Below are 51,853 nucleotides of genomic sequence, written 5' to 3'. Positions count from 1 at the left end.
GTGATCCCCATCACCTTCTGCGCGGCCAACAATGTGCCCGGCACGAGGATGTCGGCCGAGTGGCTATCGGCATCGTGCGTGATCGTCAGACGCGAATTACCCGCCGCGAAGGTGCTGGTGACGGTCGCCGAGTAGCTCGGCATCCGGATCGAATGGACCTGAACGCCGTTGACAGAGCCGCCGCGCAACCCCGGCTCGCCCTTGATCGTCGCGGGATCGACCTCGAAGGCCGGTTTCTTGATGTCCCCCATGCGCTCGGCCAGTTCGCGGGCCGTGCCGGTCGGGGCGTCGGTCTTTTTCGGGCGCGAGTAGTCGATGATCTCGAACCAGTCGAGGTATTCCGCCGCCATCAACGAAAACCGGGTCATCAGGGCGGCCGTCAGGGCGAAATTGCCGGACGCGACGACACCGAGCCGGGCCGCGCGCGCCGCCTCGTCGATCTTGGCGTAGTCCGCCGCAGTGAGGCCGGAGGTGCCGATCACCACGCGCCGTCCGGCGTCGATCGCCTGCATCGTGTGCGCGAACACGGCGTCGGCTTGGGTATAGTCCACGAGCACGTCGAACTCGGCCTCTGTCAGTGCCTCGGCCACCGTGGCGAAACAGGGGGCGCCATGCACCTGCTCACCCGCGCTGGACCGCGCGACGCAGGCGGTCAGGTCAAAGCGGGGGTCTGCGGCAAAGGCCGCCGCGATGGTTCCGCCGCTCAGGCCGGTCGCGCCGGCCATGCAGATGCGTTGCATTTGGTTCTCCCATCTTGCTCGGGGGCGAGACTGCGATGTCGGTCAGTATGCCGCAACCCCTGTCGCCGCGCAGGCCGGCATGGTCCCCACGGGCCACGCGTATCAGCGCGAAAGGTCGGCCTGATAGAGTTTGACCTTGATCCCGCCGTTATCGATGACCGGGCCCGAGGTCAGGTCGAACCCAGTGGCATGGGCCAGCGCCTGATCGGAGGTGACGATACCGACCCGCCAGCCCCGGAACCGTTCGGCGAGCACCCGGCCGAGCGTCCCGTAGAGCGCGTAGAGTTGCCCCTTGTTCCCGATGCGGGTGCCGTAAGGCGGGTTCACGATGACCAGTCCGGGCTCACCCTCGGGTGGCGTCAGGTCCGATAGCGGCTGGCAGCCGAAGGTGCAGATCTGGTCGACCCCGGCCGCTTCGGCGTTCCTGCGCGCGCCTTCGATGGCGCCCTGATCCCGGTCGTAGCCGTAGAAGCGGTGCATCGGCGTCGGACCCGAGCCTGCCCGCACGAGCGTCGCGAACCCGTCCGGGTCGAACGTGGCGAGGCTCTGAAACGCGAAGGCGCGATCCCGTCCGGGTTGAAGATCGGCTGCGATCTCGGCGGCCTCCAGAAGGAACGTGCCGGAGCCGCACATCGGGTCGACGACGGTCTGGCGTCCGTCATATCCGCAGGCCCGCAAGAGGAGCGCGGCGAGCGTCTCGCGGATCGGGGCCTTGCCGGTCGCGACCTTGTGGCCGCGCTTGTGCAGGCTCTCGCCCGAGGTGTCGACGCTGATGGTCACCAGATCGCGATCGATCCGAACCTTGATCGCGACCTCGGCCTCCGGGCTGATCGGCGCATCCATCGCGGCGGAGACGGCTTTTTCGACACGTTCCGCAGCGGCGCCCGCGTGATAGATCTTGGACTTCCGGTTGGTCGCAACCTCGACCTTCACCGGCACATGCGGCTCCAGCGTATCGCGCCACGGAAATTTCCGTGACCGCTTGTCGAGCTGGGCCAGATGGAACGCCGGAAAACTCCCGAGCCGGACGAGTATCCGGGTCGCCCCGCGAAGCTCCAGATTTGCGCGCCAGACTTCGGACCAGTCGCCCCTGAGGGTCACGCCCCCCGGTTCCGGCTTGCCGCGCTTGAAGCCGAGGGCAGCGCATTCCGCGGCAAGCTGCGGCTCCAGCCCGGGCGGGCAGACGGCGAAGAAATCCAGTTCGGTCATGGAATGGGATTACGGCATCGCGCCGCCAAGGGGAATACGGCGCACCGTCAGGCGCGTGTTTCCGGCGTGTCGAGCCGGAACTTGCGAAATGCCGCACCGCCGTATTCGACGCTGTCCACTTCCCGCGCCCCCAGACGCGCCAGCGCGGCGATGTGGTTCCGGCTCGGCGGCAGCAGGAAGGTCACGAAGGGAATGCGTGGGTCGCGTGCGGCCGCGTCCAGACAGGCGCGCGCGATTCGGGGGCCCAATCCGAAGCGGTCCGGGCGCAGGACGAGGCCGAAATCCCACTCCTCGCCCTCTCTCTGGAACCCGCCCCAGCCTGCATAGACCCCGTCCACCACGAAGGCCCAGTGACCAAGCCCGTCGCGCCGCCAAGTCTCCTCCTTGGCGGCAACGAGTTCAGCCGATTGCCTGTCGCTCCAGTCGCCGGACAGAAGCGGCATGTGCGCTGCCACGCGCGGATCGGACATATGAGCGGTGATGTCGTCCAACGGAATGTCGCTCAGTCTGCGAAATGCGATGTCCACTCCGGACTCCTCTCGGATCGGTCCTGTGCTTCTTCGTTTCCCAAATACTTTCGGGGGGGCGCCCGCAGGGCGCGGGGGCAGACAGCCCCCTCCGCACCATCCATCAGCGCCTACCCGATGGGTCATTGGCCCGCCGAGCGAAGCGAGGCCCCGCCGCGACGGGGGCGCAGCCCACGGCGCAATGAAAAAGCCCCGGCGCTCTGGCCGGGGCTCTTCCTGTCGTCATCCCGGCGCTTACGCGGGATCCTTGATCGTGCGCAGGTAGGGCAACTTGATATCCACGTCGCCATACTTGGCCTTGGCGTCGTCATCCGACACCGACAGGGCCACGATCACGTCCTGACCCGGGGTCCAGTTGGCCGGGGTCGCCAACGGCGCACCGTCCGTCTTCATCACGGCGTCAAGCGCCCGCAGAACCTCGGCGAAGTTGCGGCCCACCGACATCGGATAGGTCATGGTCAGGCGCAGCTTCTTGTCAGGCCCGACGATGAAGACCGAGCGCACGGTGGCGCTGTCGGCGGGCGTGCGGCCATCCGGCAGATAGGCGTCGGCGGGCAGCATGTCGAAAGCCTTGGCCATCGTCAGATCCTCGTCCGCCACGATCGGGAAACCTGCCTCGGCCCCGGCGAAGCTTTCGATGTCGCCCTTCCATTTCTTGTGGTCCTCGACACCGTCGACCGAGATACCCAGAACTTTCACGCCGCGCTTTTCCCACTCATCGGCAAGCTGGGCGACCGCGCCGAACTCGGTGGTGCAGACGGGCGTGAAATCCTTGGGGTGCGAGAACAGGATGGCATAGCTGCCATCGACCCATTCATGCAGGTTGATGTCGCCCTGATCGGTGGGCACGGTGATGTCGGGGATGGTATCGTTGATGCGAAGTCCCATGGAACTCTCCTTTTCCAATCGTCTCTTGTCTCAAACGTAATCTGATCGTGTTTCGCTTGAAGGGGGTTGTGGCAGAATGTCCGACTTGAATCGAGCGGTTTCATGGGTGGCTGTTCCGGCCCCATGACGTAGCGGCAGAGCGGCCCCGGCTTGTGCCCCCTGCGCCCCGGTGACAGAGTGCGCGCAAAGCGCAATATGGGAGGTTTCCATGCTTGAGAAACGCGAATTCTATATCAACGGCGAATGGGTCGCTCCGGCCGAAGCACGCGACCATGAAGTGATCGACCCCTCTACGGAAGAGGCCTGTGCGGTCATTTCGCTCGCGAGCGCGGCAGATGTCGACAAGGCGGTCGCCGCCGCCAAGGCGGCCTTCCCCGACTGGATGATGACGCCGGTGGAAGAGCGCATCGCGCTCGTCGAGAAGTTCCTCGAAATCTACAAGGCGCGGGCCGAAGACGTCGCGCAGGCCATCACGATGGAAATGGGCGCGCCGCTCGATCTGGCGCGCAGTTCCCAGTGGGGCGCGGGCTATGCCCATACCAAGGCGTTCGTGAAGGCGGCCAAGTCCTTCGATTGGATCAAGCCGCTTGGCGATCACGCGCCAAATACGATGATCGTGCATGAAGCCGTCGGGGTCTGCGCCCTCATCACGCCGTGGAACTGGCCGATGAACCAGATCAGCCTCAAGGTGATCGCAGCGGCCATCGCGGGCTGCACGATGGTTCTGAAACCGTCCGAAGAAAGCCCGCTGGACGCGATGATCTTTGCCGAATGCATGCATGACGCCGGGTTCCCAAAGGGCGTCTTCAACCTCGTGAACGGCGACGGCGCTGTCACCGGCGACGCGCTTACGGGCCACCCGGACGTGGATATGGTCAGCTTCACCGGGTCGACGCGCGCAGGCATCGCGATCTCGCAGAATGCCGCCAAGTCGCTCAAAAAGGTGCATCTGGAACTCGGCGGCAAAGGCGCGAACATCGTTTTCGCCGACGCGGACGAGAAGGCGGTGAAGCGCGGTGTCATGCACATGATGAACAACACCGGGCAAAGCTGTAACGCGCCCTCGCGGATGCTGGTCCAGCGCGAAATCTACGATCAGGCGGTCGAAACGGCGGCAGCTGCGGCGGACAAGGTCGCGGTGGGCGACGCGCATGAGGAAGGCCGTCATATCGGCCCAGTCGTGAACGAAGCCCAGTGGAACAAGATTCAGGGTCTGATCCAGACCGGGATCGACGAAGGCGCCCGGCTCGTCGCTGGCGGCTTGGGTCGCCCCGACGGCATGAACCGCGGGTTCTTCGTCAAGCCGACGGTGTTTGCCGACGTGACCAACGACATGACCATCGCGCGTGAGGAAATCTTCGGCCCGGTCCTGACCATGATCCCGTTCGACACCGAAGAGGAGGCCGTGAACATCGCGAACGATACGGTCTACGGCCTGACCAACTACGTCCAGACGCAGGACGGGGCCAAGGCGAACCGCGTCGCGCTCAAACTTCGGTCCGGCATGGTCGAAATGAACGGGCAGCCGCGCGGGGCCGGTGCGCCGTTCGGCGGCATGAAGCAGTCGGGCAACGGTCGCGAAGGCGGCGTCTGGGGCATCGAGGATTTCACCGAGGTCAAGGCGATCGGCGGCTGGGCCGTCGACGCCGCCGAGTGACGCCGGTGTGAAGGAAGGGCAGGGTCCAGCCATTCGGTTGGGCCCCGCCGATCAAAATTGCGGCGTTTCGCGTCCATGCGTGTCTTTGCGACGAGGCGAATGGCCAGGATCAGGCCCGGGCGTTGCCCCCTGAAAAGACCGCTCCTATATCTTTAGTACAATTTACGAACAGTCATCCAACGCAGCCAGGGAGCCGCGCGTTGAGTTACTCGATCAGAATTCACCCGGATCGCCGCATTGCGGTGTTCCACTTCAGCGGTGTTCTGAACCCGCAGGTCGGCAAGCAGGCGTTCCTCGACTACATCAGGATGCCGGACTTCGATCCCCATTTCGCCATGCTGACGGATGCCCGGCAGCTGAACGGCGTCGAGGCCTCGTTCCCGGAAATCGTCAGCGGTGTGATGAAGGTTATGCGGAACCTGCGCCAGTTCGACCAGCCGGTGCGCAGTGTGATCCTCGTCAACTCGGAAAAGCCGTTCGTCGTGGCGAGACTGCTCGATCAGGTGCTCGAACGCGCCAGCAAGATCCGCATCCATATCGCCCGTGAGGAGCATGAGGCGCTCGCGCTCGTCGGCTGCGCGGACACCGATTTCGCCCGCCTGGCGAACGCCGCCTGATCCTCGTCAGTCCAACCCCAGTTCGTCCAGCATGTGACGCCCGCGGGCATCCTCGACCTCGATCACCCACAGGTCCGGGTCGAACGACCGCTGCTTGCCGATCGACTCGTCCACGGCGCGTTCGTCGCCTTCGGCCAGAACCATCCATTTGCGCTCGCCCGTCATCAGGTTGACGCTGCGTTGAAACGCCTGCGCCTGACCGTCCATCGTGGCGAGCTTGACCAGCACCGCCCCGGCGGTCGCATCGCCCTTAGCGACGACATAGGTGGAGATTCCTTCGGCCTGAAGCCGGGCGAGGTATGCCGAAACCCAGATGCCGGTCGCAAGGCGGCTCATGCGTTCCCGTCTTTGAAGTCCAGACCCATTTCCGAATAGCGTTCGGATTCTTCCAGCCAGTTCGGGCGCACTTTTACCTGAAGGAACAGGTGAATCTTGCGGCCGAGGAATTCCTCAAGTTCCGCGCGTGCCGCCTGACTGACCGCCTTGATGGTCTCGCCCTTCTTGCCGAGAACGATGCCTTTGTGCCCGTCACGGGCGACGTAGACGATCTGATCGACGCGGGCCGAGCCATCCGGACGCTCTTCCCAATGCTCGGTTTCGACGGTGAGCTGATAGGGCAGTTCCTGATGCAGGCGCAGCGTCAGCTTCTCGCGCGTCATCTCGGCGGCGATCATCCGCATGGGCAGATCTGCGATCTGGTCCTCGGGGTAGAGCCATGGGCTTTCGGGCATCATGCCGGCGAGCCAGGTCTTGAGGTCCGCGACGCCATATCCCTTTTCAGCCGAGATCATGAAGGTTTCGACGAAGGGAAACCGCTCGTTCATGTCCTGCGTCAGGCCGAGAAGAACATCGGACGACACCTTGTCGATCTTGTTGATCGCCAGCGCGACGGGGCGTTTGCGCGCCACCTCTGGCAGATGGTCGAGGATTGTCTCGACGCCCTTGGTGACACCGCGATGCGCCTCGATCAGCAGGACGATGACATCTGCGTCGGCGGCCCCGCCCCAAGCGGCGGCGACCATCGCACGGTCCAGCCGCCTGCGCGGTTTGAACAGGCCAGGCGTGTCGACGAGCACGATCTGGCTATCCCCCTCCAGCGCGACACCGCGAATGCGCGCGCGCGTGGTCTGGACCTTGTGGGTCACGATGGACACCTTCGCCCCGACGAGGTGGTTCGTCAGGGTCGATTTGCCCGCGTTGGGCTCGCCGATAAGGGCGACAAATCCGGCACGTGTGGTCATGGCAGGGGCCATAGCCCCTTTCTTTGCCTCGCGCTAGGGGGCGTGAGCGGCAAGGCGCGCGGGCGTGCGCCGGGCCGCGTTCGCATGGCGCGGGAACACGGGCCTGCAAATTGCAGCCAAATCGGTATGGTGGGGATTAGGAATCAGGAGGAGCTCATGCCCGACGCCACCTGCACCTGTGGACGGGTGCGGATCGAGATCACCGGCAAGCCGATCATCGTCGCGGAATGCGGCTGCACCTCATGCCAGACTGCGGGGCAGGCCTTTGGCGGCGTGCTGACCGAGCATTACACCACGCCTTACGTCATGGTGCGCAAGGATCGCGTGCGTCTTGCGTCTGGCGACGGCGCGCTCGAAGCCCGACGGCTGACGCCCGAAAGCGCGACGCGCCGGGTCGTCGCGACCTGTTGCGGCGCGCCGATGTATCTGGAATTCGAGAAAGGCCATTGGCTTAGTGTCTATGCCGCGCGGCTGTCCGCGCAGGACCGCGGCGCACTCGATTGCCGAACCATGACGAAAGACCTGCCGGAGGGTATCGTTCTGCCGAACGATGTGCCGAACCCCAAGCGGCATACGCCGGGGTTCATGCTGAAACTCATGGGGGCGTGGGTCGCGATGGGGTTCCGCACACCCAAGATCGACTGGGCGAGGGAGGCCACGGGATGAGCGATGACAAGATCGAAGTCCGCAATATCAATTCACCGGATCACATCACGCGGGTGGATCGGACAAAGTACGAGGACATGAAGCAGGCCTTGCTGAAGGTGCTGCCATCCGAGGCGCCCGGTATGAAAGTCGCCGAGGCACAGGATGCGCTGAAACCGCATCTGGACCAGACCCTGTTCCCCGGCGGCGCGAAATCCGGTTGGTGGCTGAAATGCGTGCAACTCGACCTTGAGTTCAAGGGCGAGATCAAGCGCGCGGAGAAACCGCCTGTGCGGCTTTACAAGGTCTAACGCAATTTGGGCGGGCCGGGGTCATTCTGCCGGTCCAGAACACCTTCAAGCCCCCATCGCAGCCCTTGGCCGATCCGATCCGCCAGCGCCGAAAACCGCTCGGCCTTTTCGGGTGTCAGCACGTCGCGGGCCGCGGCATGGAACGTCTCGAGCCACATCGGAAAGTGCTCCGGCCGTACCTCGCCATTCGTGACATGCGCTTGCATCGGGCTGCCGCGAAAGCTGTGGTCGATCTGGAACGCCGCGCGCCAGAACCCGGCGATCTTCGCCTCATGCGCCCGCCAGACCGGCCCGTCCTCCGGTGCAATCGCCCGCGCGAAAATCGGACCGAGGACGTCATGCCGGCGCACGCGGGCGTAAAACGCAGCCATGAGGAGGTCGATGTCCTCGGCGGTCATGTCTTGTGCGGTTTCTGTCGTCATGTCGACGTTATGAACCCGTTTCGCACGAGCGTCATGGGGCGCGATGTCACACGGCCTGTGCGCGGCGTCCGGTCCTGAGCAGGGTGTATAGCCCCGTGGCCACGATCAGCGCACCGCCCAGAAGGGTGATGGCGTCGGGGCGTTCGCCGAAAGCCAGATAGGCGATCACCAGCGCGACCAGAAGGCGGGAATAGCGGAAGGGCGCGACGACGCCGATCTCGCCCGACCGCATCGCGGTGGTCAGCGCGTTATAGGCCACGGTCCCGAACAGGGCGGCCACGACGATGGCCCCCCACGCGGCGGCGCTCGCCCCCTGAGGCAGGCGCGGATCGAAGGCCCATATGACGAGGCCCGCGACGGTCACGACGATGAATCCGAGCGTGCCCAATTGACGGCCCGAAACATGGGGCGGGCTGGCACGGGTGGCGAGGTCGCGGCCCGCGAAGCCCAGCATCCCGATCACCGGAAAGATGACCAGAGGATCGAACATCTCGGGTGTCGGGCGCAGAATCAGGATGACGCCCGCGAACCCGATCAGCATCGCAATCCACCGACGCGGCCCCACCTTTTCGGCGAACAGGAGTGCCGCGCCGAGCGTCACGACAAGCGGTGTGGCCTGAAGGATCACGGAGGTCAGGGAGAGAGACACGAAGGCGATGGACAGCGTGTAGAACAGCCGCCCGATCAGTTCGATGCCCGACCGGATAAGGAGCCCGCGTGACAGGAAACTCTTCGGAAAGACCGCCTCGCCCGCGCGCAGTGACAGGAGCGCGCAGATCGTCATGGCGATGAGGCCGAAGAGGGTAAACGCCATGCCGCGCGGCACGTCCTGAAAGGCGAACTTCAGAAAGGCGTCCTCGCCCGCGAAGGCACACATGGACAAGACCATGAACAGCGCACCACGTGCATTCGGGCTCATGCCTGCGCCACCATGTGAAAGGTCGAGGTCAAGATCATGCTCTCCGCTGTTCCTGCCTTCCACCTAGCGAAAGCCCGAGACCGATACCAGACCTGCCGGCTTCGAGCACGCCAACAGGTTTTCGACACGACGAAATGCGTGAACCGGCCTGCGGTTATGCGCCGAGCCGTTCCAGAAGCGCCCGCGCGGCATCCTGTTCGGCCGCCCGTTTGGAATTCGCCTTTGCGCGGGCGGCTTCACCGTTTTCGAGTTGCGCTTCGATCGTGAATTCCGGCGCGTGGTCGGGCCCATCGCGGGCGATCTCGACATAGGTCGGGGGCTGCATCTTGCGCGCCTGCGCCCATTCCTGAAGCGCGGTCTTGGCGTCGCGCGCGTCCTCTTCGACCGCGCCGATGCGGTCGCCCCACAACCGCACGATCATCTCGCGCGCGGCTTCGAAACCCGCATCGAGGTAGACCGCAGCGATCACCGCTTCCATCGCGTCGCCCAGCAGGGCCTGTTTGCGGCGGCCCCCCGACATCTGCTCGGACCGCCCGAGTTTCAGGACGGCCCCCAGATCGACCTGTCGCGCGACGTCGGCGCAGGCTTCCTTGCGCACCAGCGCGTTGAACCTTGGGGCAAGCTGGCCCTCGCTCGCCTCCTTGTCGGCGGCGAGCATGGCTTCGGCCATGACGAGGCCGAGCACCCGGTCGCCCAGGAACTCCAGACGTTGATTGTCGGGCCTCGTATCCGACGAGATCGAGCCGTGTGTGAGCGCCCGGATCAGAAGTTCGGGGCGCTTGAAGTCGTGCCCGATCCGGTTGGCAAAGCCCTTCAGATCCGCCGACAGTTTCATTCGATCTTCTTGAAGAACCGGTCGCCGCGCCATGTCCAGAAATAAAGCAGGCGCTTGCCCGAGGCCGAGAAGATCACGCGGTCCACGCGGCCCAGCAGGTATTCTTCCGACACGAAGCCCACACCGTTGGCGCGCTGGCTCACCCGGCTGTCGGTCGAGTTGTCGCGGTTGTCGCCCATGAAGAAATAGTGGCCTTCGGGCACCGTGAACACGTTGGTCGAATCGAGCCGTCCGTCGCCCACGTTCAGGATCGAGTGGGATACGCCGTTGGGCAGCGTCTCGATGTATTTCTCTTTGATGCATTCGCCGCCCTGACCGACCGGGCCGTTGGAACACAGCGGGAAGGTGCCGAAGCGGCCCTGCGAACGATAGGTCTCGACGAAGGTGCCGTCCGGGACTTGCGTCGCCTCTTCGCCGTTGATCGAAAGCACACCGTCCTGCACCTGGATCTTGTCGCCCGGTTTGCCGATCAGACGTTTCACGTAATCGGTGTTGAGCGTGGGGTGGCGGAACACCACGACATCGCCCCGTTCGGGTTCGGACCCGAGGATGCGGCCCGAGATCGGACACATGGCGAAGGGGCAGGAGTATTGGGAATAGCCGTAGGCCATCTTGTTGACGAACAGGAAATCGCCGATCAGCAGCGTGTCCTTCATCGAGCCGGTCGGAATCCAGAACGGCTGGAAGAACACCGAACGGAAGATGCCCGCGATCAGAAGCGCCCAGAAAACCGTTTTGACGGTTTCCATGATCCCGTCTTTTTTCTCTTTCGCCATCTGCCCCTGCCTCCGCTTGGTTCTGTCGCTACATGGGCGGGTGCGCCGAGCCTGTCAAGCAATCGGCCGGGCTTCGATCAGGACAAAGGCCTGCGCCCATGGGTGGTCGTCGGTCAGGGTGACGTGGACGATCGCTTCGTGCCCCTCGGGCGTCATGTCGCGCAGGCGTTCGGCGGCCCAGCCTGTCAGATGCATGACGGGCTGTCCGGTGCGCAGGTTCGAGACCGCCATGTCTTTCCAGCTGATGCCCATGCGCAGGCCGGTGCCGAGTGCCTTGGAACAAGCCTCCTTCGCGGCCCAGCGTTTCGCGTAAGTCCCGGCCTCGTCCTTGCGGCGCGCCGCCTTGAACTGCTCGGTTTCGGTGAACACCCGGTCGCGGAAGCGGTCGCCGTGGCGTTCGAGCACGCCGGCGATCCGGTCGATATTCGCAAGATCGGTGCCGATACCCAGAATCATGGTCAGGCGGACTGCGGGGCAAGGCGCAGGCCAAGCCGGTTGAAGGCGAACTGGATGACGACAAGGGCCACGGCGCCAAGCGCCACGCGCGGTGCGCCCCCCAATTCCGCGAACAATTGGCCGCCCGTCGCGACGTTTCCAAGGCTGAACAACAGCAGGCTCACGCCGAACGAAAACGCGGTCATGCGCAGGCTACCTTCCATTGCGGTGCGGCCTGCGGGGCGTGCTCCGTTCGCCTTGGCGAAGGCGTTCCCTTCGACGACGGCCGCGATCAGGGGGGGCAAGGCGATGGCGAACCCGGTCGCGCTGGGCATTCCGAGCAGGACGGGCAGAAAAAAGATGGCGACGGTGAACACCGTGAACAGGCCGGTGTAGCGCCCGATGTTGATGGTCATGTCGCCGTGCCCTTCCCGCTCGCGTCTGCGCGGCAGACCCTATTGCGCGGGCGTCGTCAAGGCAATGCGGGAGGGGCGGGGAAGGTCAGCAAGCTGGCCGGGGGTCAACCCGGACAGGTCCGGGTGGTCATGCGGGTCGGCCGGCTGTGCGGTTCTGAGCGGCAGGGTGCGCAGGATGCGGGGAAGAATGCGGGTCATGCTGTGTCCTTTCGTTTGAAAGGAGTTTGCCTGTATCCGACGCATAAAAATATGGAGTTTCGCTGATTCATGTTTTAGAAAAACTGAATGAAGGAACTGGATCGCGTCCACCTCTCGGGTCTGCGGGCCGTCGAAGCCGTATTGCGCTTGGGCACACTCGTGCAGGCCGCCGAAGAGCTTGGGGTTTCTGTCGGGGCGGTGAGTCAGCGGGTGGCCAAGGCCGAAGACGCGCTGGGCGTAACCCTGTTCCTGCGCGGGCGCTCCGGCATGGTGCCGACGGCGCAGGGCAGGGCCATGGCAGGCTTGCTGACCACCGGCTTCGGCCAGCTTGCCGCCGCCGTGGGCGAGGCGACGCGCGATCATGGGACGACGCTCGTCGTGTCGGTCGCGCCGATCTTCGCGGCCCGTTGGCTGATCTGGCGTCTGCCGCGCTTCTCCGCGCGGCATCCTGAAATCCGGGTCCGCATCGACAGCGTCGAGGGGCTGGTCGATCCGAATACCTCTGATGTTGACCTGTGTCTCAGGGTCGGCACGGGGCCTTATCCCGACCTCAGGGCCGAACGCCTGTTCTCGCATCGCGCCATGCCGGTCTGTGCGCCGGAGATGGCAGAGCAGCTCAAGACGCCCGCAGATCTCGCGCATGTTCCGATCATTCGCGACACGAACTCGACCCTGCCATGGTCGGTCTGGCTGGAACCCGAAGGGCTGGACGAAAGCATTCTCGGACCGGGGCCGGAGTTTTCGGACGGAAGCCTGTGCTTCGACGCCGCGATGGGTGGGGCAGGGGTCTTTCTGGCGTGGGAGACACTGGATCTGAAGGCCATGGCCGACGGTCGGGTGGTCGCGCCGTTCCCACGGCTTCAGGAAACGGGCCGATTCTACTGGCTCGTATCGGCGCGTGACCGCAGCCCGGGCGCCGCCCATCGGTATTTCGTGCGCTGGATGAAGGAAGAGCTGGCAGAGGACGGGATCGAGCTTGCGTAGGCCGGGCGTCCGAAACCGTCGTTCACCTTCGGGCCGTCAGTCGCCCAGCTCCAGCAGGGGGGAAATCGCCCCGGTCGCCTGATTGAGCGAAAACTTCAGCATCGCCCCGACCGGCTCGACCGCGTCCGTCAAGGCGAACACCCGGACCGGGACCGTGAACATGAGGCCGACCGAAGGGTCGTAAGCCGCTTCGAGACGGTCGAAATCGATCCCCGCGAAACCGCTCGTTTCGGGAAAGGTCAGGACGCGACATTGCCGTTCTCCAAGTTCGCCGTAGGGCGGCGAAAGGACCAACAAGAAGAAACCGCCGAAGGCCGGTTCGCCCACGTCCAGCTTGGCAATGCGCACGGCCCCGTTCGAAAAGGTCCGGCTGTTGTCCTCCCACGGCTCGGCCAAGTTCCAGGCCGAGGCCTGCCAATCGCACGCGATGACATCCTGTGCTGCGGCGGGCGTGGCGAGGACCGCCAAAGCGGCGAGCGCGCGGATCATGCCCGTGCCTCGTCCATCAACCGCCGCATTTCGGCGATGCTGGTTTCCAGGCCGAGGAAGATCGCCTCGCCGATCAGGAAATGCCCGATGTTGAGTTCCCGCACTTCGGGGAAAGCCGCGACCGGACCCACGGTTTCATAGGTCAAGCCGTGGCCCGCGTGCACCTCGAGCCCGAGGGAATGCGCAAAGGCCGCCATGTCGCGCAGGCGTTCGAGTTCGGCGTCGCGTTCGCTGAATTTGCCCTCGTAGTGGAAATCGCAATAGGCGCCCGTGTGCAGCTCGACCACAGCGGCGCCGATCCGGTTCGCGGCCTCGATCTGGGCGCGGTCCGCGGCGATGAAGATCGATACGCGGCAGCCCGCGTCGGCCAGCGGCGCGATGAAATGGGCAAGGCGGTTTTCGTCCTTCGCCACCTCCAGCCCGCCTTCAGTGGTCCGCTCCTCGCGCTTTTCCGGCACGATGCAGACCGCGTGCGGCTTGTGGCGCAGCGCGATGGCCTGCATTTCGTCCGTCGCGGCCATCTCGAAGTTGAGCGGCACGGTCAGTTCCGCGGCAAGCCGCTCGATGTCGCCGTCCCCGATGTGGCGACGATCCTCACGCAGATGCGCGGTGATGCCGTCGGCGCCCGCCGCTTCGGCCAGCTTCGCAGCCCGCACCGGATCGGGATAGGCCGAACCGCGCGCGTTGCGCACCGTGGCCACGTGGTCGATGTTCACACCGAGGCGAAGTTTACCGCTCATGTCTCGCCTTCCTTCGCATGGGTCCGCTCGGCCATGCGTTTTTCATACCGTTTGCGCAACTGCTTCACGCGCCGCTTTTGATACGCCGTGATGATGGGGCGGGACAAGCCGAAGGCGATCATCGCCGCTCCGAGCCCCGGAAGGATGCCGCCGACCAGATAGGGCAGAAACACCCGGTCCAGAAACAGGGCGAGACCGGCCCATTCCGCGGTCTCGTGGGTGAAGATCGCGGTGATGTTGTGCCAGATGTCATGGCTCGCGCGGGCGAAGGCGTCGACGATGTATGTCAGGTTCGTGTCCCGTGGCGGCAGTCCGAGGAACCGGTTGCCGAGCCTCAGGCTGATACTCGCGATGAAGGGAAAGGTGATCGGATTGCCGACGAAAGTGGCCAGAACCGCAGCCAGAAGGTTCCCGCGCACCACCCATGCGATCAGCGCCGCCGTCACGAAGTGCAGACCGAAGAGCGGCGAAAAGCTGACGAAGACGCCCGCCGCGATCCCGCGCGCGATCCGGTCGGCGGGGTCCGGCAGGCGGCGCAGGCGGTAGATGACGTAGCGGGTGGCGCGATACCAACCGCCACGGGGATAGAAGAACTCGGTGAACGCGCGCATGTAGGAGCGCGGCTTGCGCTTGAACATGGCTCGGCCCCCTTTCCCTATGGCGCGCGGCTCAGGTCCCGATGCCTTCGGATTTCCGCCACGTCCGTTTCTGCCTCGAGCACCAGCATAACAGCATGAAGGTGTTCGATGTCCCTCAGATCCACGTCGATCAGAAGCCGATAGTAGTCCGGTTTCCGGTCGACGAAGGTCATGTTTGAGATATTGGCCTTCTGCTCGCCGATCAATGTGCAGATTCGTCCCAAAACGCCCGGACCGTTCGCGATCACGACATTGAGTGTGACCGTATGGATCGCCGGGTGCTGGCCGGAATGCCAATGGACGTCCACCCAACGCGAACTGTCGCCGTCGAGCGCCTCAAGCGCGCGGCAGTCGATGGAGTGAACCATCATGCTCTTGCCGCGATAGGTGATGCCGACGATCCGTTCGCCCGGCACCGGCTGACAGCATTGCGCGATCTGAAAGCTCTGATCCGGTTCCAGACCGATGACGGCGCGGGCCGCGTCGATCTCGCTCCCCGTGTCGACCGCGTTCGGATACAGGATCGCGACCACGTCGCGCGCGGCAAGGTCGGCAGAGCCGAGGCGGGCCAACAGGTCTTCCGGCCCGCCGAGGCTGAGTTGCTTCGCCGCCGTCGCCAGCGCCTTGTCCGTGGCCTTGCGCCCGACATGGTCGAAGGCGACGCGGGCCAGTTCGCGCCCGAGCCGGATGAACCTTTCGCGGTCCTCTTCACGCAACCGCCGGCGGATGGCGGACTTGGCACGCCCCGTCACGACGATGTCGAGCCACGTGGCTTGTGGAGACTGCCCTTCGGCGGTGATGATTTCGACCGACTGGCCGTTCTTGATCCGGGTCCAGAGCGGCACGCGGATGTTGTCGACGCGGGCACCGACGCAGCTATCCCCGATCCGGGTGTGGATCGCATAGGCGAAGTCCAGAGGTGTCGCCCCGCGCGGCAGTTTCACGACCTCGCCCTTGGGCGTGAAGCAGAACACCTGATCCTGATACATCTCGAGTTTGACGTTCTCGAGAAATTCGTCGTGATCCTCGGCGTTCTCGAACCGCTCGGTCAGCGAGGCGATCCACTTGGCGGGGTCGACGGCGAACGGGTTCTCGGCGCGCACACCGTCCTTGTAGGACCAGTGCGCCGCGACGCCCGCTTCAGCCACGTCGTGCATCTGCCGGGTGCGGATCTGGATTTCGACCCGTTTCCCGTCACGCCCCGACACAGTGGTATGGATCGAGCGGTATCCGTTGGATTTCGGCTGGCTGATGTAATCCTTGAACCGCCCCGGCACGGCACGCCAGCGTTGGTGTATCGCGCCCAGCACGGCGTAGCAATCCGCCTCGCTGTCGGTGATGACGCGGAAGCCGTAGGTGTCGGACAGGCGCGAGAAGGACTGATCCTTTTCCTGCATCTTGCGCCAGATCGAATAGGGCTTCTTGGCGCGCCCAAACACCTCGGCCTCGATCCCGACACGGTCGAGTTCCTTGCGGATGTCCTTGGTGATCTTGTTGATGACGTCGCCCGATTCCTTTTGCAGGTGGACGAAACGCCGGATGATCGACGCGCGGGCATCCGGGTTCAGGACGTGAAAGGCGAGGTCTTCCAACTCCTCGCGCATCCACTGCATACCCATCCGGCCCGCGAGCGGCGCGAAGATATCCATCGTCTCGCGCGACTTCTGCACCTGCTTTTCGATCCGCATGGCGCGGATGGTGCGCATGTTGTGCAGTCGGTCGGCCAGTTTGACGAGAATCACCCGCAGATCCTTGGACATCGCCATGAAAAGCTTGCGGAAGTTCTCGGCCTGCTTTGTCTCGGTCGAGGACAGCTGGAGATTGGTCAGCTTGGTGACGCCATCGACGAGTTCGGCCACGTCGGGCCCGAACCGCTCCGAAACCTCGGAATAGGTCGATCCGGTGTCTTCGATGGTGTCGTGAAGCAGCGCGGTGATGATGGTCGCATCGTCGAGCTGCTGCTCGGCGAGGATATGCGCGACGGCGATCGGATGCGTGAAATAAGGCTCGCCCGAATGGCGGTACTGCCCCTCATGCATGCGCCGCCCGTAATCGAAGGCGGCGCGAATGAGGTCCGAATTGCTTTTCGGGTTGTAGGCGCGGACCTGCGCGACAAGCTCTTCAGGATTCAGCTCGGTCATGCAGGTGCGGTCTCAGGGTCAGCCTTGGCCCTGGGCCTCCATGAGCGCACGAAGAAGTTTTTCGTCCGTCATGTCGTCGTCGTCCGGCTTGTCCGGCGTTTCCTGACCCATGAGAAGCGCCATCTGGTCGTCCTCGGGCTCGTCCACTTCGATCTGAGTCTGGTTCGACTCGATCATCCGTTCGGTCAGTTCGTCCGCCGTCTGGGTCTCTTCCGCGATCTCGCGCAGGGCCACGACCGGGTTCTTGTCGTTGTCGCGGTCCACAGTGAGGGCACCACCGGACGAAATCTCGCGCGCCCGATGGGCGGCAAGCATCACCAGGTCGAACCGGTTCGGGACTTTGTCAACGCAATCTTCAACCGTCACGCGGGCCATAGAAGGACTCCATTCAATTCGCGGATGTGAAGGGGCTATTTAGGCGCGAAAGGGCTTGAGCACAAGCACAATCGGCAGGTTTCTGCCCTGAAACAAAGGCTCCGGCGAAACGTCTTTGCGCTGCGCCCGGTCGGGTCAAGGATCAAGAGGACGAACCGGGGACACCACGTCGTCGGGCAGCGCATCCAGCATTTCGCGGATCGTGCGATCCAGCAGCGGATGCCGCCAGTCCGGTGCGATGTCGGCGGCGGGAACGAGAACGAAGGCCCTGTCCTGCAACCGTGGATGGGGCAGGATGAGCTCTTCGGGTGTCGCGGATTTTTGCTTGTCGAACGGGAGGTTGACCCATTCACGAAGCGTGGGCTGGTCAGGCAGGATCATTTGGTCCAAGGTGAGAAGATCAAGGTCGAGCGTTCGGTTTGTCCACCGCTCACGGCGTATTCTGTCAAAGGACGTCTCGATCTTGTGAAGACGGGCAAGGATCATCGCCGGGTCCAGGGGCGTAGAAACCTCGACCACGGCGTTGACGACATCGGGCTCGGCCCCTTTGGGGACGAAAGGAGAGACGTAAAGACGGCTGCGGGCGAGGATTTCGAACGGCCCGTCGTCGAGCGAGGAAATGGCAGCTTGAATGGTTTCCACCGGGCCACCTGCCGGTGACGTTGCGTTACTGCCAAGGGAGATCAGTGCTTTACCTAGACGTAAACTTTCACCATATGGTTGCGTCATCGCGCTTTATCCCTATCTTGACGCGGATTCGCCGCCGCCCAATTTTTTCGCACTTACCACTCACGGCACTGACGGCGAACAGAATTCGGAAGGATGGATTATGTTCTACAAGGACGAACGGCTCGCGCTGTTCATTGATGGTTCGAATCTGTATGCGGCTGCCAAGTCGCTCGGCTTCGACATCGACTACAAGCTGCTGCGCCAGGAATTCATGCGCCGCGGCAAACTTCTTCGCGCGTTCTACTACACGGCGCTTCTGGAAAACGACGACTATTCGCCGATCCGGCCCCTCGTGGACTGGCTGCACTACAACGGCTTCACCATGGTCACCAAGCCGGCGAAGGAATTCACCGACTCGATGGGCCGCCGTAAAGTGAAGGGCAACATGGACATCGAACTCACCGTCGATGCCATGGAGATCGCGCCGCATGTCGACCACATCGTGCTGTTCTCCGGCGATGGCGACTTCCGTCCGCTGGTCGAAGGTCTGCAACGTAAAGGTGTGCGCGTCTCGGTCGTTTCGACGATCCGCAGCCAGCCGCCGATGATCGCCGACGAACTGCGCCGTCAGGCCGACAACTTCATCGAGCTCGACGAGCTGAAGGAAGTGATCGGTCGCCCGCCGCGCGATGATCGCCCTGAGCGGACCTATAACGAAGAAGACGCGGACGCCTAAGCAACCGCACCGTTGAGATTACGACGACGCCCGGCCGCCCACGTGACCGGGCGTTTTTCGTGCGGCGGTCTAAAGGTCGTGGTGGAAGTGGATAAGGTGCCCGGACGGATCGCGCACCGTGAAAGACCTGAGACCCCACGGCTTGTCCGATATCGGGTCCGAGATGTCCGCCCCAAGCGTGGTCAGGTCGGCTTCGGTCCCGTCCACATCGTCGCAGAACACCCAAAGCTCGACAGGCGTGATGGGCCCGTCCGTTTCGCGCAGGAACAGCACGCAGTCGCCGCGCCGGACGGCACCGATGCGCCCCTCGACATTGTGCCAAGCGATGTCGAAGCCAAGCGTGTCGCGATACCGTGCCTGCGCCTCTGCGACGTCGCGCACCGGAAGGATCGGGACCGCCGCGTGCAAGGTCACGCCTCGTCGCGGCTGTCGCACCATGCGCGCGTGATCGCCTCGACCTCGTCACGCTTGGCGGCCAGATCCTCAAGGCTCGCCACTTTCAGGGTGCGCGCTTCCTTGCCGTCGCCTTCAAGCGACGGGAAGTCGCCGGGGATCGTCGCGCCGGTGTGGAACATGAGCGAGGCGTGCTTTTTCGACTTTGGGAAGAACGACGCCATATTGCCCTTGTAGGTGAAGGTCGGCGCCGACCATTTGATGCATTCGGAAATGCGCGGATCGGCGGCGAGGATCACCTCGCGCATGGCCTGCACAGTCTCCTTCATCGGGTTGTCATAGGTTGCCATCCAGTCGTCGACTTCTTGCGCCATGCCATCCTCCGGTTTCGCCTCAGGAAGGGTAGCATGATTCCTTGCCGTCCCAAGTCTGGACGCGGCGCGCGGCGGTCATTAGGTGTGGGCGAAGGAGCCGACATGACCAAGCCATCCCTGACCCTCATTCTTGCTGCGCCGCGCGGGTTCTGCGCGGGCGTCGACCGCGCGATCAAGATCGTCGAAATGGCGATCGAGAAGTGGGGCGCGCCGATCTATGTCCGGCACGAGATCGTTCACAACAAATTCGTGGTCGACAGCCTGCGCGAAAAGGGCGCGGTCTTCGTCGAGGAACTGGATGAATGCCCGACCGACCGTCCCGTGATCTTCTCGGCGCATGGCGTGGCCAAGGCCGTGCCGGCCGAGGCGAACCGGCGCGACATGATCTATGTCGACGCGACATGCCCGCTGGTGTCCAAGGTCCATATCGAGGCCGAGCGGCACCATGCCAACGGGCTTCAGATGGTCATGATCGGGCACGCGGGCCATCCCGAAACCATCGGCACGATGGGCCAACTTCCCGAGGGCGAGGTGTTGCTGGTCGAGACCGAGGCCGATGTGGCTACGCTCGAACCCCGTGACCCGGAACGCCTCGCCTTCATCACGCAGACCACCCTGTCGGTTGATGACACTGCGGGCATCGTCGCGGCCCTCAAGGCACGGTTCCCGGCCATCATCGGCCCGCACAAGGAAGACATCTGCTACGCCACCACCAACCGGCAGGAGGCCGTGAAGGCCATCGCGCCCAAGGCCGACGCGCTACTGGTGATCGGTGCGCCCAACAGCTCCAACTCCCGCCGTCTGGTCGAGGTCGCGCGCTCGCGCGGTTGCGACTATGCGCAACTGGTGGGGCGCGCGGACGAGATCGACTGGCGCGCGCTCGAAGGGGTGCGTGCGGTGGGTCTGACGGCCGGGGCCAGCGCCCCCGAAGTGCTGGTGGACGAGGTGATCGCGGCCTTCCGCGACCGCTATGACGTTACGGTCGAGACGGTCGAAACCGCGACCGAGAACGTCGAATTCAAAGTGCCGCGCGTGCTGCGCGAGCCTGCATGAACGACATTCCCCGCACGCCCCTCCTCCTCGGCCTCGCCGGGTTGATCCCGTTCGTCTGGGGCGCAGTGACGAGTTTTGCGCCGGTCGCGTGGGTGGACGAAATCTTCGTCGGATATGCCGTGCTCGCCGACTATGGCATGATTATCCTGTCGTTCATGTCCGGCGTGATCTGGGGCTATGCGACCCGTGCCACGGGGCGGCAGGCGAACCTGCTTTACGTCCTTTCGGTGATCCCGGCGCTTTGGGCGTTCTTCTTCGCGTTCGGCGACTATGCCCTTCTCACCCTCGCGGCCGGGTTCCTTTTGATCCTGCCGATCGACATCGCCGCGACACGGGCCGGTCTGGCCCCGGTGTGGTGGACGCGGCTGCGCGTTCTGCTCACCTCGGTCGTGGTCCCCTGTCTAGTCATCGGCCATCTCGCCGCATGAGCGCGGACCGTGAGACCATCGCCGTCTATGACGCCCGCAGCGCCGACTATGCCACCATGGTCAGCGCGTGGGAGACGCCGGGGATCGACACGTTCATCGCGGCTATGCCGCGCCCGGCCTATGTGCTCGACCTGGGCTGCGGGCCGGGGCTGGACGCCCGCAGGATGATGGACGCGGGCCTGACCGCCGATGCGGTGGATGCCAGCGCCCAGATGGTCAGCGTCGCGCAGGCCGCAGGCGTGACCGCGCGGCAGGCGCTGTTCGACGAGATCGACGGCGAAGACCTGTATGACGGCATCTGGGCCAACTTCTCGCTCCTTCACGCCTCTCGCGCTGCCTTTCCCTTTCACCTCATGGCGCTGAAGCGGGCCATCAAGCCCGGCGGGCTCTTGCATCTCGGCATGAAACTGGGCGAAGGGGAGGGCCGCGATGGCCTTGGCCGTTTCTACACCTATTACGACGAGGACGATCTGGTGCGTCATCTGACCATGACCGGCTTCACACCCGCCGCGCGGTTTCGCGGCGTCGGCAAGGGACTTTCGGGCGAGGAAAGCCCGTGGATCTGGATTCACGCTCATGGTTGACCTGATCGCGCATACGGATGGCGCCTGCTCCGGCAACCCCGGCCCGGGCGGCTGGGGCGTCTTGATGCAGGCCAAGGACGGCGGCACGGTCGTCAAGGAGCGCACCCTGTCGGGCGGCGAGCCGGCGACGACGAACAACCGGATGGAGCTGATGGCCGCGATCATGGCGCTGGAAACGCTCGAACGGGCGTCGAAGATCACCATCGTCACCGACTCCGCCTACGTGAAGAACGGTGTCACCGGATGGATTCACGGCTGGAAGCGGAACGGCTGGCGCACTGCCAACAAGAAGCCGGTGAAGAACGTCGAGCTTTGGCAGCGGCTGGACGAGGCCGCGAAGCGTCACGATGTGGACTGGCGCTGGATCAAGGGCCACGCGGGCCACGAAGAGAACGAGCGCGCCGACGAACTCGCCCGCGAAGGCATGGCCCCGTTCAAGTAAGGCTTACCTACCGCTTGCGGATGTAGGTTTCCCAAAACCAGATCAGGAACGCCGCGCCCGCGACCGCTCCCAGAAAACCGAAGGCCACGCTGCCCACGGTCACGATGATGCGAAGGATCAGGCCGCCGATCAGCGCCCCGATCACACCGATGGCGATGGTGGTGAGGATGTCGGTCTCGACTTTCATGAGCCGTGTCGCCACGAACCCGGCCGCCGCTCCGACGATGATGACAAGCACAACGGGCATGATCCCTATATGGGGTCACGCCCGCGTGAATTGTAGGGTTCCGGCCTGAAACCCGTCAGGCCGACTTCGCCACCGCAAACGCCCGGTCGCGGCCATGCGGCGCGTCCCAGTCGATGATGGGGCCGACCGGAATGATCCGGTGCGGGTTCACCGTCTCGTGGCTGTAGTGATAGTGCCGGATGTAGTGATCCGGATGCACCGTGTTCGCCACGCCGGGCCATTGATAAAGCTCGCGGGTGTAGGCCCAGAGGTTCGGGAACTCGACCAGCTTGTTGCGGTTGCACTTGAAGTGGCCGTGATAGACCTGATCGAAGCGCAGGAGCGTCGGCAGAAGCCGCCAGTCGGCCTCGGTCACCCTGTCGCCTGCGAGGTAACGCTGCTTGGACAGGATGTCCTCAATCCAGTCGAGCGATGCGAAGAGCGCCTTGACCGCTTCGTCATAGGCCTCCTGCGTCGTGGCGAAACCCGACTTGTAGACACCGTTGTTCACCGTGTCGTAGATGCGCGAGTTCACCGCCTCGATATCGTCGTGCAGGTCGGCGGGACAGAAATCCTGCGTGTCCCCGGTCAGATCGTTGAAGGCGGTGTTGAACATGCGAATGATCTCGGCGCTCTCGTTGGACACGATCTGGTTGGTTTTCTTGTCCCACAGGATCGGCACGGTCACGCGGCCCGAAATCTTGGGGTCGGCCTCGGTATAGACCTCGCGCAGAAATTTCTTGCCCATCAGCGTGTCGCCGGTGGCGCCGACGAAATCGGTATCGAAGGTCCAGCCGTCCTCCAGCATGTCCGGATGCACGACCGACACGTCGATATGGTCGACCAGACCCTTCAGCGTCCTGAATATGAGCGTCCGGTGTGCCCAAGGGCAGGCGTAGGAAACGTAGAGGTGATAGCGGCCCAATTCGGCCTTGAACCCGCCGTCGCCGGTAGGGCCGGGGGAACCGTCGGCGGTCACCCAGTTCCGGAATTTGGTCTCACTGCGCACGAATTTGCCACCGTGTTTCTTGGTGTCGTACCAGCCCGTGTGCCATTCGCCGTTTTCGAGATAACCCATCTTGCGTCTCCTCGTTTGCGTCCGATCTTACCTAAGCAAACGAACGACTGTGCGGAATAGTTCAGTTGGCGCAGCCTTCGTGCGGATACGCACAATGTCGCGGGACATTGAGCGTATGTCGCCTTTCCTGTAGAGACTCCCGCGACGATGCCCCATCAGGGGCCGGAGAGGTGACTGCCGAGTGATCGACCCAGACCGGGGATCAGGGCGCGGTGTCGTCGGTGGATGACGCATGGCCTCTTCGCGCCCGGACGCAGGAAAGGACCGTGCCATGAAACGTCTTGCAGCCCTTATCGCCCTCATGCCCGGCATGGCGCTGGCCCATCCTGGCCACCTTGCCGATGCCGCAGGTCACGACCACTGGGTCGCGGGCGTCGCCATCGGCGTGGCGATCGGCGTCGCGATCTGGGGCGCGCTGCGTGGCAAGAAGGATGACGAGGCCGAACAGGTCGACGACGCCGAAGCCGAACCGCAGGAGTCCTGACCATGTCGAAGATCGGGGTGATGATCTGTGGCCACGGCTCGCGCAGCCAGTCGGCGGTGGACGAGTTCAAGGTGCTGGCCGAAAAGCTGCCCGCGTTCTTTCCTGACGACTGGATGGTCGACTATGGCTATCTGGAATTCGCGAACCCGGTGATCCGGGTGGGGCTCGACAACCTGCGCGAGGCGGGATGCGACAAGATCCTCGCCGTGCCGGGGATGCTCTTCGCCGCGATGCACTCCAAGAACGACATCCCGACGGTGCTCAACACCTATGGCGCCGAACATGGGATCGACGTGTCCTATGGGCGCGAGCTTGGCGTCGACCCCAAGATGGTCGCCGCCGCGGGCGAGCGGATCCGCGATGCCGTTGCCGCCGCCAATGCCGAACATGGCGTGGTGGCGCATGAGGACACCTGCCTCGTCGTCATCGGGCGCGGTGCCTCGGACCCGGACGCCAACGCCAACGTCGCCAAGATCGCGCGGCTCTTGCAGGAGGGGATGGGGTTCGGCTGGCTCGAGGTCGGCTATTCGGGCGTCACCTTTCCGCTGGTCGAGCCATGCCTCCAGCACGCCGCCAAGCTGGGCTACAAACGCATCGTCGTGTTTCCGTACTTCCTGTTCACCGGCATCCTGATCGACCGCATTTATGGCTTCACCGACCGCGTGGCCGAGGCGCACCCGGACATTCAGTTCGTGAAAGCGGGCTATCTGAACGACCATCCCAAGGTGCTTGAAACCTTCGCCGAGCGGGTGACCGAACAACTCGGCACCGTGCCGCCCCCGAACTGCGGCACCTGCCCCTACCGCGAACAGGTCCTGTCACTGGGCGACGGCGGTCACAAACACATCAAGCCCGAGGATCGCGCCGGGCATCCTGCGTTCTCGGATACGCCCCCGCCGACCTGCGTCATGTGCAAATACCGGGTCGAGGTTCTGGGGTTCGAGGCCGAGGTGGGCGCCGTGCAGGAAAGCCACCACCACCACGTCGAAGGGCAGGGAGCACAGGCCCCCGGATCGAACGTGGCGGATTGCACGTTCTGCGACACCTTCTGCACGGGGGAGTGCCGCCTGCACCTGCAGGGTCATCACCACCACGACCACGATCATGGGCACCACCACCATCATCACGGTCACGACCACGGCCACCATCACGCCGAGTATCCGCACGCCAAGCATCCGCACGGCCCTGAATCGGCGCGCTCGAAATGAGACCGCCGCTGCGATACGAGCGTGATCCGGCCGCGATCTATCGTCAAAGCTTCGCGACGGTCGAGAAAGAGGCACGACTGGATCGCTTCGATCCCGGCATGGCGCAACTCGCCACGCGGATCATCCACGCCTGCGGCATGGTCGAGGTCGCGGATCGTCTGGCCTATTCCGAAAGCGCTTTTTCGGCGGGGCAGGCGGCGCTGGCCGCTGGCGCCACGGTGCTGTGCGACTGCGAGATGGTCGGGGCGGGGATCATCCGGCGTTACCTGCCCGCCGGGAACGAGGTTATCGTCACGTTGAACGACCCCACCGTGCCAGATCGCGCGCGAGAGATCGGCAACACCCGCAGCGCGGCGGCGGTCGAGTTGTGGGTGGACAAGCTCGAAGGCGCCGTGGTCGCCATCGGCAACGCGCCCACCGCGCTTTTCCACCTGCTCGAACTGCTGGATCAGGGTGCGCCCAAGCCTGCCGTGATCCTTGGCTTCCCGGTCGGCTTCGTTGGCGCGGCCGAGAGCAAGGCTGAACTCGCGAACAACCCGCGCGGCTGCGATTTCGTGGCTCTGCGCGGACGGCGCGGTGGCTCGGCCATCGCATCCGCCGCCGTCAACGCGTTGGCCGCTGGCCTACCGGAGGTGACCCAATGACCCAACCGTGGCTCCACATCGTCGGGATCGGTGAAGACGGCATGGACGGCCTGACCCCCGCGACCCGCGCCGTGGTCGAAGCCGCCGAGATCATCGTCGGCGGCGACCGTCACCATACGCTATCGAATGTTGGCAGAGCCGAGCGCGTGTCGTGGCCTTCGCCCTTCGACGCGCTGATCGACCAGCTACAGTCCTACAAGGGCAAGCGGGTAGTCGTTCTGGCAACGGGCGACCCCCTATGGTTCTCGGTCGGAGCGCGCATCGGTCGGGCGATCCCAGCGGATGAGATCACGTTCCACCCGCAGCTTTCCGCCTTCCAGCTCGCCTCCGCCCGGATGGGGTGGAGCATGGCGGACCTCGAAACCCTCACCGTGCATGGCCGCCCGGTCGAGCAGATGATCGCCTTCATCCAGCCTGACGCGCGGCTTCTGATCCTGACCACCGGGGCCGAGACCCCCGGCCAGATCGCCCGGTTCCTCACCGAGCGCGGGTTCGGGCGCAGCCCCATGACGGTTTTCGCCAATATGGGCGGCGAGAACGAGAAGCGTTTCGATGCACTGGCCGAGGCGTGGGACCACGAAGTCCCCGCGTTCAACACACTCGCCGTTGAATGCGTCGCGGCCCCCGATGCGGCGCTCCTCCCGCGTGTGCCGGGCCTTGCGGATGAGTTGTTCCAGCATGACGGCACCATGACCAAACGCGAGGTTCGCGCGCTCACCGTGGCCAAGCTCATGCCGATGCGCGGGGCTCTGCTGTGGGATATCGGGACGGGCTGCGGGTCGGTCGCGGTCGAATGGATGCGCGCGGCACGTTATGCGCGCGCCATCGGTATCGAACCCCGCGCGGACCGCCGTGCGCTCGCCGCCGCCAATGCGCTGGCGCTGGGCGTGCCGCAACTGCGCATCGTCGACGGGACGGTGCCCCAAGCCCTTGATGGGTTGGAAGCCCCGGATGCCGTGTTCATCGGCGGCGGTCTGTCGGAAGAAACATACGCAACCGCATGGTCGACGCTGAAGCCGCTCGGCCGTCTCGTCGCCAATGCCGTGACACTGGAAAGCCAGGCGGTCTTGACCGAACTCTACCACGCCCACGGCGGCGAACTCGTCCAGCTCTCGGTGTCCCGCGCCGACACGCTCGGCCCGCAGTCGACCGGCTGGCGTCCGTTCCGCCCCGTCGTGCAATGGAGCCTGATCAAACGATGACCGGCACGCTGATCGGTGTGGGCCTCGGGCCGGGCGATCCCGACCTGATGACGCTGAAGGCCGCGCGCGCCATCAGCGCGGCCGACGTCGTTGCCTATCCCGCGCTTCCCGGCACCGACAGTTTCGCTCGGTCCATCGCGGTGGACCTGATCCGACCCGATGCCCATGAAATCGTCATCGAAGTCCCGATGACCAAATCCCGCGAGCCTGCCCAGGCGGCCTACGACCTCGGGGCCGACCGGATCGCCGAGGCACTGGAGGCCGGCAGGAACGTCGCGGTCCTGTGCGAAGGCGACCCGTTCTTTTACGGCTCCTTCATGTATCTGCACGCGCGGCTCGCGGATCGCTTCCCGGTCGAAGTCATTCCCGGCATCACCTCGGTTTCCGCCGGGGCCGCGCGCGCCGCTGCGCCGCTGACCGCCCGGAACGAAGTGCTCACGGTCCTGCCCGGTCCGCTCGACAGCGACACGCTCGCCGCCCGCATCGCAGACGCGGACAGCACCGTCATCATGAAGGTCGGGCGTCATCTGGGCCGCATCCGCGACGTCTTGACCGCGCAGGGTCTGTCCGACCGGGCCGTCTATATCGAGCGCGCCACGCTTTCCGCCGAGCGCATTTTGCCGCTCGCCCAAGCGCCCGATCCCGCGCCCTATTTCTCTCTCATTCTCGTGACGAAAGGTTCCGACCCGTGGCTGTGACCCCCGTCGTTCTCTGTCTCAACCGTTCAGGCGAAGCCGTGGCGCACCGTATCGCGGGCGCGCTGGGCGCACAGGTGCATGGCCGCGAAGGCCGCGTCGACAAAGCCGATGCGTTCTTCCCGAATGCGCTCGATCACGCTCGCGACTTGTTCGCGGCAGGCACGCCGATCATCGGGGTCTGCGCCGCTGGCATCCTGATCCGCGCGGTTGCGCCGATCCTTGCAGACAAGCGGACCGAACCACCCGTGGTCGCCGTTTCGGACGACGGCGGAGTCGCGATCCCGCTGCTGGGCGGGCACCGTGGGGCGAACCGCTTGGCGCGGGAGATCGCGGACCTGCTGGGCGCCAAAGCGGCGGTGACGACAGCTGGCGACGTGGCCTTGGGTGTCGCGCTGGATGTCCCGCCCGCAGGCTACCGTCTCGCGAACCCGGAAGATGCGAAGTCGGTCATGGCCGCCATGCTGGCGGGCAAGGGGGCGCGCATCGAAGGTGACGCGATCTTCGACATCGCGAGCGATCCGCAGGGCGGTGTCGAACTGGTGGTCACGGAAGCACCCGTCGCGGGCGGCCCGGAGCGCCTTGTCTATCACCCGCAGACCTACGTTCTCGGCGTCGGTTGCGCGCGGAACGCGCCGGTGGAGGAGCTTCGGTCTTCGGTCGAGGCCATGTTGCGGGACGCGGGTATCGCCCCCGGAGCCATTGCGGCCATCGCGACGCTCGACCTCAAGGCGGACGAGCCTGCCGTGAATGCGCTCGCGCGTGCGTTCGGCGTTCCGCTCAAGCTGTTCACGGCTGCGGAGTTGGAGGAGATGACGCCGCGCCTTGCTAATCCGTCCGATGTCGTCTTCGCGGAGGTCGGCTGTCATGGTGTGGCCGAAGCGGCTTCGCTGGCCTCGGCAGGCGAAGACGCGGTGCTTTCGGTCGAGAAGCGCAAGACCGCCAACACGACCTGCGCTTTGGCAAAGGCGCCGTCGCCCATCGCAGAGCCTTCGGGTCGCGCACGTGGTCACCTGTCGATCATCGGGATCGGACCGGGACAGGCCACGTGGCGCACGCCGGAGGCTTCGCGGCTCATCCAAGAGGCGGAAGAGCTGGTCGGATACGGTCTTTACATCGATCTGCTCGGCCCTCTCGCCGCAGGCAAAACGCGGTCGGACTTCCCCCTCGGCGGGGAAGAGGATCGGTGCCGCTATGCGCTGGAACAGGCGGGCAAGGGCAAGAACGTCGCCCTGATCTGTTCGGGCGATGCGGGCATTTATGCGATGGGTGCGTTGGTCTTCGAACTACTCGACCGGGGCGCCGAGGCGCAGGGCGTGTCTGACGCAGCACGGCGGGTGGAAGTCATTTCGACTCCCGGCGTGTCGGCGCTTCAGGCTGCGGCCGCGCGGGCAGGGGCACCGCTTGGGCACGATTTCTGCGCCATTTCGCTCTCCGATCTTCTGACGCCGCGGGACGATATCGTGAAGCGGCTGCACGCCGCCGCCGAAGGTGACTTCGTGATCGCCTTCTACAATCCCGTGTCGCGCCGCCGTCGCACGCTGTTGGCGCAGGCGCGGGACATCCTGCTGGGGCATCGGCCAGAAGATACGCCCGTTCTTCTGGCGTCTTCGCTCGGACGACCCGAGGAAAACATACGCTACCGTAGGTTGGCCGACCTCGATGTGGACGAGGTTGATATGCTGACCGTCGTTCTGGTGGGATCGTCCAACTCTAAACTCGCCCAACCGGGCGACGGCCCCCGCATGTACACGCCGCGCGGCTATGCCCGGCGAATCGATGGTGACCTGCAGGACGTGGGCAATCGCCATCTGGAAACGGAGACCTCTGAATGACCGTCTATTTCATCGGCGCCGGACCGGGCGACCCGGAATTGCTCACGCTCAAGGCGCAGCGGATCATCGGGGAATGCCCTGTCTGCCTGTATGCCGGATCGCTGGTTCCCCCCGAAGTGGTCGCCTGCGCCCCCGAAAGCGCGCGCGTGATGGACACGGCGCCGATGACGCTCGACCAGACACACGCCGAGATTTTGGCGGCACATCAGCGGGGCGAGGATGTGGCGCGTGTGCACTCCGGCGACCCGTCGCTCTATGGCGCGGTGGCCGAGCAGGTGCGGCGCTTGCAGGCGGACGGCATCGACTATCAGATCGTGCCCGGCGTGCCGGCCTATGCTGCTGCTGCGGCGGCGCTGGGTCAGGAGTTGACGATCCCGGAGATCGCGCAAAGTATTGTTCTGACGCGTGTTTCCATGAAGTCGACCGCCATGCCCGAAGGCGAGACACTTGAGAATTTCGCCCGCACGGGCGCGACGCTGGCGATCCATCTGGGCGTGCGCAACATGCGCGAGATCGAGCGTGTCCTGACCCCGCATTATGGCGCCGATTGCCCGGTCGTCGTCGCCTATCGCGTCGGCTGGCCCGACGAAATGCTCATCCGTGGCACGCTGTCGGACATCCGTCTGAAAGTGCGCGCCGAGAAGATCACGCGCACGGCGCTGATCCTTGTGGGTCCGGCGCTGGGCCGAGTTCGCGACTTCAGGGATTCCGCGCTTTACGACCCTACGCGACCGCATGTTTTGCGCCCGGTGGTGGGTGTCGACCTGGTGGAAGAAAACAACACCTGACACGGAACACATGCCCGCGACATTCGTTTACTTGACGAAAACCATGTCCCTGTCATGGTTTAGCCGTGATCGGAGGGTAACATGGACTCGCTTCCCAAGGACGTTCAGGAAGGCCTGCAAGCGGCCCACATGAAAGCGGCGCGCAAGAAGGCGCATATGCGTGTGGCCGTGGGGGATGAGTCTTTCCCGGTGCTGGAATTCCGTGAGGGCGGTTTCGCGCTCGACCGGGACGATGCGCCGAAGCTGCGCGGGCTGGTCGATCTCTACGCCGGTGAGAACCATCTGTATCAATGTCTGATCGTAGCCTCGGAAGAAGACGGTCCGATGATGCGGTATGAGTTCAAACGCTCGACACTTGCGATGGACAAACCCCCGCTCGATTTCGCACGCGACCCGGATGCGCCCGTCGCCCTGATCCCGCGTTGAGTTACTGACCCCAGTCCTTGTCCTGCATCTCGCGCAGGCGGCTGGCCGTGCGTTCGAATTCGAAACTGCCCTCGCCTTCGAGATAGAGGTATTCCGGTTCCGCCGCGGCGCTCGCCACAAGCCGAACATGCGCCTCGTAGAGCGCATCGATCAGGGTGACGAAGCGTTTGGCCTCGTTGAAGTTCTGGCGTGACAGCGCGGGGATGTCCTCCAGCACCAAGACTTTCAGCGCATCCGCAATGGCGAGGTAGTCGGCCGGGCCGAGCATCCGCCCGCACAGCTCATGGAATTTCGCGCGCCCGACGCCGTTGCGGTAGGCAGGGATCTCGACCTCGCGGTTCTTCACGTTCAGCACGAGCGGTTCGGCATCGCCGCCGCCGGTCAGATCGGTCCAGACCGCTTCGATAGCCTGACGCGCCTCGCTGTTCGCGGGCGTGAAATAGACCTGTCCGCCGGTCAGACGGTCCTGCCGGTAGTCCTTGTGACTGGCGAGTTCGTGGACGACCAGACGATCCTTGATAAGGTCGATGAAGGGCAGGAACAACTGACGGTTCAACCCGTCCTTGTAAAGGTCGTCCGGCACGCGGTTCGACGTTGTGACGATCACAACGCCCTTCTTCATCAGGTGTTCGAACAGTCGCCCGACCACCATCGCGTCGGCGATGTCGGTGATCTGCATTTCATCCAGCGCGAGCAGGCGAAGGTCTTTGGCGATTTTCGCGGCGACCGGCGCGATGGCATCGGATTCGCCCGACTTGCGGGCCCGATGGAGACCCTCCTGCACCTCCTGCATGAAAGCATGGAAGTGGACGCGGCGTTTCCCTTCGATTGGCAGATGCTCGACGAACAGGTCCATGAGCATCGACTTGCCGCGACCGACACCGCCCCAAAGGTATAAACCGTCCGGCACATCCTCGGGCTTGTGAAACAGCCCGCCCAACAGACCGCGTTTTTTGTCTTTCACTGCGACCAGATGCGCGCGGATGTCGTCGAACAGCGGCAACGCCTCTTCCTGCGCGGGGTCGGGGGTGATCCGTCCTTCGGCGACGCGGGCGGCGTAGATGTCTTGCAGGCTCTCGCTCATGACAACCGTCTAGCCCGCCGTGCCCGATAGGAAAAGGTGATATGCCGCATCACGGATAAGCGTTTGACGCGGGCGCCGCTCTGGCGGATTACGCAGATGTCGGAGGGCCCTGATGGACAACACACGCCTTATCACACCGGTTCTGATCGCCGGGTGCATCGTCATCATCATAAGTTTCGCGATCCGGGCGAGTTTCGGCGTGTTCCAGATTCCGATTGCCGAGGAATTCGGCTGGATGCGCGCCGACTTCAGCATGGCGATCGCGATCCAGAACCTCGCCTGGGGCATCGGCCAGCCGATCTTCGGCGCGATTGCCGAGAAGATGGGGGATCGCAAGGCGATCATCTTCGGCGCGGTGCTTTATGCCGCGGGGCTTGTCGCCTCGTCTTTCGCGACCACGCCGCTGGCCCATCAGACGCTGGAAGTGCTGGTCGGCTTCGGCATCGCGGGCACCGGGTTCGGCGTGATCCTCGCCGTGGTCGGTCGCGCGTCGTCCGACAAGAACAGATCCATGTCCCTTGCCATCGCGACGGCGGCGGGATCGGCCGGGCAGGTGTTCGGCGCGCCGCTGGCCGAATGGATGCTGTCGTTCATGCCGTGGCAGAGCGTGTTCATCCTGTTCGCCGTGGCCATCCTCGCCGTGCTTCTGGTCCTGCCGCTGATGCGCGCGCCTGCGGCCAGCCGCCTGGAATTGCAGGAGAGCATGGGGACGGTTCTGATGCGCGCACTGCGCGACCCGTCCTACACGCTGATCTTCCTAGGCTTTTTCTCCTGCGGCTATCAGCTCGGTTTCATTACGGCGCATTTCCCCGCCTTCGTGACCGAGATGTGCGGTGCCATCGACCCTTCGGGCACGCTGGCTTCGCTCGGTGTGTCGACGACCTCGGCCTTGGGGGCCATCGCGATTTCGCTCATCGGGCTCGCCAACATCGCGGGCACGCTTTACGCGGGCTATCTGGGCAACAAGCTTCCCAAGAAATACCTGCTCGCGGCGATCTACACCGCCCGCACGGTTGCCGCCGGGGCCTTCATCCTGCTGCCGATCACGCCCACCAGCGTCATAATCTTCTCGATCGTGATGGGGAGCCTTTGGCTCGCCACCGTTCCGCTGACATCGGGTCTGGTCGCACACCTCTATGGTCTGCGCTACATGGGCACGCTTTATGGGATCGTCTTCTTCTCGCACCAGCTTGGCAGTTTTATGGGCGTCTGGCTGGGTGGCCGCTTCTATGACCTGACCGGCGACTACACGATGGTCTGGTGGGTCGGCGTCGGGGTCGGCGCGCTGTCGGCGCTGCTGCACCTTCCGATCAAGGAACGGCGCTCGCCCGTCATGGCCGCGGCTTAGGTCGGCAGCGCGGTGGTCTTGAACACCGTGCGCAGGGCGAAGCTGGACTGCATGCCCTGAACGCCGGGCAACCGGGCGAGCTTTTGGCGGTGCACGCGGGCGAAATCGTCGGTGTCGCGCGCGACGACCTTGAGGATGTAGTCCGCCGTGCCCGCCATCAGGTGACATTCCAGAACTTCCGGCACCAGCGCGACCTCGCGCTCGAACGCCTCCAGCAACTCGTCGGCCTGACCGGAGAGAGAGATTTCCACGAAGACCATCGTCGGGTAGCCGATCTTTCGCGCGGCCAGAAGAGCGACGTAATCGCGGATGAACCCGTCTTTCTCGAGCCGTTGAACCCGGCGGTGACAGGCCGAGGCGGACAGATGCACCCGTTCGGCAAGGTCCGCGTTCGAAATGCGCCCCTGCCGTTGAAGAACGTGCAGAATGCGTCGGTCCATTTCGTCGAGAGTGGAATCCATCGAATGTCCTTGCGTCGTATCGCTTGCTCGTTGGTGAATTATTCGAAAAATGGCCCGAGTGCACGGAGGAATTTCAATCCGATTGCTTGCGGGCGGGGGTAGCCTGCGCGTGAAGCGAACGGAGGATACCATGCTCATCGGATGCCCCAAGGAAATCAAGCCGCAGGAATATCGTGTCGGCCTTACCCCTCATGCGGCGGCGGAAGCCATCGCGCACGGGCATGACGTGATCGTCGAGATGGGCGCGGGCGAAGGATCGGGCTTCACCGATGATGCCTATCGCGCCATCGGGGCAGGGGTCGTGGACACGGCAGACGAGGTGTTCGCGCGTGCCGACATGGTGGTGAAGGTGAAGGAACCGCAGGCGGTCGAGCGGGCCAAGCTGCGCGAGGGGCAGGTGTTGTTCACCTACCTTCACCTTGCGCCCGACCCGGACCAGACCCGCGATCTGATCGACAGCGGCGCCACGGCGATCGCCTATGAAACCGTGACGGATCGTGACGGGCGGCTTCCGCTGCTCGCGCCCATGTCCGAGGTGGCGGGCAAGCTTGCCCCGCAGGTCGGCGCGTGGACCCTGCAAAAGGCCAACGGCGGGCGCGGCGTGCTCATGGGCGGTGTGCCGGGTGTCGGACCCGCGAAGGTCGTCGTCATCGGTGGTGGCGTCGTCGGCACGCAGGCGGCGCGCGTCGCCTCCGGCATGGGGGCAGACGTGACCGTGCTCGATATGTCCCTGCCGAGACTTCGCCAGCTCGACGATTTGTTCCGGGGCGAATTCAAGACCTCCTATTCCTCCAAGGCCCGCACCGCCGAGCTTGTGGCCGAGGCCGACATGGTCATCGGTGCCGTGCTCATCCCCGGTGCGGCGGCCCCCAAACTCATCAGTCGGGCCGAACTCTCCGAGATGAAGCCGGGCGCGGCGCTGGTCGACGTGGCCATCGATCAGGGTGGCTGTTTCGAAACATCGAAGGCGACCACCCACCAAGACCCGATCTACGAGGTGGACGGGATCATGCACTACTGCGTGGCCAATATGCCGGGTGCGGTCGCCCGCACCTCGACCCTTGCGCTGGGCAACGCCACCTTGCCCTACATGCTGCGGCTGGCCGATCTGGGCTGGCGCGCGGCAATGGAGGCCGACGAGGGCCTTATGGCAGGCCTCAACGTCCATGCCGGTAAGCTGACGAACTACGCCGTGGGGCGGGCGCTGGAAATTGACGTGGTGTCGCCCTCGCTCGCGATCAAAGCCTGATGCGCCGCGGTTGACGTGCCGGGCGGTTTGGGGTCTCAGACACCCAAACCGCGAACGGAGATGGCATGGCTCGCATCGTATTCGATCTGGACGGCACGCTCATCGATTCGGCCCCCGACATCCGCGAGGTGGCCAATGGCCTTCTGGCCGAAGCCGGGGCGACCCCGCTTACCCTTGGGGAGACGCGCCAGTTCATCGGAAACGGCGCGGCAGCCCTCGTCGAAAGGATGCGGCAGGCGCGGGGGCTTCCTGAAAGTGAGCAGGACAGGATGCTCGCGACCTTCGTCGAACGATACGATGCGGCGGTGACCCTGACCGTGCCCTATCCGGGCGTCGAGGATGCGCTGGACGCGCTCGTCGGCGCGGGTCACAGCCTCGGGATCTGCACCAACAAGCCCATCAGCCCGTGTCGCGCGGTTCTGAAACACCTTCGCCTGAACGGGTATTTCGATACGATCTGGGGTGGCGACAGCCTTGCCACCCGCAAGCCCGACCCCGCGCCCCTGATCGCCGCATTCGACGTGCTGGGCGGCGGAGACAGGGTCTATGTGGGCGACAGCGAAGTCGACGCCGAGACTGCGCAGCGTGCGGGCGTGCCCTTTTTGCTTTTCACGGAAGGCTACCGAAAGACCGAGGTCGCAAGTATTCCGCACCGCTTCGCTTTCGACGACTTCGCGAAGCTGCCGCGACTGGTTCACCAAGCCGTCGACGAGGTCTGAGTGCGCGGGCGGGTCCGCGGATGCCAAGGCATCGGCGGACCCGTTCGCAAACCCGAATTGTCTGGGGTTTCGTGTGGTAGCGTGGGGCGGACTTGAACCGCCGACCCCAGCATTATGAGTGCTGTGCTCTAACCGGCTGAGCTACCACGCCATTCACACGAAGGGGCAGATAGCCGCCGGGGCGGGGCGTGTCAACGCACAAATGGCGGGTTTTTCAGCGGTGGAGGTATTTCTCGAACGCCCAGCCGACCGCGCCGCTTTGATGCTTCACCCGCACCCATCCGCCGGACCGCTCAAGCAGGGTGACGGCTTCGCCATTATACATCGGGCGGATGATCTGGTAGCGCGTGCCCGGTCCGGTCCGAAGGTTCAGGTATCCGTCGTTCGGCGAATACACGTACCGCACATTGGTCGCAGCGGGACGGACGAGGTACTTGGCGAAGGCCCAGCCGACGGCACCGCTTTCATGCCGGACCCGGACCCAGCCATTCGCGTATTCCAGCGTCTCGACCGCGCTGCCGTGATACATCTTGCGGATGATATTGTATTGCGAGCCGGGGCCGGTGCGCAGGTTCAGGAACCCGTCGCCGGGGGAATTCACCAGCAGGCGTTCGGCACGGGCGGCCGTCGCGGTGACCAGCGCGGCAGCGGCGGACGTCAGGAACAGACGGCGTTTCATGGAACCCTCCCCTCGGTGTGATGAGGGAAGGATACCACGGTTTCGGGATCGCGCTATGCGTCAGACGCGCGCGCGACGTTGACCACGTCGCCTTCGTCCGATTTGACGTAGAGCGTGCGATGCGGGAACGGGATCGAAAGCCCGGCCTCGTCGAAGGCGGCTTTCAGGCCCTTGGTGAATTCGAACTTCAGATCCCAGTAGTCGGCGGCATCGGCCCACATGCGCATGGTGATGTCCACCGAACTGTCGCCCAGATTGGTGACCTTCGCCCAGGGCTCCGGATCGTCATGCACCCGAGCATCGGCGCGGGCCATGTCGAGCATGACCTCGATCGCCTTGTCCATGTCGTCGGAATAATCGATGCCCATCACGATATCGACACGACGGGTCGCATGGTGGGACCAGTTGGTGATGATCGCCCCCCATGCCTTTCCGTTCGGCACCACGATCTGCACGTTGTCGGGCGTCGCGAGCTCGGTGAAGAACAGGTTGATCTCTTTCACCGTGCCGGCGGTGCCGTCGATGGCGATGTATTGCCCGTTCCGGTAGGGCCGGAAGAGGATAATCATGAAGCCCGCCGCAAGGTCCGAAAGCGTGCCCTGCAACGCAAGCCCGATGGCCAGCGTGGCCGCGCCCAGCATGGCGACCAGCGATGTCGCCTCGATCCCGAAGATGTTGAGCACGGTGATAAGGACGACAGCGATCAGAACCCAGCGCACGATGGACGAGATGAAGCTGCCCACGGTCGGGTCGATCCGCTTGGCACCCTCGATCCGCTTGCGCACCATGCGTGCGACGGCGGCGGCAAGAATCCAGCCGACGATCAGGATGACGAGAGCTTTCACCCCGTTGACGATGTAGGGCAGGAACTCCCCGAACTGGTCGAGCCAGATGGCGATTTGGTCTTCCATGATGTGTCCTTATCTCCTGTGCTGCTCGGTCATAGAAAAAGGGCCCGGAGACCGGGCCCTGTGTCGTGTCTCAGGCGCGGTCAGCCTTTGGCGAGGGCGTCGCGGATTTCCGTCAGAAGCTGGATTTCCGGCGGCGTCGGCGGCGCTTCGGGCGGGCTGACCTCTTCCGGTTTCTCGGCAAGGTCCTTGATCCGATTCACGGAGCGGACCAGCAGAAAGACCACGAAGGCGATGATGAGAAAGTTGATGACCGCCATGATGAACGATCCGTAGGCGAAGATCGACGCGCCGGTTTCCCGCGCTGTTTCGAGCGATGCGCCCGCCGGCACCTCGCCGCTCAGGACCGCGTAGTTGTTGGTGAAATCGATTCCGCCCGTGAACAGCCCGATGATCGGGTTAATCAGGTCTGCGACCAGTGACGACACGATGGCCGTGAAGGCCGCGCCGATGATGATCCCGACGGCCATGTCCATGACATTGCCACGGGCGATGAAGTTTCTGAATTCCGTCAACATTTTCCAGCGATGCTCCCATGCTGCCCGGACCACGCACTCGGCCCTGCGTAAACCTTAACACGGGGTGCAAAAAAACTGGAAGGGCCGGAACGCGAAACCCCGCCGCAGATCATCTGCGGCGGGGGCGTGAAACATGTGGAGCGCGCGAAGCACGCCTCCGGTCAGACCGCTGCGCGGTTCGACTTCGGACCGGCGACAAGCCAGATGATGAAGCCGAGAAGCGGCAGGATGATGACGAGCAGCGCCCAGAGCACCTTGGAACCCGTCGATGCGCCGGACGAGAAGATCGAGATCAGCGCCCAGATGTCGAGGGCCAGAAGAATGATGCCGAAAAGGCCAGAAAGTTCGAACATGTGTATCTCCATTCAGGATCGGTCGTAGAGCGACCTTTGGATTTGGAGAATGAACGCAAGCAAACCCGTGCATGTTCCCTGTGGGCGCAGAAGTGCTTGCGGGCGCACCGCTTTAAGCCATCAAGACGCCCGGCTCTCAGGTCTGTGGGATCGTGGCGTGAAGATCGCGCAGGACATGCCAACGGCCAAAAAGTTCCATCCCGCGGCGCGAAAAAGCCTGCCCGGCCCGGTGTCGGCAATGCGCTGCCGAACCCCGCCTCTTTTCCCGCTCACGGCGGGCAAGGTTCTGCCGCCCTTTGGCGAACGGTCGCTGAATTGCCGGGCCGCTGCCGCCCGGGGCTTCAAACCGCCGCGCATCGTTGTTTGGTCTGGGCTGAGGGGCATCGGACCCCCGAACGTAACCATGAAAGGAAACGATCATGAAACCGACCAAAACCCTGACCATCCTCCCGCTCGCATTCGGCGCCGCCCTGGTCGCCACAACGGCCTCGGCTCAGACGATGAGCTTCGACGGCATCGATCAGAACGGCGATCGCGTGCTCGAGATGGCGGAACTCGAAGCGGCCTTCGGTGCCAATGCGCAGGCCGCGCTGACCATGTACGACACCAACGGCGACGGCATGGTGGAACGCAACGAAGCCGCCAGCGCCCAGGCCAGCGCCAGCGCGAATGTGGGTGGCGCCGTGCAGGGCATGGACGACGAGACGATGCAGTCCGCCGAGACCGCGCTCGACGATGTGACGGGCACGGTGCAGGACGCGGGCGACGATCTCGCCAACGCGACCTCGGACCTGCTGGATGACACCTCGGTCAGCGGTGGCGCGACTGTCGACGGAACGGTCATGTCCAACTAATACCGGGCCGTGGAAGCGTGAGTGCTTCCGCAATGGGGCGTCCATCCGGACGCCCCTTTTTATATGTCAGGACGGCAGTTTGCCGGTCAGCACGTACCGCAGAATGTCCACCACTTCGCCGGGTGTGCGCGTCACGGCAAGTGCGGCGGCATCGACCTCCTTGAGCGCGTGGTCATGTTCGGGCGGTTGCAGGATCACCAGAGACTTGCCCAGAGCGGCCGCCATGCCCGCATCGAAAGCCGCGTTCCACTGCTTGTATTTCTCGCCGAAACGCACGACCACGACATCGGCGTCCTCGATCCCCTTGCGGGTGCGGATCGCGTTCAGTTTGGCGCCCTTGTGGTCGTGCCAGAACTTGTCCGACTCCTCCCCCATGATCGCCACGCCGCAATCGTCAGACGCCGCATGATCGGTGACCGGCGACGAGAACGTCACGTCCAGCCCTTGCGAGCCGTCGATGATCCGCTCGCGCCAGTCCGTGTGGATTTCGCCGGACAGATAAACTTTCAGCATGATGAACCTCTCTGTCTGTGTCGTTCGGGCTGCTGGCACCGGGGCCCTGCTTCTCTGGTCCCCAAATACCTCGGGGGGTCCGGGGGGCTGGACCCCCGGCGGGTCGGACGGGCTCTGCCCGTTCGACCCCACTCAAGATGCAGGCTTACGGTCAGCCGCGCAGCGTGCCGCCGGTGGCTTTGCCCACTTTTTCCACGATCTTGGCGGCCACCGCCTCGATCTCCTTCTCGGTCAACGTGGCGTCGGTCGGCTGCATCCGCACGGTGATCGCGATGGATTTTTGCCCGGCCTCACCCAGCTTGCCGCCGGTGAACTGGTCGAACACGCGCACGTCCTCGATCAACGCCTTGTCTGCACCCGCGGCGGCGTTGACCAGCGTCAGCGCCTCGACATCCGCATCGACCACAAAGGCGAAGTCACGTTCGACCGGCTGAAGATCCGAAATCGTCAGCGCGGGCCGGGTCGCGTTCGATTTGCGCGGCATCGGGATTTCCTCGGGATAAAGGGTGAAGGCGACCGCCGGCCCCTTCACGTCCATCTCGGCCAGCACCTTGGGGTGCAATTCGCCGAAGACGCCGAGCACCTTTTTCGGGCCCAGACAGATCTTGCCGTGCCGACCCGGATGCCACCAGCCTTCGGCACCGCGCAGGATCTGCACCTTCGCGGGCGCGCCCATCGCGGCGAGGATCGCCTCGGAATCGGCTTTGGCGTCATAGATGTCGAACCCGCGCGCCGCACCATGCACGTCCTTCGGCCCCGTCGCCCCGACGAGAATGCCAGAGATCGCCAGACGCTGCTCCTCCGGTTCGCCGCCGTGCCAGATCGCACCGACCTCGAACAGGGCGAGGTCCATGAACCCGCGGGCCTGATTGCGGGCGGCGGCCTGAAACAGCCCCGGCAGCAGGTCGGGGCGCATGTGGCTCATCTCGGACGAGATCGGGTTGTCGAGCTTGGTCGCATCCTCGCCACCCGCGAACAGCGCGGCGCTGGCCGCGTCGATGAAGCTGTAGGTCACGCATTCGTTGTAGCCGAGCGCCGCCGCGGTGCGCCGGCCGGTGTTCTCGCGCACCTGCATCGGGGTCAGAACGGGTTTCGGCACGCCGGTCGAGGCGCGCGACATCGGCTTTCCGACCAGCTTGGTCAGCGATGCGATGCGGGCGACCTCTTCGACCAGATCGGCCTCGCCCAGCACGTCGGGCCGCCACGACGGCACGTGCGCCATGTCGCCCTCCATGACGAAGCCGAGCGCCTCGAGCGAGGCGCGCTGCGTTTCCGCCGGGATGTCCATGCCGACGAGCGACGAACAGCGATCGGTGTCGAGCTTGTAGGCGCGGGAGGTATCCGGCACTTCGCCTGCCGTCACCACCTCGGACGCCTCGCCGCCGCACAGATCGAGGATCATCTGCGTCGCGAGTTCGATCGCCAGCGGGTTGAACGCCGGGTCGATCCCCCGTTCGTTGCGATACCGCGCGTCGGAATTGATCTTGAGCGCGCGGCCGGTGCGCGCGATCTGGATCGGCTCCCACACGGCGGCCTCGAGAAAGACGTTCACGGTGTCTTCGGTGCAGCCCGACTCCTCGCCGCCCATGATCCCCGCGACGCTCTCGACGGCCCGGTCGTCGGAGATGACGACCATCCCCGGCTCGAACGTGTAGGTCTTTTCGTCGAGCGCCAGTAGTTGCTCGCCCCCGGTCGTTTTGTGGATGCGCAGGTCGCCCTGAACCTTGTCCGCATCGAAAACATGGAGCGGGCGGTTCTGGTCGTAGGTGAAGAAGTTGGTCACGTCGACGAGCGCCGAAATCGGGCGCAGGCCAATGGCCTTGAGCCGCTTTTGCAGCCACGCGGGCGAGGGGCCGTTCTTCACGCCTTTGATCAGGCGGCCCTGGAAGATGTAGCAGCCATCGTCGCCTTGGGTGTCGCCGTCGATGGTGACGTTGATCGGGCTCTTGAAGGTGCCTTTGACGTTCGCTTCCGGCGCGGGCTTCAGCGTGCCAAGACCACGTGCCGCCAGATCGCGCGCCACGCCGCGCACGCCAAGCGCATCGGGGCGGTTCGGGGTGATCGCGATGTCGAACACCGGGTCCACCTTGGAAGGGTCGTTCTGGGCCAGCCAGTCGACGAACTTCTGCCCGACCTCTCCGGACGGCAGTTCGATGATCCCGTCATGCTCGTCCGACAGCTCCAGCTCCCGCTCGGAGGCCATCATGCCGTGGCTCTCGACGCCGCGGATCTTGCCGATGGACAGCGTCACGTCGATGCCGGGCACATAGTCGCCGGGTTTGGCAAGCACGACTGTGATCCCTTCGCGCGCATTCGGAGCACCGCAGACGATCTGCTTGTCGCCCTCGTCGGTCTCGACCGTGCAGACGCGCAGACGGTCGGCATCCGGGTGCTGCTCGGCATGTTTGACCTTGGCCAGCGTGAAGACGCCCAGCCGGTCGGCCGGGTTGATGACCTCTTCGATCTCAAGCCCGAGGTCGGTCAGGGTTTCCGCGATCTCGTCCACCGAGGCGGTGGTGTCGAGGTGGTCTTTCAGCCAGGAGAGTGTGAATTTCATCGTCTTGTCCTCGTTCGGCACCGCTCAGCGGTCTGCCAGATCCTCTACCAGTTCGAAGTGCTCGAAGAGCAGCATCATGTTCTCGTCGAACCCGCCGTTGCGGGTGAAATAGGCCTCGTGGTCGCGCCGCCAGCCTGCGAGGTCGTCATTCTCGCCCTCGGCCAGCGCCATCTCTTCGGTCACGTCCTTGAACGCCACCTCGTCCACGCGGGTTGTGCGGATCACGAGGGCGGGGGTGCCGTCCCAGTTCATCGCGATGTCGCAGCGGCCCACCTTGGGGCGGGCATCCGGGTCGCCGTCGAATTCCGACAGCCGCTCACATGTTGCGGTCTTTTCCCCCGCGCGCACGAGGGCGAGCAGGTCCGCGCAAAGCTTCGGATTGTCCCCGAAGGTGAAGTTGCCCGCACCGGGATAGGTCTGGTTCAGGTCTTCCATGTCGTCGGTCATGGTCACCCCTCGGCCCGTTCGGCCAGCGTTTCGTATTTGCCCATGCGGTAGAGCTTGATCTCGCGGATCAGGCGGATCGTCGGTTTTGCCGCGAAGCAGAACGAGCCGATCACGAAAAGCCACGTGGCGGCGTATTGCGTCGCGTCCGAGAAGAACAGGAACGACCCCACCACGAAACAGGCGGCGGCCACGAAATCGACGACCGTGTAGGCGATCTCATACTTCGCATAGAGGTCGCGCGCGGCCTCGGACTGCTGGCGGTTTTCGTGTCGGAAGAGGGGCATTCGTGTTTTCGTCCTCTCGTAGGGTGGGTGACAACCCACCGATGTCCGGGCAAGGCGGGTTCGCACCCGCCCTACGATTTCGATCTATCGCGACAAGCCCCCTCGCATCGTCGGCATGTCCAGCGCAGCAAAGCCGTAGTGGCGCAGCCAGCGCAGGTCGCTGTCGAAGAAGGCGCGCAGGTCGGGGATGCCGTATTTCAACATGGCGATCCGGTCGATGCCCATGCCGAAGGCGAAGCCCTGCCATTGGGTCGGGTCGACGCCCGCGGCTTCGAGCACCTTGGGGTGGACCATGCCGCTCCCGAGGATTTCCATCCAGTCGTCGCCCTGACCGACCTTGAGCTGGCCGCCCTCCCACGAGCAGCGCAGATCGACTTCCGCCGACGGCTCGGTGAACGGGAAGTGCGAGGCGCGGAAGCGCAGTTCCACCTCGTCCACCTCGAAATAGGCGCGGCAGAATTCCTCCAGCGTCCACTTGAGGTTCGCCATCGAGATGTCGCGGTCGATGGCGAGGCCTTCGACCTGGTGGAACATCGGCGTGTGGGTCTGATCGTAGTCCGAACGATAGACGCGGCCCGGCGCGATCACGCGGATCGGTGCGCCCTGCTTTTGCATCGCGCGGATCTGGACGGGGCTGGTGTGCGTGCGCAGCACATGCGGCGGGCGGTTGTCGCCCTCGGCCCGGTGCATGAAGAAGGTGTCGTGCTCCTGCCGCGCGGGGTGGTGCGGCGGGATGTTGAGCGCGTCGAAATTGTGGAAATCGTCCTCGATCTGCGGGCCTTCGGCGACGGCGAAGCCCATGTCGGCGAAGATCGTGGTCACTTCCTCGGTCACCTGACTGACCGGGTGGATCGTGCCGATGCGCCGGTCGCGGGCGGGCAGGGTGACGTCGAGCCATTCGCCCCGCAGACGCTCATCCAGCGCTGCATCTGCGAGAGCCGATTTCTTGGCGGCCAGGGCCGAGTTGATCTCGTCCTTCAGGGCGTTCAGCTTCGGCCCCTGCGCCTGACGCTCTTCGGGCGTCATCTTGCCAAGCTCGCGCATGGCCAGCGCCACTTCGCCCTTCTTGCCGACGGCCTGAAGTCGGATGTCTTCGAGCGTCGCTTCGTCGGCGGCCCCGGCCACCAGTTCCAGATATTTCTGCCTCAGATCGTCCATCCCGGACCCCCTTGGTTTCGGTCGCCCTTCTGCTAGCACAGGAGGGGGTGTTTGCAAGTGCTCCGGCCCCGGCTCACCAAGGCCCTTGGCCCCGCTTCGCCCGGACCCCGCGAAGACGAGCCAGAGGCTCGGATGAGCGGTGCCGGAAAGCAAAGAAGCCGCAGACCCCCTGCGAGGTCCGCGGCTTCCTGTGTTTTCAAATCCCTTGCGGGAAAAGCTTACGCGAGCGCGGCCTTCGCCTTATCGACGATGGCACCGAACGCATCCGGCTCGTTCACGGCGAGGTCGGCGAGAACCTTGCGGTCCACTTCGATCCCGGCGGTGGCGAGGCCGTTGATGAATTTCGAATAGGTCAGCGCCTCGTCATGCGCGCGCACGGCGGCGTTGATGCGCTGGATCCACAGCGAACGGAAGTTCCGTTTGCGGTTCTTGCGGTCGCGTGTGGCGTACTGGTTCGCCTTGTCGACGGCCTGCGTGGCGGTCTTGAAGTTGGTCGAGCGGCGGCCGTAGTAGCCTTTCGCGGCGTCGAGCACCTTCTTGTGGCGGGCGTGGGTCGTGGTTCCACCTTTGACTCGGGACATGGTCGTGCCTCCTCTTAGCGGTCGTAGGGCATCATCGACTTGACGATTTTCGCGTCAGGAGCCGACATGACAGTTGTCCCGCGTGCGTCGCGGATGAATTTCTTGTGGCGTTTGATCATGCCGTGGCGTTTGCCGGCCTGACCGCTGATCACCTTGCCGGTGGCAGACACCTTGAACCGCTTTTTGCAGCTCGATTTGGTCTTCATCTTGGGCATTTGCGTCTCCGTATATCTTTGACGTGACACGCGACTCGGCATGCCTCTCGAGCCGGCCGCGCTTGGAAATGCGGCGTATACGGGGGTTGGCCCCATCTGGCAAGGGGGATCAGAAGAAATAGTGGCCGATCACGTTGACGAAGGCCTCGGGCACGTCGGCAAGGCTGTAGCCGCCCGGTTTCTGCGTGATCGCATATCCGATCAATCCCCCGCCCACAACGATCAGCAGGGCCGAGACGCGGGGCGGGCGCCGGTCGATCCATGCGCCCATGCCGGACGGAATGGCGAGGGCGAGGATGATGACGCCGATCACCATGTAGAGGTCAAAGGGCATCGCGCACCCGGCCGCTGAAGTCTGAGAACATGGTCTCAGTTATTCAGGGTCGGTGGCGAAAATCAATCTTTCGGCGCAGGGGGCGACGCGCAGGATGTTGGTGGTGCCGGGCACGTTGAACGGCACGCCGGCGGTCACGACGATCTGGTCGTCCTCGGTCGCGATGCCCGAGGTGCGCGCCGCGCGGGCCGCCGCGACGACCGCCATCTTGAACCGGTCGATCCGCCCGGTCATGAAGCTCTGAACGCCCCACGACAGGCACAGGCGACGCGCCGTTCCGGTCAGCGGCGTGAGCGCGATGATCGGCACATGGGGCCGTTCGCGCGCGACCAGCAGCGCCGTGGTCCCGGATTGCGTGAAACAGGCGATGACCTTGATCTCGGTCGCTTCGGCGATCTCGCGGGCCGCCGAGACGATCCCGTCGGCGATGGTCGTGCGCTCCACGGTGCGCGAGCGGTCGATCACGTCGCGATAGGTCGGGTCGCTCTCCACCTCGACGGCCACGTTGTTCATCGTCGCCACCGCTTCGCGGGGGTAGTTCCCGGCGGCGGATTCCGCCGAAAGCATGATCGCGTCGGCGCCTTCGTAGATGGCGTTGGCGACATCCGACACCTCGGCGCGGGTCGGCACCGGGCTTTCGATCATCGATTCCATCATCTGCGTCGCGACGATCACAGGCTTCGCGGCGCGGCGGCAGGCATGGACGAGGCGCTTCTGAATCGGCGGCACGTTCTGGACGGGCAGTTCCACACCCAGATCGCCACGGGCGACCATGATTCCGTCCGAGGCGTCGAGGATGGCGTCGAAATCACGCACGGCGGAGGGCTTTTCGATCTTCGACAGAACCGCAGCGCGTCCCTGTGCAAGGGCGCGGGCCTCTTCCACGTCGGCGGCACGCTGCACGAAGGACAGGGCAAGCCAGTCGACGCCCAACTGGCAGGCGAATTCGAGGTCTTCCTTGTCCTTGGGCGACAGCGCCGCGAGGGGGAGCACGACGTCCGGCACGTTCACGCCCTTGCGGTCCGAGATCGTGCCGCCCACGATGACCTCGCAATTGGCGAAGTCGTCGCCGCATTCCTTGACCTTCAGGCGCATCTTGCCGTCGTTGACCAGCAGGGTCGATCCGACTTCCAACGCCTGAAAAATCTCCTTGTGGGGGAGGCAGACGCGATGGTTGTTGCCTGGCGCAGGATCGAGGTCGAAGCGGAACATGTCGCCCTCTTCGATATCCGCGGCTTCCGCGATGAACGTGCCGCAGCGCAGTTTCGGCCCCTGAAGGTCGGCGAGAATCGCGATCGGTCGCCCGGTTTCCTTCTCGACCTCGCGGATCGCGGCATGGCGTGCGCGGTGCTCGTCATGCGAGCCGTGGGACATATTGAGGCGGAAGACGTCCGCCCCCGCGTCGGACAGTGCGCGGATCATCTCGCGGGTGGAGGATGCGGGTCCGAGCGTCGCGACGATCTTGGTATTGCGGGAGCGTGTCATTGTGCCTCGTCTGTTTGCGGTAACAGTCGCATCGTCTGTATCCGGTGCCTTTGCCTATCGCAACGGCAACTGCTGAAATCGCGGGCAAAAAGCGGGCCTTTTGCTTTGCTTGCGTCTCCGCTACGCAGGTTTGGCGAAAATCACGACAGGCGCATGACGTATCACCCGTTTCACACCTTCGGCGAGGACCGGCCCGGCCGCTGGCTCGTCACCTGCGACCACGCGACGAACACCGTGCCCGCCGAGGTGGCGGGCGGCGACCTTGGCCTGCCGCCCGAGGATATGGCACGCCATATCGCGTATGATCCCGGCGCGGCGGGGGTGAGCCTCGCGCTGGCGGAACTTCTGGACAGCCCCTGCATCTGCTCGAACTTTTCCCGTCTCGTGATCGACCCGAACCGGGGCGAGGACGACCCGACGCTTCTGATGAAGCTTTATGACGGCTCGATCATCCCGGCCAATCGTCACGCGGGGCAGGCCGAGAAAGAGCGTCGGCTGAACCTGTGCTACCGCCCGTATCATCAGGAGGTCGCGCGGCTGGCCGCGCGGCAGGACGATACGATCTATGTCGCGATCCATTCCTTCACGCGTCAGCTTCGTGGCCGCGATCCGCGCCCGTGGCACATCGGCGTGCTCTATGCGCAAGACGAACGCTTTTCGGCCCCTCTGATCGAGCGATTGCACCGGGAAACCGATCTCGTCGTCGGCGCGAACGAGCCCTATGGCGGCCATCTGGACGGCGACAGCGTGGACCGGCACGCGACCCTTCATGGCCGTGCGAACGTGCTGATCGAAGTGCGCAACGACCTGATCGAGACCGACCAGCAGCAATACGACTGGGCCGCACGGCTTGCCCCGATCCTTGAAGAGGTGCGGGCGAAGGCCGATCTTTGAGACATGATGGAGGACCGAATGGACGACCAGACCCGTATCGAACTTGAAGCCGCCGCGTTCCGCCGCCTGCGCCAGCACTTGATGGAGGATCGGCCCGATGTGCAGAACATCGACCTGATGAACCTCGCCGGGTTCTGCCGCAACTGCCTGTCGCGCTGGTATCAGGAAGCCGCGAACGAACGCGGGATCGACATGTCGAAAGACGAGGGGCGCGAGATTTTCTACGGCATGCCGTATGACGACTGGAAGGCCGGAAACCAGACCGAGGCGGGGCCGGATAAACAGGCCGCCTTCGAGAAGGCTTTCAAAGAGAACGTCACCGACAAGTCCTGATCCTTTTTGCACAGAAACTGTGAGAACATCACGGGTTCTGTGCGCAATCGGGTGGGCTTATCTAGGTCGAAACGATCGGAGTTATCGCCATGGCACGTATGCCCACCTATTTCATCTCACACGGCGGCGGCCCCTGGCCGTGGATCGAAGATATGCGCCGCAATTTCTCGGTGCTTGAGAAAAGCCTCGCCGCCATGCCGGACGAGCTGCCGGAAACGCCGAAAGCGGTTCTGATGATCTCGGGCCACTGGGAAGCGGGCGAAGTGCGCGTCATGCACTCCGACAAACCCGGCATGGAATACGACTATTTCGGGTTTCCGCCGCACACGTATGACGTGGTCTACCCCGCGCCCGGTGCGCCGGAGATCGCCGAGAAGGTCAAGTCACTGCTCGATGGGGCGGGGATCGACGCCGTGCTCGACGACACGCAAGGGTTCGACCACGGCACATTCGTTCCGGCCTATATCATGTATCCCGAGGCCAAGGTGCCGGTGTTTCAGGTCTCGATGCTGAAGGGATACGACCCCGAAGCGCATTTCAGGATCGGCCGCGCCCTTGCCCCGCTGCGTGACGAGGGGGTGCTGATCGTCGGATCGGGCCTGAGCTATCACAACCTGCGCCGGTTCGGACCGCAGGCCGAGGTGCCGTCGAAGGCCTTCGACGATTGGCTGGCGGACGCGTTGGGGCAAGCGCCCGAAAAGCGGACCGAGGCATTGATCCACTGGGAAGATGCGCCCTACGCCCGGATCTGTCATGCGCAGGAAGATCACCTTGTGCCGCTCTTCTCCGCGCTGGGGGCGGCCGAGGACGGGACGGCCACGCGCGTCTACCACGAAGACGGGATCTTTGGCGGCGTCACGGCGTCGAGTTGGCGCTTCGACTGACCGACCCTAAGAACTGAGACGAAAACGCCCGGCCAATGACCGGGCGTTTTTCTTGGAACAGGCGGGTTCAGTAGACGTCGCCGTCCTTCACCTTTTTGGAAAAAGCCGTGGCGCCGCCGTCGGCGAGCACGCGGGCCTGTTCGACCCAGCCGTCGCGGGTCACGCGGCCCTTGAACCCTTCGAGGTTGTCGTCGACCCATGACACTTCCGCCGGTGTCCACGCCGCGATCTGGTCGAAATGATAAAAGCCGAGCTTGTTCACCAGCGTTTCGAGCTTCGGCCCGATGCCCTTGATCTGCTTCAGGTCGTCCGCCCCGCCTTCGCGCGGCCCGTCGATGGTCGCTGGCTTGACGGCGGCAATCGGTGCCTGCGGCTGGTCCGGTTCGCGGGTGGGCACGACGGTCGGACCGCTGGTGCCGGACTCACTCCGCTCGAGCGACGCGACCTTGTCTTGCAGGCGCGCGATCTCGGCGGCCTGATCGGTGCCCGCCTCGCGGCAGGTGGCGAGTTCGGCACGCAAAACCTCGACCTCGCCGACCGCCGCAGTCGGCACCTTGCGGCGACCCCACACGATCCATCCGACGATCAGGCCCAGAATGGCGGCGAGCACCAAGAGCACGACCATTTCGGTGATGAGAAAACCCCAGTTCTCGAACATTCGCCCCTCCTACTTGGGCCATTCGAAGGTCGTGCGCCGATTGGCAGCGCGTCCTTCTTCCGTATCGTTGTCGGCGATCGGCTCGGTCTCGCCGAACCCAAGCGCCTGCATGCGTCCAGCGGGCACGCCACGCGCGACAAGGGCATCGCGCACGGCATTCGCCCGCGCGACCGACAGCCGGTAATTCTCGTTGTCGTTGCCCTGGCTGTCGGTGTGCCCGCCGATCGTGACCCGCATTCCGATCTTGTCAGTGCAATGCAGAAGCAGCCCCGCCATGTCGTTGATGATGCTCATGGACGCTGTGTCGAGCTCGGACGATCCCGTGACGAACTGGATCTGACGCCCCGCCTGCACCTGCGCCGCGGCATCGTTGCACGCCTGCTTGGAAATCTCGAAGTCGTAGACCGGAAGCCAGTATCCTGCCGAGGCCACCTGATCCGCCCCGGTCGCACGGTTGGTGCGCGTCACCCAGTCGTCCGGCGCGTCGCCGGCGGTGATCTCGATTCTGGCGTCGTCCCCAAGGGCGGCGCGAAGCTCCGACGTGACATAGCCGGGATCGAGACCCGGCGAGGCGACGCCGGTCGCGATGATCTGGCCCCCCTCGTCGCGCAACGACAGACGTTCAAGGTCGGGCAGAAGGCCGGGAAGGTCGGACAGCCGCTCGGGGAGCGCGGCATCCATGCCGAAGGTGGTGGTGGTGTCACCCGCGATATCGGTAAATCCGAGCGCCTCGGCCATGGCGGGTGCATCGAAGTTTTCGGGCACGGTTCCGAAGGCCGAAAGACCTTCGCCTGCGTCGTAGATCAGTTCGAACGACACGACGCCGGTGTCGAGTACGTCGACCGAGACGACCCGGTCGATCCCTTCGGGCAGGGCGTTCAACGCGGTGGTGGCGGCCTTCGCCTCGCGCGGGGTGGCGGCGGTGCCCGACAGGATCGCGGTCATGCCGGTCAGCGCGAAACTGCCCTCGTCAAGCGGCCCCAGCGCGTCGACGCCCGCGCCCACGATCTCGGTCCAGCCTTCGGGCGCTCCCGAGGCGAGGGGCAGGTCCATCGCACCCGTCGCGCCATGTCCTGCCGCGACTTCGGCCTGCGCCGCGCTGGGCGCCGTGCCGGTCAGGGACAGCGAGCCGTCGATCCCCTTGGCTAAGGCGGTTTCATACGGGTCGGCCACGGGAAGGACATCGACATCGTCCGAGCGCACCACGCGCCGCCCTTCGACCGCGTCGAGCGAGGCGACGATGTCGATCAACTCATCCTCGGTATCTGCCGTTCCGGTCAGCGTGATGTCGCGGCCCGACACCTCGACCCGCATCGGGTGTATCGCACCCGTCACGACACCTTTCGCGGCAACTTCGACCTCGTCTTCGATGGTCCGTGCCTGATGGCTGCTGCCCCACCATGCCAACCCGGCGATACCGGCCACGAACAGGACCAGACCCAGCAATATCCGCATTTCATTCCCCCGTTCGGGTGTTTTCCCCCGGTGTGGCACCACAAGGCCGCATGCGGCCCAATGGTTCAAGGAAAAACAGGGTCAGATCGCGGCGTTGCGGCTTTCTTCGAGGTAGATTTCGCGCAGGCGGGCGGCCACGGGGCCGGGTCTGCCGGTGCCCACGGTCGCGCCGTCTACTTCCACCACGGGCATGACGAAGGTCGAGGCCGAGGTGATGAACGCCTCGTCCGCATCCTGCGCTTCTTCGATGGTGAAGGGCCGTTCTTCAACCTTCATCTGGGCTTCGGCGGCAAAGCGCAGCACGGCGGCGCGGGTGATCCCGTGCAGAATGTCCGTGGACAACTGCCGCGTGATGATCGTGCCGTTCTTGACGATATAGGCGTTGTTCGACGTGCCTTCGGTCACCGCGCCGTCTTCGACCATCCAGGCATCATCCACGCCCGCCTTCTTCGCCATCATCTTGCCCATCGACGGGTAAAGAAGCTGAACGGTCTTGATGTCGCGCCGGCCCCAGCGAATGTCCTCGATCGAAATGACCTTGATGCCCTGTTTGGCCACCGGGCTGTCGGCCAGCCCCGGCTTGTTCTGAGTGAACAGCACGACGGTCAGCGGCGTGTCTTCGGGTGGGAAGGCGAAGTCGCGGTCGCCCGGTGCGCCGCGCGTGACCTGCAAATAGATCATCCCCTCGTCGATACCGTTCTTGGCGACCAGTTCGCGGTGAATGGCGAGCAGATCGTCGGCACTCATCGGCATGGCCATATCGAGTTCGCTCAACGACCGTTCCAGCCGCTTGGCGTGACCGTCGAAGTCGATCAGTTTGCCGCCCAGAACGCTCGTCACCTCGTAGACGCCATCGGCCATCAGGAACCCACGGTCGAAGATCGAAACCTTGGCCTCTTCTTCCGGCACGTAGTCCCCGTTCACGTAAACGATGCGGCTCATGGCTGTCTCCTAACCCCAGAGGCCGGGGGTGGGCGGGTGCACACCGGCCTCGTCGAATTTCAACGGTTCGTCGCGGTCTTGGGCGAGAAGCAGCGGGCCGTCAAGGTCCGTCACCATCGCGCCCTGCGCCACGAGCGTCGCGGGGGCCATGGCGAGCGAGGTGCCGACCATGCACCCGACCATGATCCGGTAGCCATCGGCGAGAGCGGCCTCGCGCAGCCGCAGCGCCTCGGTCAGGCCGCCGGTCTTGTCGAGCTTGATGTTGATGACGTCGTATTTTCCCTTGAGCGCGGCCAGCGTCGAACTGTCGTGGCAGGACTCGTCGGCGCAGACGGGCAGGGGGCGCGCGATCTCGGCCAGCATGTCGTCCTCGCCCGCGGGGAGGGGCTGTTCCACCAGCGCGACGCCAAGGCGCACCATGTGGGGCGCGAGATCGGAATAGACCTCGGCACTCCAGCCCTCGTTCGCGTCC

67 protein-coding genes and 1 tRNA gene (2 of these 68 only partly in view) are annotated in these 51,853 nt (G+C 64.5%); 25 read left to right on the top strand and 43 right to left on the bottom strand.

Going from position 1 to position 51,853, the window contains the following annotated elements; translation table 11 throughout:
- The 4 genes from dapB to FCT00_RS04415 form a co-directional block, all read right to left on the bottom strand.
- Window positions 1–740 carry the 5' portion of a 4-hydroxy-tetrahydrodipicolinate reductase gene (gene dapB, locus FCT00_RS04430; protein ID WP_138422000.1) on the bottom strand. 34 nt of this gene lie to the left of the window's left edge, so the window shows 740 of its 774 coding nt (coding positions 1–740); its start codon is at window positions 738–740; its stop codon lies beyond the left edge, outside the window.
- A 102-nt stretch (window positions 741–842) separates the two neighbouring features.
- Window positions 843–1,949, bottom strand: a complete 1,107-nt coding sequence (locus FCT00_RS04425) for a THUMP domain-containing class I SAM-dependent RNA methyltransferase (protein ID WP_138421999.1) — start codon at window positions 1,947–1,949, stop codon at window positions 843–845.
- 47 nt (window positions 1,950–1,996) lie between these two features.
- Entirely contained in the window at window positions 1,997–2,476 is a 480-nt protein-coding gene (locus FCT00_RS04420) for a GNAT family N-acetyltransferase (protein WP_138421998.1), read from the bottom strand.
- A gap of 234 nt (window positions 2,477–2,710) precedes the next feature.
- Window positions 2,711–3,364, bottom strand: coding sequence for a peroxiredoxin (locus tag FCT00_RS04415; RefSeq protein ID WP_138421997.1), 654 nt, complete (start codon window positions 3,362–3,364; stop codon window positions 2,711–2,713).
- A 208-nt stretch (window positions 3,365–3,572) separates the two neighbouring features.
- Between FCT00_RS04415 and FCT00_RS04410 the strand changes: the two genes are divergently transcribed.
- The gene (locus FCT00_RS04410; RefSeq protein WP_138421996.1) at window positions 3,573–5,021 is read left to right on the top strand and encodes an aldehyde dehydrogenase family protein; all 1,449 of its coding nucleotides are present in this window, start codon (window positions 3,573–3,575) and stop codon (window positions 5,019–5,021) included.
- 200 nt (window positions 5,022–5,221) lie between these two features.
- Window positions 5,222–5,638, top strand: a complete 417-nt coding sequence (locus FCT00_RS04405; protein WP_138421995.1) for a hypothetical protein — start codon at window positions 5,222–5,224, stop codon at window positions 5,636–5,638.
- A 6-nt stretch (window positions 5,639–5,644) separates the two neighbouring features.
- On the opposite strand, the gene FCT00_RS04400 is transcribed toward FCT00_RS04405, so the two are convergent.
- Together FCT00_RS04400 and era are read right to left on the bottom strand one after the other, a co-directional pair.
- Entirely contained in the window at window positions 5,645–5,974 is a 330-nt protein-coding gene (locus FCT00_RS04400) for a DUF1491 family protein (RefSeq protein ID WP_138421994.1), read from the bottom strand.
- Window positions 5,971–6,879 carry a GTPase Era gene (gene era / locus FCT00_RS04395; RefSeq protein ID WP_138421993.1) on the bottom strand — a complete coding sequence of 303 codons (909 nt, stop codon included), beginning with the start codon at window positions 6,877–6,879 and terminating at the stop codon, window positions 5,971–5,973. The genes FCT00_RS04400 and era overlap by 4 nt, the downstream gene beginning before the upstream one ends.
- Window positions 6,880–7,035: 156 nt before the next feature.
- Between era and FCT00_RS04390 the strand changes: the two genes are divergently transcribed.
- Both FCT00_RS04390 and FCT00_RS04385 read left to right on the top strand, forming a co-directional pair.
- Entirely contained in the window at window positions 7,036–7,545 is a 510-nt protein-coding gene (locus FCT00_RS04390) for a GFA family protein (protein ID WP_138421992.1), read from the top strand.
- Entirely contained in the window at window positions 7,542–7,835 is a 294-nt protein-coding gene (locus FCT00_RS04385; protein ID WP_138421991.1) for a DUF6958 family protein, read from the top strand. The genes FCT00_RS04390 and FCT00_RS04385 overlap by 4 nt, the downstream gene beginning before the upstream one ends.
- Here FCT00_RS04385 and FCT00_RS04380 read toward each other — a convergent pair.
- The 7 genes from FCT00_RS04380 to FCT00_RS21395 form a co-directional block, all read right to left on the bottom strand.
- Window positions 7,832–8,257, bottom strand: a complete 426-nt coding sequence (locus FCT00_RS04380) for a group III truncated hemoglobin (RefSeq protein ID WP_138421990.1) — start codon at window positions 8,255–8,257, stop codon at window positions 7,832–7,834. The two genes, FCT00_RS04385 and FCT00_RS04380, sit on opposite strands and share 4 nt — an antisense overlap.
- 46 nt (window positions 8,258–8,303) lie before the next feature.
- Window positions 8,304–9,176: a DMT family transporter gene (locus tag FCT00_RS04375; protein ID WP_138421989.1), complete on the bottom strand. Its 873-nt coding sequence runs from the start codon at window positions 9,174–9,176 to the stop codon at window positions 8,304–8,306.
- A 154-nt stretch (window positions 9,177–9,330) separates the two neighbouring features.
- Window positions 9,331–10,011, bottom strand: a complete 681-nt coding sequence (gene rnc / locus FCT00_RS04370; protein WP_138421988.1) for a ribonuclease III — start codon at window positions 10,009–10,011, stop codon at window positions 9,331–9,333.
- On the bottom strand, window positions 10,008–10,787 hold the full coding sequence (gene lepB / locus FCT00_RS04365; RefSeq protein ID WP_138421987.1) for a signal peptidase I: 780 nt from the start codon (window positions 10,785–10,787) through the stop codon (window positions 10,008–10,010). Before lepB ends, rnc begins: the two co-directional genes overlap by 4 nt.
- A 54-nt stretch (window positions 10,788–10,841) precedes the next feature.
- Window positions 10,842–11,243 carry a holo-ACP synthase gene (gene acpS, locus FCT00_RS04360; protein ID WP_008333499.1) on the bottom strand — a complete coding sequence of 134 codons (402 nt, stop codon included), beginning with the start codon at window positions 11,241–11,243 and terminating at the stop codon, window positions 10,842–10,844.
- A 2-nt stretch (window positions 11,244–11,245) separates the two neighbouring features.
- Window positions 11,246–11,638 (bottom strand): ABZJ_00895 family protein, encoded by a 393-nt coding sequence (locus FCT00_RS04355; RefSeq protein ID WP_138421986.1) that lies wholly within the window; start codon window positions 11,636–11,638, stop codon window positions 11,246–11,248.
- A gap of 39 nt (window positions 11,639–11,677) precedes the next feature.
- A complete protein-coding gene (locus FCT00_RS21395; protein ID WP_171042880.1) occupies window positions 11,678–11,836 on the bottom strand; it encodes a hypothetical protein in 159 nt (52 codons plus the stop codon).
- Between the two features lie 87 nt (window positions 11,837–11,923).
- Here FCT00_RS21395 and FCT00_RS04350 point away from each other — a divergent pair, with 87 nt between their 5' ends.
- Window positions 11,924–12,820, top strand: coding sequence for a LysR substrate-binding domain-containing protein (locus tag FCT00_RS04350; protein ID WP_138421985.1), 897 nt, complete (start codon window positions 11,924–11,926; stop codon window positions 12,818–12,820).
- Between the two features lie 36 nt (window positions 12,821–12,856).
- Here the strand turns inward: FCT00_RS04350 and FCT00_RS04345 are convergent, their stop codons facing one another.
- The 6 genes from FCT00_RS04345 to folK all read right to left on the bottom strand — a co-directional run bounded on the left by FCT00_RS04345 (window position 12,857) and on the right by folK (window position 17,932).
- On the bottom strand, window positions 12,857–13,309 hold the full coding sequence (locus tag FCT00_RS04345; RefSeq protein WP_138421984.1) for a hypothetical protein: 453 nt from the start codon (window positions 13,307–13,309) through the stop codon (window positions 12,857–12,859).
- On the bottom strand, window positions 13,306–14,049 hold the full coding sequence (locus FCT00_RS04340) for a pyridoxine 5'-phosphate synthase (RefSeq protein ID WP_138421983.1): 744 nt from the start codon (window positions 14,047–14,049) through the stop codon (window positions 13,306–13,308). The genes FCT00_RS04345 and FCT00_RS04340 overlap by 4 nt, the downstream gene beginning before the upstream one ends.
- Window positions 14,046–14,687 carry a DUF2062 domain-containing protein gene (locus FCT00_RS04335; RefSeq protein ID WP_138421982.1) on the bottom strand — a complete coding sequence of 214 codons (642 nt, stop codon included), beginning with the start codon at window positions 14,685–14,687 and terminating at the stop codon, window positions 14,046–14,048. Before FCT00_RS04335 ends, FCT00_RS04340 begins: the two co-directional genes overlap by 4 nt.
- 17 nt (window positions 14,688–14,704) lie before the next feature.
- Complete coding sequence (locus tag FCT00_RS04330; RefSeq protein ID WP_138421981.1) at window positions 14,705–16,828, bottom strand: RelA/SpoT family protein; 2,124 nt, start codon at window positions 16,826–16,828, stop codon at window positions 14,705–14,707.
- Between the two features lie 18 nt (window positions 16,829–16,846).
- Window positions 16,847–17,203, bottom strand: a complete 357-nt coding sequence (gene rpoZ, locus FCT00_RS04325; protein WP_008333509.1) for a DNA-directed RNA polymerase subunit omega — start codon at window positions 17,201–17,203, stop codon at window positions 16,847–16,849.
- 135 nt (window positions 17,204–17,338) lie between these two features.
- Window positions 17,339–17,932, bottom strand: coding sequence for a 2-amino-4-hydroxy-6-hydroxymethyldihydropteridine diphosphokinase (gene folK, locus FCT00_RS04320; RefSeq protein WP_235888934.1), 594 nt, complete (start codon window positions 17,930–17,932; stop codon window positions 17,339–17,341).
- Between the two features lie 100 nt (window positions 17,933–18,032).
- Between folK and FCT00_RS04315 the strand changes: the two genes are divergently transcribed.
- Window positions 18,033–18,608, top strand: coding sequence for a LabA-like NYN domain-containing protein (locus FCT00_RS04315; RefSeq protein ID WP_008333513.1), 576 nt, complete (start codon window positions 18,033–18,035; stop codon window positions 18,606–18,608).
- Window positions 18,609–18,677: 69 nt separating this feature from the next.
- Here FCT00_RS04315 and FCT00_RS04310 read toward each other — a convergent pair whose 3' ends face one another.
- Together FCT00_RS04310 and FCT00_RS04305 are read right to left on the bottom strand one after the other, a co-directional pair.
- On the bottom strand, window positions 18,678–19,022 hold the full coding sequence (locus FCT00_RS04310) for a glyoxalase superfamily protein (RefSeq protein ID WP_138421980.1): 345 nt from the start codon (window positions 19,020–19,022) through the stop codon (window positions 18,678–18,680).
- Window positions 19,019–19,375, bottom strand: a complete 357-nt coding sequence (locus FCT00_RS04305; protein WP_138421979.1) for a DUF1801 domain-containing protein — start codon at window positions 19,373–19,375, stop codon at window positions 19,019–19,021. Before FCT00_RS04305 ends, FCT00_RS04310 begins: the two co-directional genes overlap by 4 nt.
- Window positions 19,376–19,477: 102 nt before the next feature.
- On the opposite strand from FCT00_RS04305, the gene ispH reads away from it, so the two are divergent.
- Genes ispH through rnhA form a run of 4 tightly spaced genes read left to right on the top strand, consistent with a single transcriptional unit; the run spans window position 19,478 to window position 21,882 of the window.
- Window positions 19,478–20,428: a 4-hydroxy-3-methylbut-2-enyl diphosphate reductase gene (gene ispH, locus FCT00_RS04300; protein ID WP_138421978.1), complete on the top strand. Its 951-nt coding sequence runs from the start codon at window positions 19,478–19,480 to the stop codon at window positions 20,426–20,428.
- Window positions 20,425–20,856: a DUF3429 domain-containing protein gene (locus tag FCT00_RS04295; protein ID WP_138421977.1), complete on the top strand. Its 432-nt coding sequence runs from the start codon at window positions 20,425–20,427 to the stop codon at window positions 20,854–20,856. The genes ispH and FCT00_RS04295 overlap by 4 nt, the downstream gene beginning before the upstream one ends.
- On the top strand, window positions 20,853–21,440 hold the full coding sequence (locus FCT00_RS04290; RefSeq protein ID WP_138421976.1) for a class I SAM-dependent DNA methyltransferase: 588 nt from the start codon (window positions 20,853–20,855) through the stop codon (window positions 21,438–21,440). Before FCT00_RS04295 ends, FCT00_RS04290 begins: the two co-directional genes overlap by 4 nt.
- Window positions 21,433–21,882, top strand: coding sequence for a ribonuclease HI (gene rnhA, locus FCT00_RS04285; protein ID WP_138421975.1), 450 nt, complete (start codon window positions 21,433–21,435; stop codon window positions 21,880–21,882). Before FCT00_RS04290 ends, rnhA begins: the two co-directional genes overlap by 8 nt.
- Window positions 21,883–21,889: 7 nt before the next feature.
- On the opposite strand, the gene FCT00_RS04280 is transcribed toward rnhA, so the two are convergent.
- A complete protein-coding gene (locus tag FCT00_RS04280; protein ID WP_008333526.1) occupies window positions 21,890–22,129 on the bottom strand; it encodes a hypothetical protein in 240 nt (79 codons plus the stop codon).
- Window positions 22,130–22,184: 55 nt separating this feature from the next.
- Window positions 22,185–23,186, bottom strand: coding sequence for a glutathione S-transferase family protein (locus FCT00_RS04275; RefSeq protein ID WP_138421974.1), 1,002 nt, complete (start codon window positions 23,184–23,186; stop codon window positions 22,185–22,187).
- 271 nt (window positions 23,187–23,457) lie between these two features.
- On the opposite strand from FCT00_RS04275, the gene FCT00_RS04270 reads away from it, so the two are divergent.
- The 8 genes from FCT00_RS04270 to FCT00_RS04235 all read left to right on the top strand — a co-directional run bounded on the left by FCT00_RS04270 (window position 23,458) and on the right by FCT00_RS04235 (window position 30,468).
- Window positions 23,458–23,670, top strand: coding sequence for a DUF6732 family protein (locus FCT00_RS04270; protein ID WP_138421973.1), 213 nt, complete (start codon window positions 23,458–23,460; stop codon window positions 23,668–23,670).
- A gap of 2 nt (window positions 23,671–23,672) precedes the next feature.
- The gene (locus FCT00_RS04265) at window positions 23,673–24,878 is read left to right on the top strand and encodes a sirohydrochlorin chelatase (RefSeq protein WP_138421972.1); all 1,206 of its coding nucleotides are present in this window, start codon (window positions 23,673–23,675) and stop codon (window positions 24,876–24,878) included.
- A complete protein-coding gene (locus FCT00_RS04260; protein ID WP_138421971.1) occupies window positions 24,875–25,522 on the top strand; it encodes a precorrin-8X methylmutase in 648 nt (215 codons plus the stop codon). The genes FCT00_RS04265 and FCT00_RS04260 overlap by 4 nt, the downstream gene beginning before the upstream one ends.
- Window positions 25,519–26,724, top strand: coding sequence for a precorrin-6y C5,15-methyltransferase (decarboxylating) subunit CbiE (cbiE, locus tag FCT00_RS04255; RefSeq protein ID WP_138421970.1), 1,206 nt, complete (start codon window positions 25,519–25,521; stop codon window positions 26,722–26,724). The genes FCT00_RS04260 and cbiE overlap by 4 nt, the downstream gene beginning before the upstream one ends.
- Window positions 26,721–27,422, top strand: coding sequence for a precorrin-2 C(20)-methyltransferase (gene cobI / locus FCT00_RS04250; RefSeq protein ID WP_138422557.1), 702 nt, complete (start codon window positions 26,721–26,723; stop codon window positions 27,420–27,422). The genes cbiE and cobI overlap by 4 nt, the downstream gene beginning before the upstream one ends.
- A complete protein-coding gene (gene cobJ / locus FCT00_RS04245) occupies window positions 27,413–29,254 on the top strand; it encodes a precorrin-3B C(17)-methyltransferase (RefSeq protein WP_138421969.1) in 1,842 nt (613 codons plus the stop codon). Before cobI ends, cobJ begins: the two co-directional genes overlap by 10 nt.
- Complete coding sequence (gene cobM, locus FCT00_RS04240; RefSeq protein ID WP_138421968.1) at window positions 29,251–30,042, top strand: precorrin-4 C(11)-methyltransferase; 792 nt, start codon at window positions 29,251–29,253, stop codon at window positions 30,040–30,042. The genes cobJ and cobM overlap by 4 nt, the downstream gene beginning before the upstream one ends.
- Before the next feature lie 81 nt (window positions 30,043–30,123).
- A complete protein-coding gene (locus FCT00_RS04235) occupies window positions 30,124–30,468 on the top strand; it encodes a hypothetical protein (protein ID WP_138421967.1) in 345 nt (114 codons plus the stop codon).
- 1 nt (window position 30,469) lies between these two features.
- Here the strand turns inward: FCT00_RS04235 and zapE are convergent, their stop codons facing one another.
- Window positions 30,470–31,552, bottom strand: a complete 1,083-nt coding sequence (gene zapE, locus FCT00_RS04230) for a cell division protein ZapE (protein ID WP_138421966.1) — start codon at window positions 31,550–31,552, stop codon at window positions 30,470–30,472.
- Window positions 31,553–31,664: 112 nt separating this feature from the next.
- Here zapE and FCT00_RS04225 point away from each other — a divergent pair, with 112 nt between their 5' ends.
- A complete protein-coding gene (locus tag FCT00_RS04225; RefSeq protein ID WP_138421965.1) occupies window positions 31,665–32,900 on the top strand; it encodes an MFS transporter in 1,236 nt (411 codons plus the stop codon).
- On the opposite strand, the gene FCT00_RS04220 is transcribed toward FCT00_RS04225, so the two are convergent.
- Complete coding sequence (locus FCT00_RS04220; RefSeq protein WP_138421964.1) at window positions 32,897–33,361, bottom strand: Lrp/AsnC family transcriptional regulator; 465 nt, start codon at window positions 33,359–33,361, stop codon at window positions 32,897–32,899. The genes FCT00_RS04225 and FCT00_RS04220 overlap by 4 nt on opposite strands.
- A 130-nt stretch (window positions 33,362–33,491) precedes the next feature.
- Here FCT00_RS04220 and ald point away from each other — a divergent pair, with 130 nt between their 5' ends.
- Together ald and gph are read left to right on the top strand one after the other, a co-directional pair.
- On the top strand, window positions 33,492–34,610 hold the full coding sequence (gene ald, locus FCT00_RS04215) for an alanine dehydrogenase (protein WP_138421963.1): 1,119 nt from the start codon (window positions 33,492–33,494) through the stop codon (window positions 34,608–34,610).
- 65 nt (window positions 34,611–34,675) lie between these two features.
- Window positions 34,676–35,329 carry a phosphoglycolate phosphatase gene (gph, locus tag FCT00_RS04210; protein ID WP_138421962.1) on the top strand — a complete coding sequence of 218 codons (654 nt, stop codon included), beginning with the start codon at window positions 34,676–34,678 and terminating at the stop codon, window positions 35,327–35,329.
- 74 nt (window positions 35,330–35,403) lie between these two features.
- Here the strand turns inward: gph and FCT00_RS04205 are convergent.
- The 5 genes from FCT00_RS04205 to FCT00_RS04185 form a co-directional block, all read right to left on the bottom strand.
- Window positions 35,404–35,480 (bottom strand) — tRNA-Met (locus FCT00_RS04205).
- Between the two features lie 63 nt (window positions 35,481–35,543).
- A complete protein-coding gene (locus FCT00_RS04200; protein ID WP_138421961.1) occupies window positions 35,544–36,008 on the bottom strand; it encodes an SH3 domain-containing protein in 465 nt (154 codons plus the stop codon).
- Window positions 36,009–36,061: 53 nt separating this feature from the next.
- Window positions 36,062–36,919, bottom strand: a complete 858-nt coding sequence (locus tag FCT00_RS04195; protein WP_008333643.1) for a mechanosensitive ion channel family protein — start codon at window positions 36,917–36,919, stop codon at window positions 36,062–36,064.
- Between the two features lie 80 nt (window positions 36,920–36,999).
- The gene (gene mscL, locus FCT00_RS04190) at window positions 37,000–37,434 is read right to left on the bottom strand and encodes a large conductance mechanosensitive channel protein MscL (RefSeq protein WP_138421960.1); all 435 of its coding nucleotides are present in this window, start codon (window positions 37,432–37,434) and stop codon (window positions 37,000–37,002) included.
- Between the two features lie 161 nt (window positions 37,435–37,595).
- Window positions 37,596–37,787, bottom strand: a complete 192-nt coding sequence (locus FCT00_RS04185; RefSeq protein ID WP_008333645.1) for a PLD nuclease N-terminal domain-containing protein — start codon at window positions 37,785–37,787, stop codon at window positions 37,596–37,598.
- Window positions 37,788–38,206: 419 nt separating this feature from the next.
- On the opposite strand from FCT00_RS04185, the gene FCT00_RS04180 reads away from it, so the two are divergent.
- Window positions 38,207–38,641 carry a hypothetical protein gene (locus FCT00_RS04180; RefSeq protein WP_138421959.1) on the top strand — a complete coding sequence of 145 codons (435 nt, stop codon included), beginning with the start codon at window positions 38,207–38,209 and terminating at the stop codon, window positions 38,639–38,641.
- A 66-nt stretch (window positions 38,642–38,707) separates the two neighbouring features.
- Here FCT00_RS04180 and FCT00_RS04175 read toward each other — a convergent pair whose 3' ends face one another.
- From FCT00_RS04175 to pyk, 9 genes are all read right to left on the bottom strand, one after another.
- Window positions 38,708–39,154, bottom strand: a complete 447-nt coding sequence (locus FCT00_RS04175) for a YtoQ family protein (RefSeq protein ID WP_138421958.1) — start codon at window positions 39,152–39,154, stop codon at window positions 38,708–38,710.
- 151 nt (window positions 39,155–39,305) lie between these two features.
- Window positions 39,306–41,711, bottom strand: coding sequence for a phenylalanine--tRNA ligase subunit beta (gene pheT / locus FCT00_RS04170; protein ID WP_138421957.1), 2,406 nt, complete (start codon window positions 41,709–41,711; stop codon window positions 39,306–39,308).
- A 24-nt stretch (window positions 41,712–41,735) separates the two neighbouring features.
- Window positions 41,736–42,158, bottom strand: coding sequence for an ASCH domain-containing protein (locus FCT00_RS04165; protein ID WP_138421956.1), 423 nt, complete (start codon window positions 42,156–42,158; stop codon window positions 41,736–41,738).
- Window positions 42,159–42,160: 2 nt separating this feature from the next.
- Window positions 42,161–42,442: a YrhK family protein gene (locus tag FCT00_RS04160; protein ID WP_138421955.1), complete on the bottom strand. Its 282-nt coding sequence runs from the start codon at window positions 42,440–42,442 to the stop codon at window positions 42,161–42,163.
- An 84-nt stretch (window positions 42,443–42,526) separates the two neighbouring features.
- Entirely contained in the window at window positions 42,527–43,600 is a 1,074-nt protein-coding gene (gene pheS / locus FCT00_RS04155) for a phenylalanine--tRNA ligase subunit alpha (protein ID WP_138421954.1), read from the bottom strand.
- A 218-nt stretch (window positions 43,601–43,818) separates the two neighbouring features.
- Entirely contained in the window at window positions 43,819–44,181 is a 363-nt protein-coding gene (gene rplT / locus FCT00_RS04150; protein WP_008333654.1) for a 50S ribosomal protein L20, read from the bottom strand.
- Window positions 44,182–44,195: 14 nt separating this feature from the next.
- Entirely contained in the window at window positions 44,196–44,396 is a 201-nt protein-coding gene (gene rpmI, locus FCT00_RS04145; protein WP_008333655.1) for a 50S ribosomal protein L35, read from the bottom strand.
- Window positions 44,397–44,505: 109 nt separating this feature from the next.
- Window positions 44,506–44,730, bottom strand: a complete 225-nt coding sequence (locus FCT00_RS04140; protein ID WP_235888933.1) for a hypothetical protein — start codon at window positions 44,728–44,730, stop codon at window positions 44,506–44,508.
- 39 nt (window positions 44,731–44,769) lie between these two features.
- On the bottom strand, window positions 44,770–46,215 hold the full coding sequence (gene pyk / locus FCT00_RS04135; RefSeq protein WP_008333657.1) for a pyruvate kinase: 1,446 nt from the start codon (window positions 46,213–46,215) through the stop codon (window positions 44,770–44,772).
- A gap of 153 nt (window positions 46,216–46,368) precedes the next feature.
- On the opposite strand from pyk, the gene FCT00_RS04130 reads away from it, so the two are divergent.
- The 3 genes from FCT00_RS04130 (at window position 46,369) to FCT00_RS04120 (ending at window position 48,326) form a co-directional block, all read left to right on the top strand.
- Window positions 46,369–47,109: an N-formylglutamate amidohydrolase gene (locus FCT00_RS04130; protein WP_138421953.1), complete on the top strand. Its 741-nt coding sequence runs from the start codon at window positions 46,369–46,371 to the stop codon at window positions 47,107–47,109.
- A gap of 18 nt (window positions 47,110–47,127) precedes the next feature.
- Window positions 47,128–47,442, top strand: coding sequence for a DUF1244 domain-containing protein (locus tag FCT00_RS04125; protein WP_040885100.1), 315 nt, complete (start codon window positions 47,128–47,130; stop codon window positions 47,440–47,442).
- A gap of 89 nt (window positions 47,443–47,531) precedes the next feature.
- A complete protein-coding gene (locus FCT00_RS04120; RefSeq protein ID WP_138421952.1) occupies window positions 47,532–48,326 on the top strand; it encodes a DODA-type extradiol aromatic ring-opening family dioxygenase in 795 nt (264 codons plus the stop codon).
- Window positions 48,327–48,393: 67 nt separating this feature from the next.
- Here FCT00_RS04120 and FCT00_RS04115 read toward each other — a convergent pair whose 3' ends face one another.
- The 4 genes from FCT00_RS04115 to dgcA all read right to left on the bottom strand — a co-directional run.
- Window positions 48,394–48,984, bottom strand: coding sequence for a hypothetical protein (locus FCT00_RS04115; protein WP_171042878.1), 591 nt, complete (start codon window positions 48,982–48,984; stop codon window positions 48,394–48,396).
- Between the two features lie 9 nt (window positions 48,985–48,993).
- Window positions 48,994–50,439: an OmpA family protein gene (locus FCT00_RS21785; protein ID WP_138421951.1), complete on the bottom strand. Its 1,446-nt coding sequence runs from the start codon at window positions 50,437–50,439 to the stop codon at window positions 48,994–48,996.
- 81 nt (window positions 50,440–50,520) lie between these two features.
- On the bottom strand, window positions 50,521–51,381 hold the full coding sequence (locus FCT00_RS04105; RefSeq protein WP_138421950.1) for a D-amino-acid transaminase: 861 nt from the start codon (window positions 51,379–51,381) through the stop codon (window positions 50,521–50,523).
- Between the two features lie 9 nt (window positions 51,382–51,390).
- Window positions 51,391–51,853 carry the final stretch of an N-acetyl-D-Glu racemase DgcA gene (dgcA, locus tag FCT00_RS04100; RefSeq protein ID WP_138421949.1) on the bottom strand. Its footprint extends 503 nt past the window's final position, so 463 of the gene's 966 nt are visible here — the last part of the coding sequence; its start codon lies off the right edge, out of view — the gene reads right to left on this strand; its stop codon occupies window positions 51,391–51,393.

Origin of the sequence: Maritimibacter alexandrii, assembly GCF_005871115.1 — a bacterium.
In the GTDB taxonomy this organism is placed as follows: Bacteria; Pseudomonadota; Alphaproteobacteria; order Rhodobacterales; family Rhodobacteraceae; genus Maritimibacter; species Maritimibacter alkaliphilus.
Note: the sequence above shows the minus strand (reverse complement) of the source record. Positions and strands in the feature narration are given on the sequence as shown.

Excerpts from the sequence above, each read along its gene's own strand:
- FCT00_RS04425 (WP_138421999.1), bottom strand. The coding sequence starts at position 1,949 with ATGACCGAACTGGATTTCTTCGCCGTCTGCCCGCCCGGGCTGGAGCCG.
- FCT00_RS04415 (WP_138421997.1), bottom strand. The coding sequence starts at position 3,364 with ATGGGACTTCGCATCAACGATACCATCCCCGACATCACCGTGCCCACC.
- FCT00_RS04410 (WP_138421996.1), top strand. The coding sequence starts at position 3,573 with ATGCTTGAGAAACGCGAATTCTATATCAACGGCGAATGGGTCGCTCCG.
- FCT00_RS04400 (WP_138421994.1), bottom strand. The coding sequence starts at position 5,974 with ATGAGCCGCCTTGCGACCGGCATCTGGGTTTCGGCATACCTCGCCCGG.
- era (WP_138421993.1), bottom strand. The coding sequence starts at position 6,879 with ATGACCACACGTGCCGGATTTGTCGCCCTTATCGGCGAGCCCAACGCG.
- FCT00_RS04390 (WP_138421992.1), top strand. The coding sequence starts at position 7,036 with ATGCCCGACGCCACCTGCACCTGTGGACGGGTGCGGATCGAGATCACC.
- FCT00_RS04385 (WP_138421991.1), top strand. The coding sequence starts at position 7,542 with ATGAGCGATGACAAGATCGAAGTCCGCAATATCAATTCACCGGATCAC.
- FCT00_RS04380 (WP_138421990.1), bottom strand. The coding sequence starts at position 8,257 with ATGACGACAGAAACCGCACAAGACATGACCGCCGAGGACATCGACCTC.
- FCT00_RS04375 (WP_138421989.1), bottom strand. The coding sequence starts at position 9,176 with ATGAGCCCGAATGCACGTGGTGCGCTGTTCATGGTCTTGTCCATGTGT.
- rnc (WP_138421988.1), bottom strand. The coding sequence starts at position 10,011 with ATGAAACTGTCGGCGGATCTGAAGGGCTTTGCCAACCGGATCGGGCAC.
- lepB (WP_138421987.1), bottom strand. The coding sequence starts at position 10,787 with ATGGCGAAAGAGAAAAAAGACGGGATCATGGAAACCGTCAAAACGGTT.
- acpS (WP_008333499.1), bottom strand. The coding sequence starts at position 11,243 with ATGATTCTGGGTATCGGCACCGATCTTGCGAATATCGACCGGATCGCC.
- FCT00_RS04355 (WP_138421986.1), bottom strand. The coding sequence starts at position 11,638 with ATGACCATCAACATCGGGCGCTACACCGGCCTGTTCACGGTGTTCACC.
- FCT00_RS21395 (WP_171042880.1), bottom strand. The coding sequence starts at position 11,836 with ATGACCCGCATTCTTCCCCGCATCCTGCGCACCCTGCCGCTCAGAACC.
- FCT00_RS04350 (WP_138421985.1), top strand. The coding sequence starts at position 11,924 with ATGAAGGAACTGGATCGCGTCCACCTCTCGGGTCTGCGGGCCGTCGAA.
- FCT00_RS04345 (WP_138421984.1), bottom strand. The coding sequence starts at position 13,309 with ATGATCCGCGCGCTCGCCGCTTTGGCGGTCCTCGCCACGCCCGCCGCA.
- FCT00_RS04340 (WP_138421983.1), bottom strand. The coding sequence starts at position 14,049 with ATGAGCGGTAAACTTCGCCTCGGTGTGAACATCGACCACGTGGCCACG.
- FCT00_RS04335 (WP_138421982.1), bottom strand. The coding sequence starts at position 14,687 with ATGTTCAAGCGCAAGCCGCGCTCCTACATGCGCGCGTTCACCGAGTTC.
- FCT00_RS04330 (WP_138421981.1), bottom strand. The coding sequence starts at position 16,828 with ATGACCGAGCTGAATCCTGAAGAGCTTGTCGCGCAGGTCCGCGCCTAC.
- rpoZ (WP_008333509.1), bottom strand. The coding sequence starts at position 17,203 with ATGGCCCGCGTGACGGTTGAAGATTGCGTTGACAAAGTCCCGAACCGG.
- folK (WP_235888934.1), bottom strand. The coding sequence starts at position 17,932 with ATGACGCAACCATATGGTGAAAGTTTACGTCTAGGTAAAGCACTGATC.
- FCT00_RS04315 (WP_008333513.1), top strand. The coding sequence starts at position 18,033 with ATGTTCTACAAGGACGAACGGCTCGCGCTGTTCATTGATGGTTCGAAT.
- FCT00_RS04305 (WP_138421979.1), bottom strand. The coding sequence starts at position 19,375 with ATGGCGCAAGAAGTCGACGACTGGATGGCAACCTATGACAACCCGATG.
- ispH (WP_138421978.1), top strand. The coding sequence starts at position 19,478 with ATGACCAAGCCATCCCTGACCCTCATTCTTGCTGCGCCGCGCGGGTTC.
- FCT00_RS04295 (WP_138421977.1), top strand. The coding sequence starts at position 20,425 with ATGAACGACATTCCCCGCACGCCCCTCCTCCTCGGCCTCGCCGGGTTG.
- FCT00_RS04290 (WP_138421976.1), top strand. The coding sequence starts at position 20,853 with ATGAGCGCGGACCGTGAGACCATCGCCGTCTATGACGCCCGCAGCGCC.
- rnhA (WP_138421975.1), top strand. The coding sequence starts at position 21,433 with ATGGTTGACCTGATCGCGCATACGGATGGCGCCTGCTCCGGCAACCCC.
- FCT00_RS04280 (WP_008333526.1), bottom strand. The coding sequence starts at position 22,129 with ATGCCCGTTGTGCTTGTCATCATCGTCGGAGCGGCGGCCGGGTTCGTG.
- FCT00_RS04275 (WP_138421974.1), bottom strand. The coding sequence starts at position 23,186 with ATGGGTTATCTCGAAAACGGCGAATGGCACACGGGCTGGTACGACACC.
- FCT00_RS04270 (WP_138421973.1), top strand. The coding sequence starts at position 23,458 with ATGAAACGTCTTGCAGCCCTTATCGCCCTCATGCCCGGCATGGCGCTG.
- FCT00_RS04265 (WP_138421972.1), top strand. The coding sequence starts at position 23,673 with ATGTCGAAGATCGGGGTGATGATCTGTGGCCACGGCTCGCGCAGCCAG.
- FCT00_RS04260 (WP_138421971.1), top strand. The coding sequence starts at position 24,875 with ATGAGACCGCCGCTGCGATACGAGCGTGATCCGGCCGCGATCTATCGT.
- cbiE (WP_138421970.1), top strand. The coding sequence starts at position 25,519 with ATGACCCAACCGTGGCTCCACATCGTCGGGATCGGTGAAGACGGCATG.
- cobI (WP_138422557.1), top strand. The coding sequence starts at position 26,721 with ATGACCGGCACGCTGATCGGTGTGGGCCTCGGGCCGGGCGATCCCGAC.
- cobM (WP_138421968.1), top strand. The coding sequence starts at position 29,251 with ATGACCGTCTATTTCATCGGCGCCGGACCGGGCGACCCGGAATTGCTC.
- FCT00_RS04235 (WP_138421967.1), top strand. The coding sequence starts at position 30,124 with ATGGACTCGCTTCCCAAGGACGTTCAGGAAGGCCTGCAAGCGGCCCAC.
- zapE (WP_138421966.1), bottom strand. The coding sequence starts at position 31,552 with ATGAGCGAGAGCCTGCAAGACATCTACGCCGCCCGCGTCGCCGAAGGA.
- FCT00_RS04225 (WP_138421965.1), top strand. The coding sequence starts at position 31,665 with ATGGACAACACACGCCTTATCACACCGGTTCTGATCGCCGGGTGCATC.
- FCT00_RS04220 (WP_138421964.1), bottom strand. The coding sequence starts at position 33,361 with ATGGATTCCACTCTCGACGAAATGGACCGACGCATTCTGCACGTTCTT.
- ald (WP_138421963.1), top strand. The coding sequence starts at position 33,492 with ATGCTCATCGGATGCCCCAAGGAAATCAAGCCGCAGGAATATCGTGTC.
- gph (WP_138421962.1), top strand. The coding sequence starts at position 34,676 with ATGGCTCGCATCGTATTCGATCTGGACGGCACGCTCATCGATTCGGCC.
- FCT00_RS04200 (WP_138421961.1), bottom strand. The coding sequence starts at position 36,008 with ATGAAACGCCGTCTGTTCCTGACGTCCGCCGCTGCCGCGCTGGTCACC.
- FCT00_RS04195 (WP_008333643.1), bottom strand. The coding sequence starts at position 36,919 with ATGGAAGACCAAATCGCCATCTGGCTCGACCAGTTCGGGGAGTTCCTG.
- mscL (WP_138421960.1), bottom strand. The coding sequence starts at position 37,434 with ATGTTGACGGAATTCAGAAACTTCATCGCCCGTGGCAATGTCATGGAC.
- FCT00_RS04185 (WP_008333645.1), bottom strand. The coding sequence starts at position 37,787 with ATGTTCGAACTTTCTGGCCTTTTCGGCATCATTCTTCTGGCCCTCGAC.
- FCT00_RS04180 (WP_138421959.1), top strand. The coding sequence starts at position 38,207 with ATGAAACCGACCAAAACCCTGACCATCCTCCCGCTCGCATTCGGCGCC.
- FCT00_RS04175 (WP_138421958.1), bottom strand. The coding sequence starts at position 39,154 with ATGCTGAAAGTTTATCTGTCCGGCGAAATCCACACGGACTGGCGCGAG.
- pheT (WP_138421957.1), bottom strand. The coding sequence starts at position 41,711 with ATGAAATTCACACTCTCCTGGCTGAAAGACCACCTCGACACCACCGCC.
- FCT00_RS04165 (WP_138421956.1), bottom strand. The coding sequence starts at position 42,158 with ATGACCGACGACATGGAAGACCTGAACCAGACCTATCCCGGTGCGGGC.
- FCT00_RS04160 (WP_138421955.1), bottom strand. The coding sequence starts at position 42,442 with ATGCCCCTCTTCCGACACGAAAACCGCCAGCAGTCCGAGGCCGCGCGC.
- pheS (WP_138421954.1), bottom strand. The coding sequence starts at position 43,600 with ATGGACGATCTGAGGCAGAAATATCTGGAACTGGTGGCCGGGGCCGCC.
- rplT (WP_008333654.1), bottom strand. The coding sequence starts at position 44,181 with ATGTCCCGAGTCAAAGGTGGAACCACGACCCACGCCCGCCACAAGAAG.
- rpmI (WP_008333655.1), bottom strand. The coding sequence starts at position 44,396 with ATGCCCAAGATGAAGACCAAATCGAGCTGCAAAAAGCGGTTCAAGGTG.
- FCT00_RS04140 (WP_235888933.1), bottom strand. The coding sequence starts at position 44,730 with ATGCCCTTTGACCTCTACATGGTGATCGGCGTCATCATCCTCGCCCTC.
- pyk (WP_008333657.1), bottom strand. The coding sequence starts at position 46,215 with ATGACACGCTCCCGCAATACCAAGATCGTCGCGACGCTCGGACCCGCA.
- FCT00_RS04130 (WP_138421953.1), top strand. The coding sequence starts at position 46,369 with ATGACGTATCACCCGTTTCACACCTTCGGCGAGGACCGGCCCGGCCGC.
- FCT00_RS04125 (WP_040885100.1), top strand. The coding sequence starts at position 47,128 with ATGGACGACCAGACCCGTATCGAACTTGAAGCCGCCGCGTTCCGCCGC.
- FCT00_RS04120 (WP_138421952.1), top strand. The coding sequence starts at position 47,532 with ATGGCACGTATGCCCACCTATTTCATCTCACACGGCGGCGGCCCCTGG.
- FCT00_RS04115 (WP_171042878.1), bottom strand. The coding sequence starts at position 48,984 with ATGTTCGAGAACTGGGGTTTTCTCATCACCGAAATGGTCGTGCTCTTG.
- FCT00_RS21785 (WP_138421951.1), bottom strand. The coding sequence starts at position 50,439 with ATGCGGATATTGCTGGGTCTGGTCCTGTTCGTGGCCGGTATCGCCGGG.
- FCT00_RS04105 (WP_138421950.1), bottom strand. The coding sequence starts at position 51,381 with ATGAGCCGCATCGTTTACGTGAACGGGGACTACGTGCCGGAAGAAGAG.